Genomic DNA, 54,466 nt, shown 5'->3' with positions numbered 1-54,466 from the left:
ACCGACCACCATGGCGCCACCGGCGTGGCCCACCTCTTCGCCGTGGGCGAGGTCGCCTGTACCGGGCTACATGGGGCCAACCGCATGGCCAGCAACTCGCTGCTGGAGTGTCTGGTGTTCGCCCGCAGTTGTGCGGCCGCGCTGCGCGACGCACCCTGCACGCCCCTCCCCGAGCCTTCAGCCGGAGAGGTCGTCGCCGATGCCCCCCCGCCGGAGCTCGCCGAGTGGCGCCAGCGCCTGCGCGACCTGATGAGCCGCCGGGTGGCCATCGTGCGTCGCGACGCCGGGCTGGCGGAGGCGGCCTCGGCGCTCGCCGCCCTGCAGGCGACGGTCGGCGAGGCCGTGGCACGCACCACCCCCGGCGCCGAGCTGGCCAGCCTGTGGCATGCGGTGCGCCTGGCGCGCCTCACCGTGGGGTGCGCACGCCGCCGTCGCGAGTCCCGCGGCCTGCACTACAACCCGGACTGCCCGCACCACGGCGACACCCACCCCCAGCCGTCACGCAGCTGGCTGCGCGAGCTCGAGGGGGGAACGTCCAGATAGCGTGGCCAGGGAAGCGGGGGGGCTGACGCCACCGCGTGGCTCAGTGCCTCACCAGCCAGCGGCGCAACTCGCGATGCGCCTGCGGCGAGCAGCTGTCGGGCCATACCCAGAGCCGGCGCCCGTCGAGACGCAGGCCAATCAGCCAGGGCCCCAGGTAGTCGCAGCGCAGGCTCACCGGCCGGGCTTCCTTGTCGCCCGCCGCGCACCAGCGCCAGCGCACCCCGCCGGAAGGGTCGGCCTCGGCCCTGAGTTCGCCGCAGGGCCCACGACGCACCGCCAGGATGGCGAGGGTAAGCAGCAGCAGCAGGAGCGCCAGCCAGGGAGCCGGCGACAACACGAAGCACAGCAGGCCGGCCACCGCGGTGGCCGGCAGCAGATGGGCCAGCAGGGCCAGCCTAGACGGGCCGATGCGACACGCTGTCGGCACTCTCGGCATGGTCGATGATCATCTGCACGATACGCCGGCGAACCGGCTCCTCGGGGAGCTCGCGACGCATCAGCCACAGGAAGAGGTCCTGGTCCTCCTCGTCGATCAGTGCCCGGAAGGCCGCCTGGTCCTCCGCGGCCAGGCCGTCGTAGCGCTGCTCGAGGAAGGGCACCAGCAGCAGGTCCAGTTCCCACATGCCGCGCCGGCTGTGCCAGTAGAGTCGCTTGCGCTGTGCCGCCTCGGGGCTTGATGGTTCGTTCAAGGTCGACCTCGCCTCTGTTCGGGAGTGTGTCGGCAGTATACCCGAGCCCGGCGCCGGAGACAGCCGCACGGGGTCTTCGGAAGGCTCTCTGCCTATGGTCGTAGTGCGTTGTTTTGTCTCGTTTTGCCGAGTATGCTTGAACGAAAATAACAGCCTGCCGCCAACGGAGACCCGCGATGACCAAGTCCGAGCTGATCGAGCAGATCGCCATGCGACAACCCGAGCTCTCCCTCAAGGAGGTGGAAGCGGCCGTGCGCCTGATCCTCGACGACATCACCGAGACCCTGGCGGCGGGGGGCCGGGTGGAGATTCGCGGCTTCGGCAGCTTCTCGCTGCACTACCGCGAGCCACGCATCGGCCGCAACCCCAAGACCGGCGAACCGGTCGCGCTGGACGGCAAGTTCGTGCCACACTTCAAACCCGGCAAGGAGCTTCGCGAGCAGGTGGACGCCAGCCGCGCTCTGGGCTACTGAGCCCACCGCTCCGCACTTCCGACCCAACTCTTACATCCTGAAGGGGACACTTCGCATGCGTTGGCTCAAAGGCCTGATCCTGGCCATCATCCTGCTGGCGGTTCTACTGGTCGGCATCCTGTTCGCCGTGAACAACCGCGAGGCGCTGCCGCTCAACCTGATCTGGATCGAGCTGCCGGCCGCTTCCCTCTCGGTGTGGCTGCTGGCCTCCCTGGCCGTCGGGGTACTGCTCGGCATGCTGGCCATGAGCGGGGTCTACCTGCGCCTGCGCACCTTGCTGACCCGTGCACAGCGCCACAACCAGCAGCAGCGCAAGGAACTCGACCGCCTGCGTGTCCAGGAGCTGAAGGAACTCCCCTGAGATGCCCGATGCCCTGCTGCTGACCGTCCTGGTGGCAGCGGTCGCCATTGGCTGGTGGCTGGGCCGCCGCGAACGCCGCAAGGCGCATGATCCCGCACCCCCGACCGGGCTGGCGCGGGATTATTTCGTGGGGCTCAACTACCTGCTCAACGACCAGCAGGACCGCGCCATCGAGACCTTCGTCGGCGCGCTGGAGGTCAACAGCGAGACCATCGAGACCCACATCACCCTGGGTAACCTGTTCCGCACCCGCGGCGAGGCGGACCGGGCGATGAAGATCCACCAGAACCTGCTGGCGCGGCCCAGCCTCAGCGCCGCCCAGGGCGAACGGGTCCAGCTGGAGCTGGCCCGGGACTTCCTCACCCTGGGCCTGCTGGATCGCGCCGAGCGCCTGCTCAAGGGGCTGCTGCGCGACTCCCAGGACGCCGCGCTGCGCCAGGCGGCGCGCCGGCTGCTGGCCGACCTGCTGGAACGCGAGGGGGAGTGGGCGGCTGCCTTCGAGGTCGCCAACCCGCAGCTGGTCCAGGAGGACAAGGAGCGCCGCCGCGCCGCGGCCCACTGGCTCTGCCAGCTGGCCGAGGAGGAGCGCGCCAACGCCAGCCCCACCCTCGCCCGACGCCACCTCAAGCGAGCGCTAAACGTCGATCCCCACTGCGTGCGCGCCAACCTGTTGCTGGCGGCCCTGGAGCATGATACCGCCCACTACCGCCAGGCGATCGCCGTGCTGTCGCGCATCCCTGCCCAGGATCCGGCCTTCACTCCTACCATGCTCGAGCCCCTGGCACGCAACTACCGGCTGCTCGATGACGCGGAGGGACTCACGCGCCACCTCCACGAACTGCTCGAGCGCCACCCCTATACCAGCGTGATCATCCTGCTGGCGGAGACCCTTCGCCAGCGAGAGGGCATAGCGCCGGCCATCGCCCTGGTCAGCGAGCAGCTCAATCGCGAGGCGAGCCTGGGAGCGCTGGATTACCTGATCGACCTCTACCGCCAGCACAGCCGCGGCGAGGCGCTCGAGCAGCTTGCCCTGCTCAAGCGCCATACCGCCGACCTGCTCGGCAAGCTACCCCGCCATCGCTGCCGGCGCTGCGGCTTCAGCGGCGACCAGCTGCACTGGCAGTGCCCGCGCTGCCGCAGCTGGGGCACCACCCGGCCGATCACCGGTATCGAGGGCGAGTAGCCCCGGCCGTCAATCGACCGCGGCGAGCTCGGCCTCGATGGCGGCCAGGGCCGCCATGGGCTCCTCGGCCTGGGTCACCGGCCGTCCCACCACCAGATGCGTGCTGCCCGCGGCCATGGCCGCGGCGGGGGGCATGATGCGCTGCTGGTCGCCGGCCGCCGCGAAGCTCGGCCGGATACCCGGGGTCACCTTGAGGAAGGCATCGCCACAGCGCTCGCGCAGCCGCGCCGCCTCCTGGGCCGAGCACACCACGCCATCCATGCCGCTATCCCGGGCCAACAGCGCCAGGCGCTCCACCTGCTCGGCCGGCGTGGCCATAATGCCCACCTCGGCGAGGTCCTCCGCCGCCATGCTGGTCAGCACGGTGACGGCGATCAGCCGGGTCGACAGCCCATGGCGGTCGAGACGCTCCCGGGCCGTCTCCATCATGCGGCGCCCGCCACCGGCGTGGACGTTGACCATCCACACGCCCTGCTCGGCCGCCGCCTGCACCGCACCGGCCACGGTGTTGGGGATGTCGTGGAACTTGAGGTCGAGGAACACCTCGAAGCCGCGCCCGTGCAGCGCCTCGAGCACGTCGGGGCCGCTGCGGGTGAACAGCTCCTTGCCCACCTTGAGGCGACAGCGCGCCGGGTCGAGCCGGTCGGCCATGCACAGGGCGGCATCCAGTGAGGGATAGTCGAGGGCGATGATCAGCGGGGAAGCGGTAGACACGAACCGGACTCCTGACAAGAGGAAACGACGCCAGAGTATAGCAGCCATACCCCAAGCAAACGGCCAGCTTTCACCGCCCTGGGCACGTCGTTATCGCCTACATCCTTCAGAGATGTCGTCGAATGAATGGCGTCCTGTCTGACATGAGTTTGGACAGAAGTGACTCCGACCCACGGCACCCGCATGACTAGCTTGAAGAGGCACCCATCCGGATGCGATTCCAACGTGGGAGGAAGTGACAATGAAAGACAGGATTCACGCCCTATTCGGGGCATGCCTGGTGGCGCTCATGCTGGGCCTGACACCCCTGGGCGCCGTGGCCCAGGAGGTCGAGCCGATCAACGTCAATACCGCCAGCGAGGAGCTGCTGACCGAGCTGCCCGGCATCGGGCCCAGCAAGGCAGCGGCCATCGTCGAGGACCGCGAGGCCAATGGCCCCTACGAGAGCGCCCAGGATCTCACCCGGGTCAGCGGGATCGGCGAGAGCACCGTGGCCAACCTGGAGGGCCAGGTCACCTTCTGACCCTCTCCACCATCCCGCCAGGGCAGGCGACCCCACAGGCGGCGGCCGGCGTCTTTAGAGGCGCAGGCCGCCGTCGCATTCGATCACCCTGCCGGTGAAGTAGTCGTTCTCAAAGATGAAGGCCGCGCTCTGGGCGATATTCTCCGGCTGGCCGAGACGCTTGAGGGGCACCCCGGCGGTCAGCTTGTCGAGCATGTCCTGGCGCATGGAAGCGGTCATCTCGGTCTCGATGAAACCGGGCGCCACCGCGCCGACGCGGATGTCATGGCGCGCCAGTTCCCTGGCCCAGGTGGTGGTGAGCGCCACCACGCCCGCCTTGCAGGCGGCATAGTTGCTCTGCCCCATGTTGCCGGCCCGGGAGATGCTCGAGATATTGACGATCACGCCGGGCTTGCCCGCCTCGACCATCTGGGCCGCCGCCTCGCGCCCGCACAGGAAGACCCCGGTCAGGTTCACATCGACGACCGCCTGCCACTGCTCCAGGGACATGGTCTTCTCGACCTTGCCATCCCGGGCCTTGACCAGCAACGCATCACGCAGGATGCCGGCATTGTTGACCAGGCCGCTCACCGGACCCAGCGAATCGGCGATATCGGCGAAGGCCTGCTTCACGGAGGCCTCGTCGGCCACGTTGGTGACGAAGCCCCGCGCCTCGATGCCGGCCCGGTGCAGCACGGAGACCGCCTCGTCGAGGTTGGCAGCATCGGTGTCGAGCAGCGCCAGGCGGGCGCCGCGGCTGCCCAGCAGGGTGGCCATGGCCAGGCCCAGGCCTCGGGCGCCACCGGTGATGGCGATCACGCTGTCTTGGAGTTGCATGGTCTCTCCTGTTGTCGGGTCTCACCCAGGGAAGTCTCGGTGCCGGGTGCCGCGCTCACTGTGCTGGCACCCGGTCGTGGTGGCGCGCCACTGAGCCTCGGCCAGCCTTGTGCATTGCATCATAGCGCTAAGCTTATGGCCATCATGCGACGATTGTCGCCCGGCCACCAGCACCGCGGCTCAACGCTTGATTTCGCCTCTCCCGCCCCCATCTCATCGTCATCGACACCACGGGAGGCCTCATGCCCTTTCTCCTATTCTTCACGCTGTTCGCCCTGCTCGACTTCGTGATCCTGTTCTCGGTGGGCAGCCAGATCGGCCTGCTCACTACCCTGGCGCTGGTGCTGGCTACCGGCTTCATCGGCCTGCACCTGATCCGCCGCGAGGGCGCGGCCACCTTCGCCCGGGCCCGGGAGCGCCTGGAGCGCGGCGAGGTGCCCTCCGGCGAGCTGCTCACCGGCGCGGCGCTGATCTTCGGCGGCGCCCTGCTGATGGCCCCGGGCTTCGTCTCCGACGCCCTGGGGTTCCTGTGCCTGATCCCCGATGCCCGACGCCTGATGGGCAAGCTGCTGGCCTGGCTGGGCATTCGCACCCACGGCTTCCATATGCATCGCGACGGGGTCGGCGCCGGGCCCGGTGTCGGGCGTCCCCATGATGACTGGGCCCAGGCCGACGAGGGACGCCGCCGGCGTGGCGCTGAGGAGGCGCCCTCAAGCGAGGACGACGGCGTCATGGAGGGCGAGTTCATCTCCCGGGACGAGCGTCGCGGCTGAGCTCGGTCGGGTGCACAAAAAAATTTCGGCAGGGCCCTTGAAAGCCTATCAGCGAGCCCCATTTACAGGTCAGCAACAGGTTCGGTGCGGCTCCCGCACCATTGACACGGCAGGCGTTCGCGCCTGCCCTCGCCGCCCAGGCGGCGAGGAAACGATGCCAACCGCCGGGCAACCGGCACACAAACTATCAGGAGAACGTGAGCAATGAACATCCGTCCCTTGCACGATCGCGTCGTCATCCGTCGCGTTGAGGAAGAACAGAAGACCGCAGGCGGCATCGTGCTTCCGGGCAACGCCCAGGAAAAACCGACGCGTGGCGAGGTGCTCGCCGTCGGTAACGGCCGGATTCTCGATAACGGCGACGTCCGCGCGCTGGACGTGAAGGTCGGCGACACCGTGATCTTCAAGGATAGCTTCGGCGTCGAGAAGCAGAAGATCGACGGCGAAGAGGTCCTGATCATGAGCGAGTCCGACATCCTGGCCGTTGTCGAAGGCTGATTACGCCGCTCCAAACCCCATCTGACGTTCACGCATTGATAGGAAGATAGCGAAATGGCAGCAAAACAAGTCAAGTTCTCCGATGATGCCCGCAAGCGCATGGCGCGCGGCGTTGACCTCCTGGCCAATGCCGTCAAGACCACCCTGGGCCCGAAAGGCCGCAACGTGGTCATCGAGAAGTCCTTCGGCGCCCCGACCGTCACAAAGGACGGCGTCTCCGTGGCCAAGGAGATCGAGCTGAAGGACAAGTTCGAGAACATGGGCGCGCAGATGGTCAAGGAAGTCGCTTCCAAGACCTCCGACGTCGCCGGTGACGGCACCACCACCGCCACCGTGCTGGCCCAGTCCATCGTCAACGAGGGCCTCAAGGGCGTCATCGCCGGCATGAACCCGATGGACCTCAAGCGCGGCATCGACCAGGCCGTGGCCGCCGCCGTCAAGGAGATCCAGGCGCTGTCTGTGCCCTGCACCGACTCCAAGGCGATCGCCCAGGTCGGCACCATCTCCGCCAACGGCGACAAGCGCATCGGCGAGATCATCGCCGAGGCCATGGAGAAGGTCGGCAAGGAAGGCGTCATCACCGTCGACGAGGGCCGTGGCTTCGAGGACGAGCTGGACGTGGTCGAGGGCATGCAGTTCGATCGCGGCTACCTCTCCCCCTACTTCGTCACCAACCAGGACACCATGGCGGTCGAGCTGGAAGACCCCTACATCCTGCTGGTGGACAAGAAGATCTCCAACATCCGCGAGCTGCTGCCGACCCTCGAGGCCGTCGCCAAGGCCGGCAAGCCGCTGGTGATCATCGCCGAGGACATCGAGGGCGAGGCCCTGGCCACCCTGGTGGTCAACACCATGCGCGGCATCGTCAAGGTCGCCGCCGCCAAGGCGCCGGGCTTCGGTGATCGTCGCAAGGCCATGCTGCAGGACATCGCCATCCTGACCAACGGCACTGTGATCTCCGAGGAAGTGGGTCTGACCCTGGAGCAGGCTACCCTGGACCACCTGGGCACCGCCAAGCGCGTGACCATGTCCAAGGAGAACACCACCATCATCGACGGCGCCGGCAACGACGGTGACATCGAGGCCCGCGTCAACCAGATCCGCGCCCAGATCGAGGAGACCTCTTCCGACTACGATCGCGAGAAGCTCCAGGAGCGCGTCGCCAAGCTGGCCGGCGGCGTGGCCGTCATCCGCGTCGGTGCCGCCACCGAGGTGGAGATGAAGGAGAAGAAGGCGCGCGTCGAGGATGCCCTGCACTCCACCCGTGCCGCGGTCGAGGAAGGCGTGGTGCCTGGCGGTGGTACCGCCCTGGTGCGTGTGCTGACCAAGATCACCGAGCTCAAGGGTGAAAACGAGGACCAGACCCACGGCATCGCGATCGCCCTGCGTGCCATGGAGGCCCCGCTGCGCCAGATCGTCACCAACGCCGGTCAGGAAGGCTCCGTCATCCTGAACCAGGTCAAGGCAGGCGAAGGCAACTACGGCTACAACGCCCAGACCGGCGAGTTCGGCGACCTGTTCGAGATGGGTGTGCTGGACCCGGCCAAGGTGACCCGCAGCGCGCTGCAGTCTGCCGGCTCCGTGGCTGGCCTGATGATCACCACCGAGGCGATGATCGCCGACGATCCGGACGAGAAGGACGCCGCTCCGGACATGGGTGGCATGGGCGGCATGGGTGGCATGGGCGGCATGATGTAAGCCCCCCTGCCCCAGGCACTGCCCCCAGAGGCAAGCCCTGAGACAGACCCCGCCGGCGCAAGCCGGCGGGGTTTTTTACGTAAGGAGCAAGGAGCAAGGAGAAAGGAGAAAGGAGAAAGGAGAAAGGAGAAAGGAGAAAGGAGAAAGGCAGCGTGGTACCGGTAATACGGGTGGCAAGGAGTTGACTCCAGCTTGCCCCTTGCAGCTTGTAGCTGGCCGAAGGCCCGGTAAGATACCCAACCTCCGCTTATCACCTTACGCCGGCCGCCTGCCCATGCTCTCGAATATCCGCGTCGTCCTCGTCCAGACCTTCCATCCCGGCAATATCGGCGCCTCGGCGCGGGCCATGAAGACCATGGGGCTCAGCGACCTGGTGCTGGTCAGGCCACGACTGTTTCCCGACCCCGAGGCGACTCGCCTCGCCGCCGGTGCCGAGGATCTCGTCGAGGGGGCCCGTGTCGTCGACTCCCTGGCGGAGGCGGTGTCGGACTGCGTGCAGGTGGTGGGCGCCAGCGCCCGGCTCCGGAGCCTGCCGCTGCCCCACTTCGACGAGCCCGACGCCATGGCCCGCGAACTGGTGGAGCATGCCGCCCACGACCCGGTGGCGCTAGTGTTCGGGCGCGAGCGCTCGGGGCTCACCAACGACGAGATCCGCCTGTGCAGTCACCAGGTGAGCATTCCCGCCAACCCCGACTACGGTATCCTCAACCTCTCCCAGGCGGTGCAGGTGCTCGCCCACGAGGTGTTCACGGCGAGGCGGCGGCGGCCGACGAGCGGCTACCGTCCCGCCCTGCCCCCCGAGGAGAGACAGCCCAGCCGCGAGCAGCTCGACCACTTCCATGGGCACCTCGCCCGCGTCATGCAGGGCAGCGGATTCCTCACCCAGCCCCACGCCCGCACCGAGGCGCAGCTGCAGGCGCTGTTCGCCCGCGCCCAGCCGTCGCGACGCGAGCTGTCGCTGCTGCGCGGCCTGCTCGCGTCCCTGGAACGCCACCTTCCCGGCGACCGGTAGCCACACACGACGACGGCGGCCCGCGGGCCGCCGTCGTCGGTATTGCCTTGGCGATCGGCCCTCCTAGAGGGTCATGGCGGCCAGCCAGCCGAAGGCGATCAGCGGGATGTTGTAGTGGATGAAGGTGGGCACCACGCTGTCCCAGATATGGTCGTGCTGGCGGTCGACGTTGAGGCCGGAGGTCGGCCCCAGGGTGGAGTCGGAGGCCGGCGAGCCGGCATCGCCGAGCGCCGCCGCGGTGCCGACCAACGCCACGGTCGCCAGCGGCGAGAAGCCGAACTGTACCGCCAGGGGCACGAAGATCGCCGCGATGATGGGAATGGTGGAGAACGACGAGCCGATCCCCAGGGTGATGAAGAGCCCCACCAGCAGCATCAGCAGCGCCGCCAGGCCGCGGTTGTCACCGATCACCGCGACGCTGGACTCCACCAGGGTCTCGATCTGGCCGGTGGCGGTCATCACCGCGGCAAAGCCGGAGGCCGAGATCATGATGAAGCCGATCAGCGCCATCATGCGCATGCCGCTGGTGAAGAGGTCATCGGCCTCGCGCCACTTGAAGATGCCCCCCACCGAGAGCAGCGCGAAGCCCACCAGGCCGCCGAGGATCATCGACCCCGTCCACAGTTGGATGCCCAGGGCGGCGACGATCGCCACCACCGACATGGCCAGGCCCAGGGCATGGGGCTCATGGGTTTCCGGGTGGTGGTGCGGCACGTTGGTGGTGGCCACGTCCAGCGCCTCGTAGGCGCGGGGCTTGCGGTAGCTCAGGAATACCGCCACCACCAGGCCGAGTGCCATGCCCGCGACCGGCACGCCCATGGCCATCGGCACCATGCCACGCGAGATCTCGAGCCCCAGCGCCGCGCCGGCCTGGTTGATGTTGGCCAGCAGGATGTCGTTGAGGAAAATCGCCCCGAAGCCCACCGGCAGCAGCATGTAGGGGGCGGTCAGGCCGAAGGTCAGCGCGCAGGCCACGGCGCGGCGGTCCAGGCGCAGCTGGTTCATCACCTTGAGCAGCGGCGGGATCAGGATGGGAATGAAGGCGATGTGGACCGGGATCAGGTTCTGGGAGGAGATCGCCACCAGCAGCACCGCGCCGAGCAGCAGGTACTTGACCACCGCCTGCTTGCTGGCAGTGGCCTCCTGGCCCAGCAGGGCGATCAGCCGCCGGGCCAGCAGGTCCGGCAGTCCGGAGCGCGAGATGGCGACCGCGAAAGCCCCCAGGGTCGCATAGGCCAGGGCCACCTTGGCGCCGCCGCCGACCCCGTCGTTGAAGGCGGCGAGCGTCTCCTCCACGGAGAGCCCACCCACCAGGCCGCCTACCAGCGCCCCGACCACCAGCGCGAAGACGACCGAAACCCGTGCCAGTGACAGACCGACCATCACCAGCACCGCAATGATTACCGCATTCATGAAAGCGTTCCCGAAGCAGGAGTTGGATTGAGACGAAACGGCGCAGGATTCTACCAGAAGCGTCCTGCCGGCGCCCGAGGCTCGCGGTGTCACCTAAACGCCATGCGACGGTCACCGCAGGGTCACGGGAATCGGCGATAACGGGAGGCGTCCAGCAGGACAGGGCAAGGGACACTGCCACTTCCCGCCACGGATGCGCCAGGGCTGGACGCCCTGCAGGGAGCTCGGCAGCAGGATGCTGCCCAGGGAGGCCCTATCGCCACGGCAGCCGCCGTGGCGTTCTTCTTTACGACGACACCCCCTGCTCGGCCTTCGACGACTCCCACCCCGGCACCCCCTCGCGGATGCGGCGGGAGAAATCCGGAGCGTCGTGGCAGGCCCGCGCGCGTCGAGTGATCTCCCCGCGGCACCTGAGCTCGCGCAAGGAATAGCCCGGCACCAGGCCGCCGTGGTCGTGGACATAGCCCGGCAGCAGGCCGGTGAGCAGCAGCCGGTGGTCGAGGGGCAGCCCCTCGGTGATGCGCCGCATCAGGGAGAACACCAGGGTGGTGCAGTTGGCGCGGATGGTGTGGTAGAAGCGCGGTTCCAGCGCCAGGCGGTTGGCCTCCTCCACCAGCGCCAGCAGCAATTGGCGACGCTCGCGCTCCCCGAGCATGGTGCGGTAGAGGGTCACCCTCTCGCCGCGCACGTTGCTGCGCAGGCGCACCGCATCCCGCTCGTCGGCGGCGATGATCGCCAGCTCGAAGCGCTTGAAGAAGCCGCCCAGCTCAGAGAAAGGCTCGTGACGCTCGCGGCGCACCTCCACCGAGAAGGCCACGAAGTCATCGGCCTCCCCGGTTTCGTCGGCGAAGCCGAAGGAGAGCAGCACGTGGGCGATGCCGGGGCGTCCCCAGGCGGAGACGATCAGGTCCAGGGAGGCCAGTCGCGTCAGGTCGTACTCGCGCCGCTCCCACGCCGTGCGGGCCTGGTCCCGGCTGCACCAGTCGAAGCGGCGCACCCGGTCGAGCACCAGTCGGTCACCCACGACCCGGCCGGTGGCCAGGTGGGCCACGTCATCGGCCCAGTCGAGGTCGCCGGCCGGCTGCAGCCGTCGCCACCAGCAGAGCAGCGTGCCCATGGCCACCGCCAGGCAGAGTGCCGGGCCGATCCTCGCGCCCTGCCAGTGCCAGGCCAGCAGCAGGCCGAGCAGCAGGAGCCAGCCCAGGGCGACCAGGCGTCGACGGACGGGGGCGGCAGGAAAGCGGAAAGCGAGGGCCAGGGCCCCCCACAAGGCGCATGCCACCAGCGCCAGGCGCAGGGCGAGATCCAGCAGTAGCGACATGGGCGAGCTCCCTTGGGTCTCGCGCCAGGCTATCACGCCGGCTCGCCCCGGGACTCAACGCATCAGGCGGGAGTCAGCCAGTCGCCGAAGGCCTCCAGGGCCGGCCCCGGCACGCCGCGGGTCACCTCGCGGTAGAGCCGCTGCAGCCGCGCAGTCACGGAGTCCGCGGCGATGGGCTCGCCCACCGCCGGCGCCCCGGCACGCCCGCCGATATGGCGGCCATCCAGCTCGCGCAGGGGCAGGATCTCCGCGGCGGTACCGGTGACGAAGGCCTCGTCGGCGAGATACAGCGCGTCGCGGGTGAGGCGCCGCTCCACCACCGGGATGCCGAGCACCTCGCGGGCCAGGCGGATCACGCTGTCGCGGGTGATGCCCTCCAGGCAGGAGGTCACCTCGGGGGTGTGCAGCTCGCCGTCGCGCAGCAGGAAGACGTTGGCCGCCGAGGCCTCCGCCACGTACCCCTCCGGGTCGAGCATGATCGTCTCGTCGAAGCCCGCCTTCACCGCGGTGTTGAGTGCCAGCATCGAGTTGACGTAGTGGCCGTTGGTCTTGGCCCGGCACAGGCTGATGTTGACATGGTGACGCGCCCAGGAGGAGGTCAGGGCGCGCAGGCCGATGGCCGCGGCCTCCGGCGAGACGTAGTCGCCGAGGTCCCAGGCGGGGATCATCACGTGGGTGGTGAGCGCCTTCGCCCGCAGCCCGAGCCCCTCGGCGCCAAGGAACACCGTCGGCTTGAGGTAGGCGTTGGCCAGGGCGTTGCGGACCAGGCACTCGCGCTGGGCCTGGATCAGGGTGCCGGCATCGAAAGATAACGGTATATCCAGGGCGTGGGCGCTATCCAGCAGCCGGCGGGTGTGCTCGGCCACCCGGAAGAGGTGGGTCCCGCCGGGCCCCTGATAGGCGCGCACCCCCTCGAAGCAGCCCATGCCGTAGTGCAGGCTGTGGGTCAGGGCGTGCACCCGCGCCTCGCGCCAGGGCAGCCAGTCGCCGTCCAGCCAGATCCAGCCGTCGCGGTCATGCAGGGGCGTCATGGTCTCTCCTCGTCTCGTGGGGGCGATGGCCGCCGAACCAGTCATCGCGCCAGCCATCGATCAGCGCGCTCTGGTGGGGCTGCAGCGCCTGGTAGGCCCAGGCGGCGATCTCGTCGTTCTGGGGGTCGGGCACCGCGGTGGCACTGCCGGCGAGGGTCTGGATCACCGCGTGGCCGCACAGCGGCACATAGCCCTCGGAGTAGCCGCCCTCATGCACCATCACCAGGCGCCCCGCGCAGACGCGCTCGGCCAGGGCCTTCACCCGGGCCGTCATCCTGGCGAAGGCGGCACTGTTGAGCAGCATCTTGCCGAGCGGGTCCTTGGCGCAGGCATCATAACCGCAGGCCACCACGATCAGCTCGGGGGCGAAGGCCTCGAGGGCCGGCAGCACCAGCGCATCCATGGCGTGTTCATAGGCGCCGATGCCGCAGCCCGGCGGCAACGGCAGGTTGAGGTTGGCGCCTTCGCCGGCGCCCTGCCCTTGCTCCTCGAAGGCGCCGCTGTCCAGCGGGTAGTTGCCGGCCTGGTGGATCGAGACGGTGAACACCTCCGGCTCGCCGTAGAAGGCCACCTGCTGGCCGTTGCCGTGGTGCACGTCCCAGTCGAGGATCGCCACCCGCCGCACCCGCCCCGCGGCGCGGGCCTGCATCACCGCCACCGGGATGTTGCCGAGCAGGCAGAAGCCGCGGCCGCGGTCGGCCTCGGCGTGATGGCCCGGTGGGCGGCACAGCGCATAGGCGGTGTCCAGCTCGCCGCCGGCCACCGCCTCCACCGCGGCGATGGCGAGCCCTGCCGACTGGCGCGCGGCGGCCAGGCTGCCCGGGGTGTAGGGGGCACAGTCCCCGCCATCGCCACCGCGCCCGGCGTCGCCGGCGGCAAGGGCCTCCAGGTAGCGCTCGGTATGGAAGCGCGCGAGCGCCTCGTGGCTCGCCGGCGGCGCCTTGCGCACCGCGAGCTCGTCGATCAGCCCGCTGACCTCCAGCAGGTTCTTCAGCCGCCGCTTGCTCTCGGGGCTCTCCGAGGCGGGCTGAGGCTGAAGGTACTCGCCCGGCGCCGAGAACACGCCGATGGCGCCGGGGTCATGCCAGAAGCAGCGCTCGTGCCAGAAGAAGCCGCTGCGCGGCGTCATGGGCGGCCCTCCCGCTGTTCCCACACCTCGATGGCGGCGGCGAGGTCCTCGAGCGACGCCCCCACCGACTTGAACAGGGTAATGGCGTCGTCCGACGAGCGGCCGGGCACCTCCCCCCTGAGCAGCTCGGCCAGCTCGCCGCGGATGGCCTCGAAGCGGAAGGCGCCCTCCTCCACGGCCTGGTGGATGTCCCCCGCCTCGCCCCGGGCGCCGGCGTAGGTGTCCACGAACACCTCGCTGCGCGCCAGGCACTCGCCGTCGGTCTCGCGCATGGTCGGGCGGAAGGCACCGATCAGGTCGAGGTGGCTGCCCGGGGTGAGCCACTCGCCACGGATCAGCGGCGTCTCGGCGAGGGTCACGCAGCTGACGATGTCGGCCTCGCCGGTGGCCGCCGCCAGGTCGGTGACGGCGGCGGTGTCGAAGCGGTCGGCATAGTCGGCGGCCAGCCGCTCGGCCTTCGCCGCCTGGCGGCCCCAGATCCGCACGCGACGGATCGGGCGCACCGCGGCGTGGGCCTCGATCACCATGGGCGCCAGCTTGCCGGTGCCCACCACCAGCAGGGTCTCGGCGTCCTCGCGGGCCAGCTCCCGGGCCGCCAGGGCCGAGGCCGCCGCGGTGCGGCGCCGGGTCAGTTCGCTGCCGTCGATGCAGGCCAGCGGCCGGCCATGGGCGCCCTCGCTGAGCAGGTAGACCCCGGCGATGGCCGGCAGGCCGTGGTCGGCGTTCTGGGGGAAGACGTTGACCATTTTCACGCCGATGTAGCCGGCCGGCTCCCAGGCCGGCATCAGCAGCATGGTGGCCTCGCCGTCGGGGCGGTGTATGGCATGGTGGTGGCGCGGGGGGGACTCCACCCCCGCGCGGAAGGTGGCGGCCAGGCGCTCCACCAGCGCCGGCCAGGAGAGCGAGGCGGCGACCTGCCCGGCGGTGATCACATCCATCTCACGCCTCCGGGATCGCCGCGGTGACCATGATCTCCACCTTGAACTCGGGCAGCGCCAGCTTGGCCTCGGTGGCGGCCCGTGCCGGCGGGCGCCCCGGCACCACCCAGGCGTCCCAGGCGGCGTTCATCTCGGCGAACTCGCCCATGTCGGTGACCCACACCAGGGCGCTGAGCAGGTGCTCCTTGCTGGTGCCGGCGGCGGCCAGCTGGCGGTCGATCTTGGCCAGTACCTGTTCGGTCTGGCCGCGCATGTCGGCGCTGGTGTCGTCGGGCACCTGGCCGGCCAGGTAGACGGTGCCGTTGTGCACCGTGGCCTGGCTCATGCGGGCGTTGCTGTCGTGATAGCTGACGGTCATGACGGGGTTCCTCTTTCGGGTGGCAGTCAGGCTGCGGTATAGCCGCCCAGGAAGGCGGCCAGGTTGGCGCCCAGGTGCTCGGTGGGGTAGCCCCCCTCCTGGACGAGCACCGTGGGCAGGTCGATGGCCGCCAGGCGGCGGCCAAGCGCGGTGAAGTCATCGGTCTCGAGCGCCAGCCCGGCCAGCGGGTCGGCGTGATGGGCATCGAGCCCCAGCGCCACCACGAGGGCCCCGGGGTCGAAGGCCTCGAGGGAGGCGACCAGCGTCTCCAGGGCCTCCATGAAGGCGCCCGCGCCGCTGCCCAGGGGCAGCGGCAGGTTGTGGTTGACCCCGCGCCCCTCGCCCTCGCCGGCCTCGTCGGCGCCGCCCCAGAAGAAGGGGTAGAAGTCGGCGGGGTCGGCGTGCAGCGAGCCGGTCCAGACATCGCCGCGGGCGTAGAAGATGTCCTGGGTACCGTTGCCGTGGTGGAGGTCGACGTCGAGGATCGCCACCCGGGGATGGTGCTCGCGCAGCACCTCGGCGGCCAGGGCAGCGTTGTTGAGGAAGCAGAAGCCCCCGGCGCGATCCGGCCCGGCATGGTGGCCGGGCGGGCGACACAGCGCGTAGGCGCTCGGCGCGCCGGCCGCCACGCACTCCGCGGCGGCCTCGGCGGTGAGGGCGCTGGCCAGGATGCCAGTGAAGCTGTCGGCGGTCATGGGGCAGGCCATGTCGTGCATGTGCCAGCCCACCTGTCCCACCGGATGGCGCGGGTAGTGATGCCCGCCGCCGCACGGATGCACGTTGGGGGCGACGGTTTCGGCGGCGCCGGGGAGCGCACGCCAGCGCGCATGGATGGTCTCCAGGAACGCCAGGTAGCGCGGGGTGTGGATCCGCGCCAGCCGTTCGCGCAGCAGGTCGCTGTCGCCACCGGTGGGCGGCGTCAGCGAGCGGCCGATGTCGGCCAGGCCCTGTGCCAGCATCTCGGCGCGCACCGGCCCCTCCGGGGAGGCCACCGCGCGGCCGCGCAGCAGGAAGCTGGGCGGGGCATGGCGCTCCTGGTCCGGATGGTAGAAGAGCTTCATCGTGGCTGGCTCCTTGGGCCCGGTCATGACGGTCACAGCAGCGAGGGGATCCAGGTGGAGAGCGCCGGGAAGGCGACCAGCAGCAGGATCACCGCGATGTAGGCGACGTAGAACGGCAGCGAGGCGACGATGGCGCGCTCGTAGGGCACGTTGGCGATCCTTGCCGCCGTCATCAGCGTCATCCCCACCGGCGGCGTGACGTTGGAGATGTTGAGCACCACGATCATCAGGATGGCGAAGTGCAGCGGGTCCACCCCCAGCTGGATCATCGCCGGCACCAGCACCGGCGCCACCACCACCAGCGCCGGCAGCACGTCCATCACCGTGCCGATCAGGATCAGCAGCAGGCACACCGCCAGCAACTGCACGAAGGTGGAGTCGCTCAGCGCGGTGATGATCCCGGCGGCGTCCCGGGCGATGCCCGAGCGGGTCACGAACCACCCCAGCACCGCCGAGGTGGCGAGCAGGAAGAACACCACCCCGGAGAAGCGCACCGTCACCACCAGGGCATGCCACACCTTCTGCCAGCTGAGGTTGCGGTAGAACACCACCCCCACCACCAGCGCATAGATGGCGGCGAAGCCGGAGGCCTCGGTGATGGTGGTCAGCCCCGAGAGGATGCCGCCGAGGATGATCAGCGGCACGATCATCGCCGGCAGGGCATAGAAGAAGGACAGCACTGCCACCTTGAAGGGCGTCGGGGCCTGCTTGGGATAGCCGCGGCGCCAGGCCAGGAAGAGGCTGACCCCGAGCAGCGCCAGGGCCATCAGAATCCCCGGGATGATGCCGCCGGCGAAGAGGTCGATCACCGAGATGTCGCGCAGCAGGGTGGCGTAGACCACCATCACCACGCTGGGCGGGATGATCGGCCCGATGATCGAGGAGCAGGCGGTGATGGCCGCGGCGTACTCGGCGTCGTAGCCCTGCTTCTTCATCTCCGGGATCATGATCTTGCCGATAGCCACGGTGTCGGTGATCGCCGCCCCGGTCAGGCCGGCGAAGAACACCGACACCGAGATGTTGACGTGGGAGAGCGCCCCGCGAACCCGCCCGAACAGCGCATTGTTGAAGGTGATCAGCTTCTGGGTCAGGCCGCCCTGGTTCATCAGCTCGGCGGTGAAGATGAAGTAGGGCACGGCGATCAGCAAAAAGCCCGAGACGCCCGAGAACATGCGGTCGGCGAGGATGCCCAGCATGCGCTCGCCGCCCATGGCGAAACCGCCGGCAAGCCCGGAGAGGGCCATGACGATGGCCACCGGCGTGCCCAGCAGCAGCAGGACCACGAAGGCCAGGATGGCAGGGGTCATGGGCGCTCCTCCGCATGGCCGGACTCGCCCTCGATCAACTCGTCGATGGCGCTGTCGTCGTCGATGAAGTGCTCCAGCAGGTCGAAGCCCTGCACCAGGTGGAGCAGGATGATGGCGCCGCTCACCGGCACCACGATGGCGGTGAACTTGGCGGGTACCTGGATCTGGTCGGAGACCATGTAGACCTGGTTGGCCCCCAGGAAGTAGTCCCAGCCGTACCACAGCAGCAGCGCGCCGAAGAGCCCCACCACCGCCAGGCAGGCGGCCGCCGAGAGGGTCAGCAGGGCCCGCGGCAGGCTGCGTACCAGCAGGGTCATCGCCACGTGCTCGCCGTAGCGCAGGGAGATGGTCATGGAGAGGAAGCCGATCCAGGGCAGGAAGAGCCGGGCCAGGGAGTAGGTCCAGCTCAGGGTGCTGCCGGTGGCCAGCTTGTAGACGAAGGCGGTGAAGGAGATGCCCAGCATCACCAGCACGCAGACCACGCAGGTCACGATCGCCGCCTGGTTCACGATATCGCTCAGGCGGCGCAGGGGGTGGAGGAGTGACATCGCGCTACCTCGTACGCATCGACGGCCGCCGGGTGGCGGCCGAACCGCTCGGCAGGCGCCAGGGCGCCTGCCGGCTCGGGATCAGGTCACCCGGCTGGGTGCCTACTGGCCGTAGTTGGCGATGTCGCTCTCGGCGACCTCCTCGCCGACCCGCGCCACCTCGGCCAGGAAGGCGTCGACCTTCTCCGCCTCGATGCCGAAGTCGTTGACGATCCAGTCACGCCAGGCCGGGGTGGCGATCTCGGCCATGCGCGCCCGCTCCTCCGGGGGCATGATGTAGCACTCCTCGAAGCGCTCGCAGGACTCCTGCCAGCTGGCGGTGGCCAGCGCCCCGGACATGCCGTGACCGATCTCGACCGCCTCGCGGGCGGAGGTGACGATGGCCTCCTGCTGCGCCTCGGTGAGGCTCTGGAACCACTCCTCGCTGACCAGCCAGGCGGCGCTGTTGTAGACGTGCCCGGTGAGGGTGGTGTAGTCCGTCACCTCATTGAAGTTGAAGGTGGTGTTGAGCACCGGGGCGTTGAACTGGCCGTCGGCCAGGCCGGTCTCCAGCGCGGTGATCACCTCACCCCAGGGCAGCGGCGTGGCCGAGGCGCCCAGCGACTTCATGATCGCCACGTGGCCGGGGTTCTCCTCGGTGCGGATGTTGAGCCCCTCGAGGTCCTCGACGGTCTTGATCGGGCGCTCGTTGTTGGTGAAGGCCACGAAGCCGCCGCCGTCGTCGAAGGTGCCCAAATAGCGCATGTTGGTCTCCTCGACGGTGCCCGACATGAAGTCGGCGAACCACTCGCCATCGAAGAAGGCCCAGGCCTGGCGCCAGTTGTCGAAGATGAAGGGCGCCGTCATCAGCTGGTAGTCGTCGTAGAAGGAGGACATGGCGCCGGTGGTGATGATGGTGGACTGCAGGGTCATGCCACCCTGCACCTCCTGGGCCGTCTCCACCTCGGAGCCCAGCTGGCTGTTGCCGAAGATCGACACCGTGATCTCGCCGTCGGTGCGGGTCTCCACCAGGTTCTTGAAGTGGATCAGCGCCGGGTAGACCTCGTTGTTGCTCATGTCCTCGGGGAGGATGGTGGCGATGGCCATCTCCTCGGCCTGGGCATGGGCCGCGGCCAGGGCCAGCGGCAGCGCCGCCAGGGCGGGCAGGCGGGAAAGCATCCGGTTGCGCATGGTGTTGCCTCTCGGGTTGTCGTTGTTGGTGGTGCGGCTTGCAAGGAACCGATGGCGGCGTCAGGGCACCGCCCTGCTGTCAGCCTAGGCCGCCCCACGGCCGGCTGCTTGCCCGAGAGTCCGGCCCGCTTGCCCCAGGCTCGCCAGCTAGGCGCCGCCGTCGCGGGCCCGGGCGCGGTCCGCGGAGGGCGAGATCGCGAAGCGACGCCGATAGGCCCGGGAGAAGCTGCCCTGGTCGCGGAAGCCCACCAGGCTCGCCACATGGCCCAGGCTCAGCTCGCTGTGGCCGACCAGGGTGCGCGCATGACGCAGCCGCCGGTCCTGCACATAGGCCTGGGGCGTCATGCCCAGGCGCTCGCGGAAGCGCCCGTGGAAGTGGCCCACGCTCATGGCGCACAGGGTCGCCAGCTGCTCGACACGGATCTCCTCGGCCAGGTGGCGATCCACCCAGGCGTCGATGCGCTCCAGGTCGAGGCGGTCGCCGCGCCGACGCGCCAGGGGGAAGCCGGCATCCGGCGCCAGCGCGGTGTCGGCCAGGTGCAGGTGGATGGCCCGCAGCAGCAGCGCGGCGACCTCGCTGTGCAGCGCGGGGCACTGCTCGAGCTGCTCCGAGAGGCTGGCGGCGAGGCGCTGCAACCGCGGCGGCACGCCGAAGAAGCGCGGACGCTCGAAGAGCCGCGACAGCTCATCGCCGGCACGCAGCAGCGACACGCTGGCCAGGGGCACGTCGAGCACCAGGGTGCGGTGGCGCCCATCGCCGCGGTAGTCGTGGCGGTGAGCCGAGGGGATCAGGCAGCCTCGGGCCGCGGTGACCCGGTCCCCCTGCCCCTCGATGGCGAGCTCGGTCGCGCCACCGGTGGTCAGGATCAGCTGGTGGAAGTCGTGGCTATGGTCGACGTGGACCGGATCCAGGGTCTTGGTGCAGAGGGCGAGCTCGGGCATGGCGACATCCCTTGGGAACGTGACCCTCAACGTTCCATCGCCGGATCCGGGATGGCAAGACGTATCGGACGCGTCGATTCAACGAGGCGCCCGAGACCACTCCCGTGTCGCGGGCCAGGCTGTTAGGCTGCCTGGGACTCCCCGATGCATCCACCGAGGTCGCTATGCCACGATTCCCCGACCACCTGACCGGCGACGGCCCCCACAACCCCTTCCCCGGCGTGCGCGTGCTGGAGCGGCGGCTGGGCCGCGAGATTCCCCACCAGCTGGGCTCCAACGAGGGGCTGGACATGCCCCACCGCGCCCTGCGCGAGCGCTTCGGCGATGCCATGGCGGCCCACGTCTACAGCTACGGCGACAGCGAGGCGCTGGGCATCCGCCAGCGCCTGGCCGAGCAGAAGGGCATCCCGCTGGAGGGGATGCTGGTGGACGCCGGCGCCGACAGCCTGATCGCCCTGGTCCTGCGGGCCCTGGTGACGCCGGGAGACGTCGTGGTCGGCACCCGCGGCACCTACCCCACCTTCGGCTACTTCGCCCGCGGCGAGGGCACCCGCCTGGTCGAGGTCCCCTACGCCGAGGGGCCGGGCCGGTTGGCGCCGGACCTCGACGCGCTGGTCGACGCCGCCCACCGGGAGGGCGCACGGCTGGTCTATCTCGCCAACCCCGACAACCCGGGTGGCCACCTGCACCGCGACGCGGACGTGCTGGCCCTGCGCGAGGCACTGCCCGACGACTGCTGGCTGCTGCTCGACGAGGCCTACCACGACTTCCGCGAGGATGCCGACGGCGAGTTCGGCCGCCGCGTCCTGCCCGGGACGGTGCGCCTGCGCACCCTCTCCAAGGCCCATGGCCTGGCCGGGCTGCGGGTCGGCTACGCCATCGCCGACCCCGAGACCCTGGCGGTGATGATGAAGGTGCGTATCCACTATGCGGTCTCGACGCTCACCCAGGCCGCCGCCGAGACGGTGCTGGACGCCCCCGAGGAGGTCGCCGCCCATGTGGTCGCGGTGCGCCAGCGCCGCGAGCGCCTCGCCGCGCACCTTCGCGAGCTGGGCGCCGACGTGCTGCCCAGCGCCACCAACTTCGTCGGCCTGCGCCTGCCCAGCGCCGAGCTGGCTGGCCGCGTCCACCAGGCACTGCTCGAAGAGGGCAAGCTGATCGCCCGCCCCGCCGACCCGGCGCTGGGCCATGTGCTGCGCATCACCGCGGTGGAAGACGCCCTGGTCCCCGGGCGCCTGGCCACCCTGGAGGCGGCCCTCCAGCAGTAGCCGAGCGCGGTGCCAATCGCCATCGCAGTAGCCAAGCGCGGTGCGAGACGCCATAGTAGCGGCCATTAGCCTGCAAAGAACGGACAACTCATGGACGCCCTGCGCCGCCATTCCCTGATGATCCTCGTGCTCGGCAGCCTGGTGGTGACCCTGGCCATGGGCCTGCGCCACGGCTTCGGGCTCTTCCTGGAGCCCATGAGCGCCGAGCTCGGCTGGGGACGCGGGGTCTTCGCCTTCGCCCTGGCCATCCAGAACCTGCTGTGGGGCCTCTCCCAGCCCTTCGCCGGCGCCCTGGCGGACCGCTTCGGCGCCGCCCGGGTGGTGGTGACCGGGGGGGCGCTCTACGCGCTGGGGCTGCTGTTCATGGGGCTCTCGGAGTCGGCACTGGGCATGACGCTCTCCGCCGGGGTGCTGATCGGCCTGGGGCTCTCCGGCACCACCTTCTCGGTGGTGCTGGGCGCGGTGGGCCGCGCCGTGGCCCCTGAGAAGCGCAGCATGGCCATGGGCATCGTCAGCGCCGCCGGCTCCTTCGGCCAGTTCGCCATGCTCCCCGGCACCCTGGGGCTGCTGGAGTGGCTCGGCTGGTCGGCGGCACTGCTCGCCATGGCCGCCATCGGTGCGCTGATGCTGCCGCTGGGGCTGATGCTGCGCGACCGTCCCTCGCCCAAGGCCGCCAGCGACATCAGCCTCGGCGCGGCGCTCAACGAGGCCGCCAACCATCGCGGCTTCTGGCTGCTCTGCCTGGGCTTTTTCGTGTGCGGCTTCCAGGTGGTGTTCATCGGCGTGCACCTGCCGGGCTACCTCTACGACAACGGCATCGCCGTCCAGGTGGGCAGCACCACCCTGGCGCTGATCGGGCTGTTCAACATCGCCGGCACCTACACCGCCGGCTGGCTGGGCGACCGCCATGCCAAGCCCCGCCTGTTGAGCGGCATCTACCTCGCCCGGGCGGCGGTCATCATCCTCTTCCTGATGGCGCCGCTGAGCCCCGCCAACACCTACATATTCGGCATCGCCATGGGCCTGCTGTGGCTCTCCACGGTGCCGCTCACCAACGGCATCGTCGCCTCGGTGTTCGGCGTGCAGCACCTCTCCATGTTGGGTGGCATCGTCTTCCTCTTCCACCAGCTCGGCTCCTTCATGGGGGTCTGGCTGGGCGGGCTGCTCTACGACCTGCACGGCGACTACGACGTGGTCTGGAAGCTCGCCATCCTGCTCGGCGTGGCGGCGGCCATGCTGCACTGGTGGATCAGCGAGGCACCGGTGCAGCGCGGCGCCCGCCAGGAGATCGAGGCATGAGTCGTCGACTGGTCTGGCGAGTGGCGGCAGCGGCTCTCACCGCCGCCGCCCTGGCGCTGGTATGGTGGGGCTGGCATCAACTGGACGCCGCCCTGCTGCTGCTCGGCAGCCGCCTGTGCTGACCGCCAGCCCCGCCCCGCTGCCATCCTCCTGACACGAGAGCCCCGTCATGCAGAAGACACTGCTGCTGGTGGATGTGCAGAACCTCTACTACACCGCGCGCCATGCCTATGGGCGCCATATCGACTACAACGCCCTGTGGGCCCGGGTCACCCGGGATCGCCAGGTGGTCAAGGCGCTGGCCTATGCCATCGATCGCGGCGACGCGAAGCAGCGCCAGTTCCAGAACATCCTGCGTGGCATCGGCTTCGAGGTGAGGCTCAAGCCCTTCATCCAGCGGGCCGACGGCTCGGCCAAGGGCGACTGGGACGTGGGCATCACCCTGGACGCGGTGAAGCACGCCGACGCTGTCGACGTGGTGGTGCTGGCCTCCGGTGACGGGGACTTCGCGCTGCTCGCGGACGCCCTGCGCCAGGAGCATGGCGTGGAGGTCGAGGTCTACGGGGTGCCCGCCCTCACCGCCGGCGCCCTGATCCAGTCGGCCACGCGCTTCGTGCCCCTGGAGGGCGACCTGCTGATGTAGGGTGGCCCGGCCTCGGCCCCCCTGTCAGGCGTTATAGACCACCCGGCCCAGCGCATGGATGGCATAGCCGCCGAGTGCCTCGGCGCGCTCGACGAAGCGCCGCTCGCGGGCGAAGGCGAGCAGACGCTGTACCGGCGGTTCGAAGTAGCTGCGCCGGCGCAGGGCGAGGTCGAAGCACTCCTCTTGCAGGGGCAGGAAGTCGAGCCCCTGGCGCCGGGCCGCCGCCTCCACCCCCAGGCCCGCATCCGCCTCGCCCTGGCGCACCGCCAGGGCCAGGTCGTCCTCGGAGAGCGCGGGATGCGGCGCCCAGTCGAGGCGCTCCGCGGGCAGGCCGGCCCGGGAGAGCAGCCACTCCAGCAGCCGGCTCGCCCCAGCGTCGGGCTGGCGGTGGGCGACGCGCACCCCGGAGCGCGCCAGGTCCGCCAGGCGCCGGATGCCCAGCGGATTGCCCGGCGCCAGCAGCAGCCCCTGGCGCCGTGTCGCCCAGCGCACCAGCACCAGGTCACGCATCCCGCCGAGCCCCAGGCGGGCCGGTGCGTTGTAGCCGCCGCTTTCGTCGTCCAGCAGGTGCAGCCCGGCCAGCATGGCCTGGCCTTCCAGCAGGCGGCGCACCCCGTCGCCGCTGCCCTGGCATAGCAGCGCCAGCTCCGAGCCGCTCTCGCGCACCGCCCACTCCAGCAGCGGGTCCTGGCTGCCGGCCAGCACCACCGGCACCGGGCGCGCCGAGGCCTGGTCGCCCTCCAGGTGGTTCATCAGCCACAGGTCGATGCTCTGGCGCGGGAACAGCAGCTTGCCGGTCACCCGCACGCAGGGGATCTCCCCCTGGCGAACCAGATCGTAGACCTTGCGCTCCTTGAGGCGCAGGTAGTCGGCCACCTCGGCGGTGGTCAGGTAGGCGTGCATGGCGACTCCTCACGGCGGATACCGGGACCCAACGCATTTATCATGCATATGGCTGCATAAATTCCATCGTTGGATGAAGTCTGCCTTGGCAACACACAAGATGCCAGACAACTGATGGAGAAACAGATGGCCAACGACGCCGGCGCCTTCGCCACCGCCCTCGACCTGATTCTCGGCCTCGATCCCGACCTGCTCGGCATCGTGGCCCTGTCGCTGCGGGTATCGCTGACCGCCGTGGCGCTCGCCACCCTGGTGGGCCTGCCGCTCGGCGCGGCGCTGGCGCTGTGGCGTTTCCCCGGCCACGGCGCCGTGGTGGTGGCCCTCAACGCCCTGATGGGCTTGCCGCCGGTGGTGGCGGGGCTGTGCGTCTACCTGCTGCTCTCCCGCGCCGGTCCGCTGGGCGAGCTCGGGCTGCTCTTCACCCCCACCGCCATGGTGGTGGCCCAGGTGGTGCTGGTGCTGCCTATCATCGCCGCCCTGGCGCGCCAGCAGGTGGAGGAGCTGCATCAGGAATACGCCGAGCAGCTCACCTCCCTGGGGCTGTCACGGCTGCGCATGATCCCCACCCTGCTGTGGGACGCCCGCCTGGGCCTGGTCACGGTGGTGCTCGCCGGCTTCGGGCGCGCCAGCGCGGAGGTGGGGGCGGTGATGATCGTGGGCGGCAACATCGACGGCGTCACCCGGGTGATGACCACTGCCATCGTGCTGGAGACCAGCAAGGGCGACCTGCCGCTGGCGCTGGGGCTCGGCATCGTGCTGCTGGGGCTGGTGGCGCTGGTCAACGCCGGCGCCTACCTGGTCGGCGAGGCGTCGCGGAGGAGGCTGGGATGAACGACATGGCCACGCGGCCCCTCACCGGGACACCGCCGCTGGCGCTTCAGGGCGTCACCTTCACCCACCGTGGCCAGCGCCTGCTGGGGCCGCTGGACCTGCGCCTGACCGGCTGCCGACGCACCCTGGTGATGGGGCCCAACGGCGCCGGCAAGAGCCTGCTGATGCGCCTGGCCCACGGCCTGCTGGCCCCCTCGGCGGGCCGGGTGGACTGGCAGGGGCGCACCCCGCGCCAGGCGATGGTGTTCCAGCGCCCGGTGCTGCTCAAGCGCTCGGCGCTGGCCAACCTCACCTACGCCCTGGCGGTGAACGGCACGCCACGCCCCGAGCGACGCCCGCGCGCCCGCGAGGCGCTGGAGCGCTTCGGCCTGGCGGCGCTGGAGAAACGTCCGGCACGGGTGCTCTCCGGCGGCGAACAGCAGCGCCTGGCGCTGGCCCGGGCCTGGCTGCTCGACCCCGAGGTGCTGTTCCTCGACGAGCCCACCTCGGCGCTGGACCCCGCCGCCATCAAGGCGGTGGAGGATGCGGTGCAGGAGTTCCATCGCCGGGGTACCCGCATCCTGATGAGCAGCCACGACCTGCACCAGGCCCGGCGCCTGGCGGACGAGGTGCTGTTCCTCAACGCTGGGCGGCTGATCGAGCACAGCGACGCCGCCACCTTCTTCACGGCCCCCGCCTCGAGGGAGGCGCGGGCCTTCATCCGCGGAGAGCTGGTGCTCTAGCCCGGCGCTCCGAATCCACCGGCAGTCCATGTCCCGTCATAACAAGGAAGCGACCATGCACCACAAGACACGCATCGCCCTCACCGCCATCCTGGGGCTCTCGATGGCCGCCCAGGCCCAGGCTCAGGGCAGCGAGAGTGAGAATGGCGAGAAGTACATCACCCTGGCCTCCACCACCTCCACCGAGAACTCGGGGCTGTTCGACGCCATCATCCCGCAGTTCACCGACAAGACCGGCATCGAGGTGCGCGTGGTAGCCGTGGGCACCGGCCAGGCCTTCGAGATCGCCCGCCGCGGCGACGCCGACAGCCTGCTGGTTCACGATACCGCCGGCGAGGAGCGCTTCGTCGAGGAGGGCTACGGCACCGAGCGCGCCAACGTCATGTACAACGACTTCGTGATTATCGGCCCCGGCGGCGACCCGGCCGGCATCGCGGATGCCGAGACCGTCGCCGAGGCGCTGCAGCTGATCGCCGAGGCCGAGGCGCCCTTCGCCTCCCGCGGTGACGACAGCGGCACCAACCGCGCCGAGCTGCGCCTGTGGGAGGCCGCCGGCGTCGAGCCGGGCGGCGAGTGGTACCGCGAACTCGGCAGCGGCATGGGCCCCACCCTCAACACCGCCGCCGGCATGGACGCCTACGTGATGAGCGACCGCGCCACCTGGGTGGCCTTCGAGAACCCCCAGAACCTAGAGCTGCTGTTCGAGGGCGACGAGGCCCTCTTCAACCAGTACGGCAGCCTCGTGATCTCCGAGGAGCGCCACCCGCACCTCAAGCACGACCTGGCCGGGCAGTGGCACCAGTGGCTGCTCTCCGCGGAAGGCCAGCAGGCCATCGGTGACTTCACCATGAACGGCCAGCAGCTGTTCTTCCCCAACGCCGAATAACCCCCTTCCCACCCTCTCCTCACTTGGGGCGACCTTCGGGCCGCCCCTTTTTTGGTCTCGCCGCGCCTGCCTCGCCCTCAGCCCTCAGCCTCTACACCATTCGTCGAACACGGCGCCAGCTGCACTTTACGTTAACGTAAACCTATCCTAGTCTTGTGCCATCACGGTTCAGCACCCGACTGGACGCCGTGTGCGCCACCGTCGCGCCCGCCAGCTGGCGGCATGAACGGCGCCACCGCCCACGATCAGCACGCACGAGAAGAACGGAGTTCCGCCCATGCATACGCCCTACAAGCCCCTCGACTTCGGCCTCGACGAAGAGCTCAACATGCTGCGCGAGCAAGTCAACGCCTTCGCCCGCGACGAGATCGCCCCGCGCGCCGCCGAGATCGACGAGAAGAACGAGTTCCCCAACGACCTCTGGCAGAAGTTCGGCGACATGGGCCTGCTCGGCATCACCGTACCGGAAGAGGATGGCGGCGCCGGCATGGGCTACCTGGCGCACTGCATCGCCATGGAGGAGATCTCCCGGGCCAGCGCCTCCGTGGGCCTCTCCTACGGCGCCCACTCCAACCTCTGCGTCAACCAGCTCAAGATCAACGCCAACGCCGAGCAGAAGGCCAAGTACCTGCCCAAGCTGATCAGCGGCGAGCACGTCGGGGCACTGGCCATGTCCGAGCCGGGCGCCGGTTCCGACGTGGTCTCCATGAAGCTGCGCGCCCGCAAGGAGGGTGACAAGTACATCCTCAACGGCAACAAGATGTGGATCACCAACGGCCCCGACGCCGACGTGCTGGTGGTCTACGCCAAGACCGACCCCGAGGCGGGCTCCAAGGGCATCACCGCCTTCATCATCGAGAAGGGTATGCCCGGCTTCTCCACCGCCCAGAAGCTCGACAAGCTGGGCATGCGCGGCTCCAACACCTGCGAGCTGGTGTTCCAGGACTGCGAGGTGCCGGAAGAGAACGTACTCGGCGAGCTGAACAAGGGCGTGAAGGTACTGATGAGCGGGCTGGACTTCGAGCGCACCGTGCTCGCCGCCGGCCCCATCGGCATCATGCAGGCCGCCCTGGACGTCGTGGTGCCCTACATCCACGAGCGCAAGCAGTTCAACCAGTCCATCGGCGAGTTCCAGCTGGTGCAGGGCAAGATCGCCGACATGTACTCCACCCTGAACGCCTGCCGCGCCTACCTCTACGCGGTGGCCGGGGCCTGCGACCGCGACCGGAGCTCGCGCAAGGACGCCGCCGGGGTGATCCTGTTCTGCGCCGAAAAGGCCACCCAGGTGGCGCTGGACGCCATCCAGCTGCTCGGCGGCAACGGCTACATCAACGAGTTCCCCACCGGGCGCCTGCTGCGCGACGCCAAGCTATACGAGATCGGCGCCGGCACCAGCGAGATTCGGCGGATGCTGATCGGCCGCGAACTGTTCAACGAATCCGTTTAACCCAAGCCGTAAGCTGTAAGCTGTAAGCTGTAAGTCACTGCCTTACGGGGTTTTCTTACAGCTTCAGGCTTACAGCTTAAAGCTCCCCGGAGGGGTACATGTCCATCCTGACGTCCCAGATCAATCCGCGCAGCGAGGCCTTCCAGGCCAACGAGGCGGCGATGCGCACCGAGGTCGCCAAGCTGCGCGAGCTGACCGCGGCGATCCGCCAGGGCGGCGGCGAGAAGGCCCGCACCCGTCACGAGTCCCGCGGCAAGCTGTTCGTGCGCGACCGCATCGACCACCTGCTCGACGAGGGCTCGCCCTTCCTCGAGTTCTCGGCCCTGGCCGCCCATGAGGTCTACGACTCCGCGGTGCCCGCCGCCGGCGTGGTGACGGGCATCGGCCGCGTCAGTGGCGTCGAGTGCGTGATCGTCGCCAACGACGCCACCGTCAAGGGCGGCACCTACTTCCCGCTCACCGTGAAGAAGCATATCCGCGCCCAGGAGATCGCCCGCAAGCACCGCCTGCCGTGCATCTACCTGGTCGACTCCGGCGGCGCCTTCCTGCCCCGCCAGGACGAGGTCTTCCCGGACCGCGACCACTTCGGCCGCATCTTCTACAACCAGGCCACCCTCTCCGCCGAGGGCATCCCGCAGATCGCCGTGGTAATGGGCTCCTGCACCGCCGGCGGCGCCTACGTGCCGGCCATGGCCGACGAGTCGATCATCGTCCGCGAGCAGGGCACCATCTTCCTGGGCGGCCCGCCCCTGGTGAAGGCCGCCACCGGCGAGAGCATCAGCGCCGAGGACCTGGGCGGCGCCGACGTCCACGCCAAGAAGAGCGGCGTGGCCGACCACTACGCCGAGAACGACGCCCACGCCCTGCAGCTCGCCCGGGCCAGCGTCTCGCGGCTCAACTGGCAGAAGCGCGGCCAGCTCAGGATGCAGGAGCCGAAGCCGCCCAAGCTGGACCCCAGCGAGCTTTACGGCATCGTCGGCACCGACCTCAAGAAGCCCTACGACGTGCGTGAGGTGATCGCGCGCATCGTCGACGACTCCGACTTCGACGAGTTCAAGCGCTACTACGGCGACACCCTGGTCACCGGCTTCGCGCATATCCACGGCTACCCGGTGGGCATCGTCGCCAACAACGGCGTGCTCTTCTCCGAATCCGCGGTCAAGGGCGCCCACTTCATCGAGCTCTGCGCCCAGCGCAAGATCCCGCTGATCTTCCTGCAGAACATCACCGGTTTCATGGTCGGCTCCAAGTACGAGCACGAGGGCATCGCCAAGCACGGCGCCAAGCTGGTCACCGCGGTGGCCTGCGCCCGCGTGCCCAAGTTCACCGTGCTGATCGGCGGCAGCTTCGGTGCCGGCAACTACGGCATGTGCGGCCGTGCCTACGACCCCAACCTGCTGTTTATGTGGCCCAACGCGCGCATCTCGGTGATGGGCGGCGAACAGGCGGCGGGCGTGCTGGCCCAGGTCAAGCGCGAACAGATCGAGCGTGAAGGCCGCGAGTGGTCTGCGGAGGAAGAGGAAGCCTTCAAGGCGCCCACCCGCGAGCAGTACGAGCACCAGGGCCACCCCTACTACGCCAGCGCCAGGCTGTGGGACGACGGGGTCATCGACCCGGCCCAGACCCGCGACGTGCTGGGCCTGTCGCTCGCCGCAGCCATGAACGCCGAGGTCGAAGAGACCAAGTTCGGCGTGTTCCGGATGTAAGGGAGGACTTCCACCATGGCAACACAAGAGACCTTCTCCCGGCTGGAGCTCGACGAGCGCGGCGTCGCCTGGCTGACGCTGGAGCGCCCCGAGGTTCATAACGCCTTCGACGACCACCTCATCGCCGAGCTCAACGGCCACCTGGAGCGGCTGCATGCCGCTGCCACCTCCGGCGAGGTGCGCGTGGTGGTGCTGGGCTCCGAGGGCAAGAGCTTCTCCGCCGGGGCCGACCTCAACTGGATGAAGCGCATGGTCGAGTACGATTTCGACGGTAACCTGGCCGATTCGCGCAAGCTCTCCGCCCTGATGCACGGCCTGGACACCCTGCCCTGCCCCACGCTCTGCCGCGTGCAGGGGGCCGCCTTCGGCGGCGCCGTGGGCCTGGCCGCCTGCTGCGACATCGTCGTCGCCGCCGAAAAGGCCAAGTTCTGCCTCTCCGAGGTGAAGATCGGCCTGTCGCCGGCAGTGATCAGCCCCTATGTGCAGCGCGCCATCGGGCCACGCCAGATGCGCCGCTACGCGCTCTCCGCCGAGGTGATGGACGCCCCCACCGCCCTGGCCCTGGGCCTGGCTCACCAGGTGGTTGACGCTGATGCGCTCGACGATGCCGTCGCCGCCATGCTCGAGACGCTGCTGGCCGGCTCGCCCCAGGCCCAGCGCGCCACCAAGGCGCTGCTCGCCGAGGTGGCTCGGGAGCCCGACAGCAAGGCCACCCGCGAGCATACCTGCCGGGTGATAAGCGAGCTGCGCGTCAGCGCCGAGGGCCAGGAGGGCCTGGCCAGCTTCTTCGAGAAGCGCCGCCCCGCCTGGACAAACGAAAGCGACAACCGTGTCGCAGAAAACAAGGCCGCGGAGCCCCGCTCATGACTACCGATCTGAACAAGTTCGACACCCTGCTGGTCGCTAACCGCGGCGAGATCGCCTGCCGGGTGATGCGCACCGCGCGCGCCATGGGCCTACGCACCGTGGCCGTCTACTCCGACGCCGATGCCAACGCCCGCCACGTGCGCGAGGCCGACGAGGCCGTGCGCCTGGGCCCCGCCGCCGCCCGCGACAGCTACCTCAAGGTGGAGGCGGTGATCGAGGCCGCCAAGCGCACCGGCGCCGGCGCCATCCACCCCGGCTACGGCTTCCTCTCCGAGAACGGTCCCTTCGTGGAGGCCCTGGAGAAGGCCGGCATCACCTTCGTCGGCCCGCCCGCCTCGGCCATCGCCGCCATGGGCGACAAGTCTGCCGCCAAGGCGCGCATGCACCACGCCGGCGTGCCGCTGGTGCCGGGCTACCACGGCGACGACCAGGACGACGCCCTGCTCAAGGCCGAGGCCGACAAGATCGGCTACCCGGTGCTGCTCAAGGCCAGCGCCGGCGGCGGTGGCAAGGGCATGCGGGTGGTGGAATCCGCCGCCGGCTTCCAGGCCGCCCTCGACGGCTGCCGCCGCGAGTCCCAGGCGGCCTTCGGCGACCAGCGCATGCTGATCGAGAAGTACCTGACCCAGCCGCGCCACGTGGAGGTCCAGGTGTTCTGCGACAGCCACGGCAACGGCGTCTACCTCTTCGAGCGCGACTGCTCCGTGCAGCGCCGCCACCAGAAGGTACTGGAGGAGGCCCCTGCCCCCGGCATGAGCGCCGAGCTGCGTCGCGAGATGGGCGAGGCTGCCGTGCGCGCCGCCCGCGAGATCGGCTACGTGGGGGCCGGCACCGTGGAGTTCCTGCTGGACTCTTCACCAGGTCAGGACGGCGCTTTCTATTTCATGGAGATGAACACCCGCCTGCAGGTGGAGCACCCGGTCACCGAGATGATCACCGGCCAGGACCTGGTGGAGTGGCAGCTGCGCGTGGCCATGGGCGAGCGGCTGCCGCTGGCCCAGGACGAGCTGACCATCACCGGCCACAGCTTCGAGGCACGCCTCTACGCCGAGGACCCGGAGCAGGACTTCCTGCCCGCCACCGGCACCCTGACGCGCTTCGCCCTGGACCTGGCAGGCGCCGGGCTGGATGCCGGCAAGGTGCGCCTAGACAGCGGCGTGGAGAGCGGCGACGCCGTCTCCATGCACTACGACCCGATGCTCGCCAAGCTGATCGTCCACGGCGCCGACCGCGACCAGGCGCTGGCGACGCTGAACCGTGCGCTGGCGGCGCTGGACGTGCAGGGCGTGGTCACCAACCGCGCCTTCCTGCAGCGCCTGGCCACCCACCCCGCCTTCAAGGGCTGCGAGCTCGACACCCGCTTCATCGAGAAGCACGAGGAGAGCCTGTTCGCCCCGCGCGAGGTCACCACCGAGGCCTATGCCGCCGCGGCGCTGATCGGCCTCAAGCAGCTCTCCCGGGAGTGCGAGAGCGACTCCCCCTGGGATCGCCACGACGGCTTCCGCCTCAACGCGCCCCACACCATTCGGCTGGCCCTGTGCGCCACCGGCCACGACCTGACTCGCGCCCAGGCGCCGGACGCCGAGGACGTGGTGATCGTGGAGGGCCGCCGCGAGACCGATGCCGATCCCTGGCAGCTGATGATCGGCGACGAGACCCTCACCGCGCGCATCCAGCACCTGGAGGGCGACGCCGTGGCGGTGACCTTGAACGGCCACCGCCGTCGCCTGCAGGCGCGCCTCGCCGCCAACGGCGTGGTGGTGATGGCCGACGCCGCCGGCGAGACCCGCCTGTTCTGGCGCCGCATCGACGCCATCGACCATGGCCAGCACGAGGCGGAATCCACCCTCACCGCCCCCATGCACGGCACCGTGGTGGCGCTGCTGGTGGAGCCGGGCCAGAAGGTGGAGAAAGGCATGCCACTGATGGTGATGGAGGCCATGAAGATGGAGCACACCATGGCCGCCCCCGCCGATGGCCACGTGGAGAGCTTCCACTTCGCCGCCGGCGACACCGTGGGCCAGGGCGACGTGCTGCTCGAATTCGCCGCGGAGGAGTAAGCCAATGGCATTCCCGAAACAGGTTCGCCTGGTCGAGGTCGGCCCGCGCGACGGGCTGCAGAACGAGCCCGAGCCGATCAGCACCGCCACCAAGCTCGAGCTGATCGACCGCCTCGGCGCGGCCGGCATCCGCTACATCGAGGCGGCCAGCTTCGTCTCGCCCAAGTGGGTGCCGCAGATGGCCGACCACCGCGAGGTGATGACCGGGCTCACACGGCGCGACGGCGTCACCTACGCGGCGCTGACGCCCAACCTCAAGGGGCTGGAGGCGGCCCTGGAGTGCGGCGTCGAGGAGGTGGCGGTGTTCGGCGCCGCCTCCGAGGCCTTCTCGCAGAAGAACATCAACTGCTCCGTGGCCGAGTCCCTGGCGCGCTTCGAGCCGGTGCTGGAGCGAGCAAAGGCCGCCGGCGTGCGGGTGCGCGGCTACGTCTCCACCGTGCTGGGCTGCCCCTACGAGGGCGAGATCGCCCCCGCCAAGGTGGCCGAAGTCTCCAAGGCACTCTATGAGATGGGCTGCTACGAGATCTCGCTGGGCGACACCATCGGCGTGGGCACACCCCTCAAGGCCAAGCGGATGCTTGAGGCCGTGAGCGACGAGGTACCCATGGCCCATCTCGCCGCCCACTTCCACGACACCTACGGCCAGGCGCTGGCCAACCTCTACGCGGTGCTGGAGGAAGGCATCGCCGTGGTCGACAGCTCCGTCGCCGGCCTCGGCGGCTGCCCCTACGCCAAGGGCGCCTCCGGCAACGTGGCAAGCGAGGACGTGGTCTACCTGCTCAATGGCCTCGGCATCGAGACCGGCATCGACCTCGACAAGCTCGCCGATACCGGCACCTGGATCACGCAGACCATCGGCCGGCCCAACCGCTCCAAGGCAGGGGTGGCGCTGGCCGCCAGGTAATCGCAACGCCAACAAGCGAAAGCCCCCGAGCCAGATGAATGCCCCGGGGGCTTTGGTATTGCATAACGCCCGCATTTGCGGCTGGTTTGGAGCGCAGCGGAAAACCAGTCCGACAACATGCGCTTGTTAGCCATTAGTACACCGGCTCCGAGTACAGCATAGACTGATTTATTGGTGCAGACAGCTCATATCTCGATGCTACGTTTGACACTAATTCAGCGAACCACTTGGGAGCGGTAGGTGAAATATGGACAGTCTCAATCAGGGAGTTTAGATCAACTTTAACATCCGAACCAAACAGCTGATTTTCTTTTCCAACAGCGATTCCCTTTTCAGCATTAGGTAGCTCTTGAATAACGGCTCTAACTTCTTTTTCGTGCTCGAACGATTTTCTTTTGTGGGTGAAAGGGTAAAACGAGTTCCCTTCTGGCAACCATTCACTGTCATAATCTATGTAATTAACCAACCCAAGATAAACATTCTCGGGTAACGCATCTTTTAGTTTTAAATAATTTGTCTCAATAGCGACAGCTTCATTGGTTTTCGCGTATAAATCCCACATAGCCGCCGACTCATACTCATTAGCGTGCCAACAATTTATATAGGTCCAACCCCGAATCCATTTAGAGAAATCAGCCATCTGAGTCGTCATTTTCTCAAGTTGTTCACCTGGTATGTCTTTGTACACATGTGGTCTCAAAGCCACGTTGGCCTTTGAGTAGGAGCCTTCAAATGGATCTTTGAACAGATCTGCCCTACAAAAGAACAAGCTTTCTGACGACAGCAATGATACGAACTTAGTAAAGTCCATATATCGCCATAATCTTGCTTCTTGATTTTTCGGCTGATTAAAGCATGGATGATCAGTTATAGCTGACACTCTAACTCCCGTATGGCTAACGCTGAGCGCACCGGTGGCCTTTACAGAGCGAAGCGGCGTAAAGGACATCCGCGTGACGCGTATTGTTATGCACTGTTAAATCTCCCGCCGTTGCCCGATACACAGCAGTGCAGTTGGTTCCAAGTTTGAGGGTAACCTCAATGCTTCCTTGACCCTTGCATCATCAAACCCTGCCACCAGAACACAACCAAGTCCGAGAGCCGTACTCTGGAGATGAACATTTTGTGCTAAAGCCCCAGTTTCCATATATACATAGCGAGCACCTCGCTCTCCCTCGGGTGGCTGAGATTCAAAGTGCCGAACCGCAACTCCGAGTTTCGCTGAAACCCCGATGACGATAGCTGCCTCTTTCAACCATGGTTGATCGCCAATCCCTAGCTCGTGCATCGCCCCTTCCGGAATACAGCTACCGACTAGCTCCAGCGAATGGCTTTCAGCCTTATACTCATAGGTACCGGGCTCAAGTTCCGATACCCGCTGCACCACAATTTGTAGATACAGCGGGTATAACCCACCTGCTGATGGAGTTGATCTTTTTTGATCGGCACCGGTTACGCCTTGGGCCGACCAAAGCAATTGGGACAAAACACCTAAAGGTAGCGGTGCCTGCGTATATTCTCTTACGCTGCGCCGAGACTCAATACACTCAACCAATGGCTCAGAGCCTTGTAATTCGGGCGTTGGTAGCTCGATGACCATGCACTTACCCCCCTATGCATAACGACTGAATTATGCGCCATCACTGTCTTTCCCGGTAACTTTTGCATCAGAACCGAGGAGTTATGCAACCTACCGGGAGAGCGCCAGCCAGCCCGCACAACCAGCCATCAAGCCGGCAGAGGTTCTATTCACCCGCTTCATCACCTTCGGGGAGCTAGCTGCACGACGAACCTTTAAAGCCGCCGCCAGATAAGCGAATTGGACCGCAAGGTCGATCCCGAGTCCCAAAGCTAGGATCAGCCCGACCTCAGACAGCGACAGTGCCGTCATGTCGAAGGCGTGGGGCAGCACAGCCCCAAAGAAGATCACCGCCTTGGGATTGCTGAGCGTCAGGAATGATCCGGCCAGGATGCCGCGCCCAACGGAAAACGCGGACGCGGATGTGAGCTGTCCCCGCAAGGTGTCCCGAGTCCAGAGCTTCCAAGCGACGAACAAAATGTAGGCAATGCCGAGCCATTTTACCGTGATAAAAACAGCCTCAAAGCGTAAAGCTAGCGCGGCAAGCCCGAGCATCGCAACAACCAACCAAGCAGCATTTCCCAGCACCATGCCGACGATGAAAGAAACACTGGCGCGCCCGCCCCGCGAGAGAACCTGACAGATCAACACACCTTGTGCGGGGCCAGGGATCGCGGCTGCAATTGCAAAAGGTACGATGAAAAACCAAATCGAAGTAGTGATGTTCATGTATTCTCCTGAAGAGTCTATTCGTTTTGACTACATGACTGAGATAACCGGCCAGACTGCAAGCGCATAACGCCAGCCAGCATGCGCGGCTACGGAATGGAGGCGAAGCCGCAATGCAGTAGGCGTCGCGTGCCTGGCCTTGTTATACCTGACCCAGGACACAATCGATCTCCGTTTCTACAAGCCAGTCCGGATTGATGAAGCGGCTTACTTCAACAAACGTACACGCGGGCTTTATTGCAGAAAATAGCTCACCATGTGCTTTGGCGGCTTCCTCCCAACGAGAAATGTCAGTGAGCATGATGCGAGTTCTGATTATATCTGTCGGTTTTCCTCCAGCCTCTTCGATAGCCCGAATAGACAGTTCCAAGCAATACTTGGTCTGCCCATAAACATCCCCAACGCAGGTAGTTTCACCATTCTCTATGGGTGCCGTGCCGGCGACAGAAATCATGTTTCCAACTCTGCATGCTCTGGAAAACCCAATCGGTTCTTCCAAAGGAGAGCCTGAACTTACCAGTTTTCTCATATGCTCCTCCTTGAGGTATAACGCCCTGGCTTTGCGGCGCACCGGAGCGCCAGCGCAGGTGCGTCCGACAACAGCCAATGGTTATGTTTTGAGTCAACTCTCAAGATTCAGCTTCATTTCTAGCAGGGAACCTCGGAAGCCAAACTTCTCATACGCTCGAACTGCGGAATTATTCTCCGCATACACGTCAAGATAGAAGTCCGTTACTCCTCGTCGTTGGCCCCAACCCACCAGATCTTGCAAGATAACTTTGTTTAACCCGAGCCCCCTATACTCCTCTTCCACATACATAAAGCCCAAGTATCCATGACTTTCATGATCCAAGGCAGGTTTGGAGTGGCGAACCTGAACGTAACCTGTAGCGATAATGGCGCCAGAAACCTCTCCAACGACCAACCTACTGTCGTGATCCGAAATCAGCTTTTCGATGTCGTAGTAATAAGCATCTTCTTTCTTCAGAGATGCATTATACGGGCGCTCAGCGGCGATCACTTTCTGCTCCAGCGCAACGAGAGATGCATAGTCACCATCTCTTGCTTCCCGAACAACCAATCCGTCTAAACTCATCAATACTCCAATTTTGGTATCTCGTCGCAAACATAACGCCCGGCTCACCCGCCGGCTTGGAGCCGCGAAGCGGCGGAAAACCGGTCGGCGTGCAGCCGATTGTTAGCCAAAATTTCAACGTTATTCATCATCTTCCATTAGCACAGCGCCAGCGATTTTCTTGGCTATATCTTCAATTGAATCATGCTCAGTGGTAAAGCCCGCTAAATCGGGAAGGATACCACTATATTGCTTAACGTCATCGAAGGTGACGTTGTGTAAGACAGGAATCAGCGTACTCTTATTCAACAAAGCTCCAAGCTCACGCTCAGTCCAGAAGCGTCCTGTTAAGTAGGCTGGTGTCAGTACCGCAATACCTGAGCGAGCTTTTCTAAGCCCAGCATCCATCTGGAGTGATTGGCTTCGCCCTGGAACAATCGCGACCTCATCGAACCAAACAGCAACACCCAAGCTCTCTAGCTCACCCCTGAGCTGACCGGCCACTTCGCTTCCATCAATACGGGCATAACTTAGAAATGAGTCGTATTCACGAGGATCCAGTGATGCAACCGCCTGATGAACCCTATCGGCAAGTTGCCTCTCTGGTTCGGTGTACCTCACTGGGCTCGATGAAGATCTTAACTGCCTGTTTAATTCGGCAATGACTTTCCGATTGTGAGCATCTGCCCTCTGGTTATGCCGCCGCACCTGTCTATTATGGTCGGCGATCACTTTCCGATTATGAGCATCAACCTTTCGATTGTGGTCATCTATTATCTTCTTGTTGGCACGATTGACTTTATCAACCTCGCGCTTTATCTGCTGTTCCGCTTTACGCTGGGCTTCTCGCATCTTGCGCTTCAGTTCATTGGGGTTGAACTTTGCCATATTGCGACCTCTCCTTCGAAACTCTTTCGATTCTGGCTAACAGGTATTAGACAGCGTGCTCGTTTATTGACTTGAACGAGCACGCGCGTTCAACAATCTTATCATCGCAAGCTTTTACCAGCTAACACCTTGATTTCATTATTCCCAAAGAAAAACTTGGCCACCTATACAAAATTCGCACGCTTGCGCGTTTTGCCAGCGTCAATAATACTGTATGGACATCCATGCATCGGGAGGACGGGAGTATGGATACGCACAGCAAACCGCCGAAGCTGATGGACCGGGTCAAGGCCACCCTACGGGTGAAACGCTACAGCCCGCGCACCGAGAAGACCTACTGCTACTGGATACGCTACTTCATTCGCTTCCACGGAGTCCGGCATCCCGCCGGCATGGGCGGCGCGGAGGTCCGCGCCTTCCTGGAACATTTGGCAGTGGAGCGGCGGGTAGCGGCGGCCACGCAGAATCAGGCGCTGAATGCCCTTGTGTTCCTCTATCGGCACGTACTCGACCAGCCCTTGGGCGATATCGGAGAGTTCTCACGTGCCAAGCGTCCTCGTCGGCTTCCGGTGGTGCTTTCTCACGAGGATGTCATGCGCGTGTTGAGCCATCTATCTGGCCCCATGCACCTGATGTCTACCTTGATGTATGGCTCAGGGCTGCGCCTCATTGAGACGTGCCGATTGCGTGTCCGCGATATCGACTTCGAACGCCAGATCATAACGGTGAGAGCAGGCAAGGGCGACAAGGACAGAACCACCCTACTCCCTGGGATCAGCATTCCCGCCCTACAGCTCAGAATAACGGCGGCCAAACATCAGCTTGACGATCGCCTGCAGCATGGGAGCGTGCCGGTGACACTGCCCCACGCGCTCGATCGCAAGTACCCCAATGCCGGTGTCTCCCTGGCCTGGCAGTGGCTCTTCCCCGCCAGCCGCCCTTGCTTCGACGATACCGGAAAGGTCGTGCTACATCATATCCATCCGTCAGCGGTGCAAAGAGCGGTGAGACAGGCCATGCGTGCTGCTTCACTTACCCGTCCAGGCTCTTGCCATACCCTCCGGCACAGCTTCGCCACTCAGCTTCTGAACCAGGGCACGGATATCCGCACGGTACAAGAGTTGCTTGGCCACAAGAGCGTAGAAACCACCCAGATCTACACTCATGTACTGGGCAAAGGCTTTGCGGGAGTACGAAGCCCTCTTGGGTGAGGGTGCGTTTGGGAGCCGGGACATGCTACCGCCCCTACCTGGGCATGTTCACGGCCTGCAGCCATCCATGCGGTAGTCATTGAGCGTCGCGCTGTGCCTTCCTGGCTCCCTGCGAGTTATTCATTATCGTGAGCCTATGTGAGCCGGTACGGCGTTGCAAAGTCGAGTTTAGTAGCAAGGGCAGCCTCCACCGCCTGTTCGGCGTGGATGGCGGTGGTGTCGAAGAGGGGAACCTCCGTGTCGTCGGCATGGATCAGCAGCCCGATCTCGGTGCAGCCGAGGATGACGCCCTGGGCGCCCTGCCCGGCCAGCGAGGCCACGATCTCAAGATACTCAGCTTTGGAATCCGCGCGGATCTCGCCGCGGCAGAGCTCGTCGTAGATGACGGTGTGGACCCGCTCGCGCTGTGCGGCATCGGGAACCAGCACCTCGATGCCCTGCGCCTCCAGGCGCTCGTGATAGAAGGCTTGTTCCATGGTGAAGCGGGTGCCCAGCAGCCCTACCCGGGTCACGCCCTGCCGGTGCAGCTCATTGGCGGTGGCATCGGCAATATGCAGCAGGGGAATATCCACGGCCTGCTCAATCTGCGGGGCGACCCTGTGCATGGTGTTGGTGCACAGCACCAGGAAGTCGGCGCCGGCCGCCGCCAGGGAGCGGGCCGCATCGCCGAGGATCTGCGCAGTGGCCGCCCAGTTGCCGCGGTGCTGCAGCGCCTCGATCTCGGCGAAGTCCACGCTGTAGAGCACCAGCCGGGCGGAGTGCAGCCCGCCCAGCCGCGCCTTCACCCCCTGGTTGATGAGCCGGTAGTAGGTCTGGGTCGATTCCCAGCTCATGCCGCCGATCAGCCCTATCGTCTTCATCGTCTGCCCTCCTCTACCCGGACCCCAGAGCGTCATGCAGGAAGGCGCCACAACGCAAGGCCCCCGAGCCATTGAATGACTCGGGGCCTGGTGGTGCTAGCTTCGATGTAGAAAAGAGACGGAGCCCCCCATCACTCACCAGTCCAGCTCCTCGTCGCACTCATACACGGGGGTGTCCATGCCCTCACGGATCGACTGCCGCATTCCCGGTACTGAGAGCAGGTTGAGGGCCTCTTGAATGGCTGACCAGTCTTCCTCGGATACCAGTACGGCCTTGTTGCGCTTGCCCATGATGACGATCGGCTGGTGGGACTCCGCCGTTTCATCGATCAGGCGATACAGGTTGCTGCGGGCCTCGGTGGCGGTAATGGCTATCATGAGACACCTCTCTCACAGGTACGACTCCCTCCCGGTACCACGAGGATCGACCGAGCGGAGGAAGGTAAGCGGCTGCAATTCTCTGGAAATAGCGTGTCCAGGTGTTCCTTCAGGCCGCCACCAGCTTCTTCACCTTGAGCTCGTCTCGGTGCTGCTCGGCGTGCCAGAGCTCGTACTGGGACTGCTGGTTCAGCCAGCTCTCTGCCGAGGTATCGAAGGCGATGGAGAGGCGAATCGCCATCTCGGGGCTGATGCCCGCCTTGCCGTTCAGCACGGCACTCAGCGTTTTTCGGCTCACGCCCAGCGCCTCTGCCGCCGCCGTGACGGAAAGGCCTAGCGGCTCCAGGCAGAGCTCTCGCAATACTTCGCCGGGATGAGGGGGATTGTGCATCAGCATGGCGGCACCTCAGTGGTAGTCCTCGTAGTTCACGATCTCGGCGTCTCCATCCACGAAACGGAAGGTCACGCGCCAGTTGCCGCTGACGGTGACCGACCAGATGCCGGCTCGATTGCCTGATAGCTCATGCAGCCGGAGCCCAGGCAGGTCCATGTCCTTGGCACCCGATGCGGCATGCAGGCGACCGAGGATGAGCCGAAGCTTCTTCGCATGTACTGGCTGGATACCGGCGGTATTACCGGTCTTGAAGAACTTGGCCAGGCCCTTGTGTTTGAAGCTCCGGATCATCCTGACATTGTAACCCGAAACGTATCAGGTATCGAGATCAATCTTGAAGCTTGCGCGCCAGCAGGGTGGCGAACTGCAGCCGCGCGCCATTGTGCATGGTGCCCAAGTCCTCGTTGTACTTGACCAGCTCCCACCCCGCATAGGCCTCGCGCAGCTGCCCCTCGCCGAGGGTGAAGGGGAAGCCGACCGGGCAGGGGTAAGCCTCGGTGTCCATGGCGCAGACGATGGTGTTGTAGCCCCCGGGCAGGGTGTGAGCCTGCATGTCGGCGATCACCGCCTCGACGCGCGACGGGTCGAGGAACATCAGGGTGACGGTGCAGACAATCAGCCCGTAGTCCCTGTTCAGGGCGGCACGATTGAGGTCGTAGACCTGGGCGTCGATGTTCTCGATTCCCTCGCGGGTGACAATCTGTTGCAGCATGTCGATGGCGCCGGGGTTGTGGTCCACCGCGGTCACGTCGAAGCCAAGCTGGCTCAGGTAGAGGGCGTTGCGCCCGTTGGAGCAGCCCATGTCCAGGGCGCGGCACGGCGCCACCTGCCGGCATGTCTCGACCACTTCGCTGTGCGCGGGATTCAGGCCATAGCGGCTGTTCAGATCTGACGACATCGTATCTTCCCCTGCCTTTCCATAAAGAGCATTGATTTTACTCTTTTATGGCTCAGCGAAACAGCAACCGACCACACGGTGAAGGCTCGGGTCATCGGTTCTCGCTAGAACCTGGGATTGATCGTCAAGGAGAGCATCGCCGACAGCTGGCAGAGCGGCCTGCCGGATGCCTGCTGCAGCGCGTTGAAGGCCTCCTGCACCCGCTGTTGGTCACGCTGGCTGGTGGGTGCCTGGTCGACGATGCCGGCGGCCACCAGGCGGGCCACCACGTCGCTGGTGAGCAGGAAGGTGTCCTTGCCCACCAGGCGCAGGAAGCCGGCGGCGGAGCGCCCGCCCAGGCGCGCGCCGCGCCTGGCCAGCAGGCGCCACAGGCCGACGATGTCGTGGCTCGGCCAGTCGGCGATGAACTCGGCGAAGGTTCCACCGTGCTCCTGGCGGATATCCAGGATGAACTGGGCGTTGCGGGGGATGGTCTGCAGCTTGGTGCGATGGCGGATGAGGCGCTCATCCTGCATGAAGCCCTCGAGCTGCTCCGGGGTCAGCAGCACCAGGGTCTCGGGCGCGAAGCCCCAGAAGGCCGCCTCAAAGGCGGGCCAGCGGGCATCCACCACCGAATGCTGCATCCCGGCCCGGAACACCCGCCGACTCATGGCGGAGAGGTAGCGGTCATCGCCGAGTTGCTTGAGCTCCTCGGGCGCAAGCGCCCGGGGCAGGAAGGCCTCCATGGCGGCGTCGGAGTCGAAACGCTGCCGGACCCTGTCATGGAGCCATCCGTAGTCCAGTGCCATGTCTGTCCCTTTCAGCCTGCGCCCACCCATGCCGGGTCAAGACATTCCTCCGAGCGCGCCATTGCACCATGGCGGAGCCATTCAGACTCGGCGAGGCCGCCAGTATCTCACTCGTTGACCAGCACCGGTAGCCTTAGACCTAGACGGCGAGCAGGCCCGGCCACCATCACAACGCCACTTCGATAGGATCCACGAGCCGCTGGAAGTCCCCGAAGGACAGCTGCATGACGTCCGTGTGGCTGCCGGCATTGAAGGCGATGCGATCGGCGGCGGTCAGATGCGGGGAGACGAATACCTCCATCCCGAAAAGGTTACCGAAGGGCGGCATCGCGCCGACTTCGCAATCCGGGAAACTCTCCTTGAACTCCTCCTCCCTGGCCAGCTCGACGGATGTTGCGCCGACGGAGTGCGCCATGCGCGTGAGGTCCACCTGATCGGGTGCCGGCAGCACCACCTGCGCCAGCCGTCCGTCGATCTTCACCATCACGCACTTGGCGAAGTGCCTGCCGGTCACATGGACGGACTCGGCGACCTCCTGCGCGGTATAGGCGGGAGAGTGCTGCAGGATGGAATACTTGATGTTCTGTTCATCGAGATGCTGTCTCACTCGCTCCATGGACATGGCGTTCACCTTTCTCGTTGCCGCGACAGAACACTGATATCGCTACAAGCGTAGTCAGCATCGCAGCGGCGGGCCTCACGGATCGCCTGGTCCAACCCCGCTTGCCGTACGGACCGCTCCTCGATGGCCCGGGCTGGGCGGCACTCGCCTGCAGCGACTCACGCCCTATGCTAGCGTGGAGGCTCCGCCATCGGCATTGACCAACGCAATGGAGGCGCGTGTGCTGACATGGCTACAGCGTCGGCTCGGGCTCCAGACCATCCCCGGTGTGTTCTTCACCTCGGCCGGCATCGCGATGCTCTTCGTGGCCATCGCGATCCCCTTCGACGAGGCCGTCGCCCGGTATTTCGGCCTGCTCACCGGCTGGGTCGCCGGCCACCTGGGCTGGTTCTACATCCTCGCCGTCAGCGCCCTGCTGATCTTCCTGCTGGCGCTCGCCGTCAGTCGCTACGGCAACATCCGCCTGGGCGCCGACGACAGCCGGCCCGACTACTCCAACCTGACCTGGTTCACCATGCTGTTCGCCGCCGGCATCGGCACCATCCTGATGTTCTGGGGCGTAGCAGAGCCGATTTCCCACTTCGCCGCCCCACCCTTCGACGGCGTCACCCCACGCTCGGAACAGGCGGCGAGCGATGCCATGACCATCGCCCTTTACCACTTCGGCCTGCACACCTGGACCATCTTCGCCATGCCCGGCCTGGCGATCGGCTACTTCGCCTACCGCCATCGCCTGCCGATGCGCATCAGCAGCCTCTTCTATCCGATCCTGGGCGAGCGCGCCTTCGGCCCCTGGGGCTGGGCGATCGACGTGATCGCGGTGCTGGGCACCCTGTTCGGGGTCGCCACCTCGCTGGGGCTGGGCACCCTGCAGCTGAACAGCGGCCTGGGCTACCTGTTCGGCGTGCCCTCCAGCGCGCTGGTCCAGCTCGCCCTGATCACCGTGATCACCGGCATCGCCGCCACCTCGGTGGCCCTGGGGCTGGACAAGGGCGTTCGCCGCCTCTCCCAGGTCAACATCGTGCTGGCCATGCTGCTGCTAGGCTTCGTGCTGCTGGTCGGCCCCACGGTGTTCATTGCCGAGGGCATGGTCCAGAGCGTGGGCGCCTACCTCGGTACCCTGCCCTGGCTGGCCTTCTGGACGGAAACCTTCCGGGAGAGCGACTGGCAGCGCCAGTGGACCCTGTTCTACTGGGCGTGGACCATCTCCTGGGCGCCCTATGTGGGCATCTTCATCGCTCGTATCTCCCGGGGCAGGACCATTCGCGAGTTCGTGGGCGGCGTGCTGTTCGCCCCCACGGCCTTCACGCTGGTGTGGTTCGGCATCTTCGGGCTATCGGCCATCCAGGCGGAGATGAGCGGCCAGGCAGCGCTGGCGGTCCAGGTGCAGCAGGATCCCTCGGTGGCCATCTTCGCCTTCCTGGAGGGACTGCCCCTGACCAGTGTGGCCTCGGCGCTGAGCGTGGCCATCATCGTGATCTTCTTCACCACCTCGTCCGACTCCGCCTCCCTGGTGATCGACATGCTGACCCGGCGCGACGACCAGCCCTCCCTGGTGCGCCAGCGGATCTTCTGGGCCGCCGCCCAGGGAGGCATCGCCGCCACGCTGCTGCTGGCCGGCGGGCTGGACGCCCTGCAGAATGTGATCACCGCCCTGGGCCTGCCGTTCTGCATTCTGCTGGCCTTCATGGCGATCGCGCTGTTCAGGACCCTGCGGGCGGACTATCGCGGCTACGGCGTGGATGACCTGGTCCAGGGCAGGGCCCTGCCCGAGGTCGAGGGCACCGCTGCGACCACACAGGAGACCGCTGATGTACCGGAAACTATTGCTCGCCATTGACCCGGAAGACGATGGCGAGGGCAAGTGCGCCATCGCCGCCGCCATGGAGATGCTGGCCGAGGACGGCGAGCTCCACCTGGCCAGCGTCTACCACCCCGGCGGTGGAGGCTTCTTCCCCCACGTGACCGGCGAGGCCCCCGAGGAGAAGGAGGCGGAGGTACACAAGACGCTGGACCTGCTGGTGCGCAAGTACCTGCCCCTGGATCGCGAGGCCAGCCTGCATGTGGTGGCGGGCAACGCCGGCGAGAAGCTGGTGGGCCTGGCGGCCCAGCTCGGCGCCGAGTTGATGGTGCTGGTGTCCCGTGGAAGCAGCGGCCGCTGGCCCCTGCGCCGCGCCACCGTCGAGTATGTGGCGGTCAACGCCCCGTGCCGGGTCCTGGTGCTCCCCGCGCTGGAGAAGGCCGACCCGCACGGCGACGAGGGGTCGGCACCTCGTTCATGAGGCGCCGACGGCTTCTCCGTCGACCTCCACCCCGATGAAGCCGCCGGACTGGCGGCGCCACAGGGCGGCGTAGAGGCCGTCTCGCGCCAGCAGCTCCCGGTGGGTGCCGCTCTCGACGATCTGCCCCTCGTCGATCACCACCAGGCGGTCGAGCATGGCGATGGTGGAGAGGCGGTGGGCGATGGCGATCACCGTCTTGCCCTCCATCAGGGTGTAGAGCTGCTCCTGGATCGCCGCCTCCACCTCGGAGTCCAGCGCCGAGGTGGCCTCGTCGAGCACCAGGATGGGGGCGTTCTTGAGCAGCACCCGGGCGATGGCGATGCGCTGGCGCTGGCCGCCGGAGAGCTTCACACCGCGCTCGCCGACGTGGGCATCCAGGCCGCGGCGCCCCTGCAGGTCCACCAGGTCGTCGATGAAGGTGTCGGCATGGGCGCGGCGCACCGCCTCCCGGATCTGCGCCTCGCTGGCCTCCGGGCTGCCGTAGCGGATGTTGTCGCGCACCGAGCGATGCAGCAGCGAGGTGTCCTGGGTGACCATGCCGATGCTTCGACGCAGCGACTCCTGGGTCACCCCGGCGATGTCCTGGCCGTCGATCCGGATGCGTCCGCCCTCCAGGTCGTAGAAGCGCAGCAGCAGGTTGGCCAGCGTCGACTTGCCGGCGCCGGAGCGGCCGATCAGCCCCACCTTCTCGCCCGGGGCGATGGTCAGCTCCAGGCCATCGAAGACCCTACGGCCCTCCCCGTCCGGGCGTTCGTAGCCGAAGCGCAGCGCCTCGAAGCGGATCTCGCCATGGGGCACGGCGAGCTCGCCGGCGTCGGGGGCGTCGGTCACCGCCGGCTCCCGGGCGATGGTGTTGATGCCGTCCTGCACGGTGCCGATGTTCTCGAACAGGCTCGCCACCTCCCACAGGATCCAGTTGGACATGAAGCGGATGCGCATCACCAGGGCGATGGCCACGGCGATGACGCCCAGCGACACCGCCTCCAGGTACCAGGCGCCGATGGCCATGGCAGCCACCCCGGCCAGCAGCAGCGAGTTGAGCAGGGTCAGGCTGACGGTGAGGCCGGTGGCCAGGCGCATCTGGCGATGCACCGTGGTCATGAAGCCCTCCATGGCGTCGCGGGCGTAGGCCTGCTCGCGGCCGGTGTCGGCGAACAGCTTGATGGTCTGGATGTTGCTGTAGCTGTCGACGATGCGCCCGGTCATCACCGCCCGGGCGTCGGCCTGCTCCATGGAGACCCGACGCAGGCGCGGCACGAAGACCCGCATGATGGCGAGGTAGCCGACCAGCCACAGCACCAGCGGCAGCATCAGCCAGGGCTCGGCGCCGCCCATCAGCAGCATGGCACCGGCAAAGTAGACGACCACGTAGACCATCAGGTCCATCAGCTTCATCACCGTCTCGCGGATCGCCAGGGCCGTCTGCATCACCTTCTGGGAGACCCGCCCGGCGAACTCGTCCTGGTAGAAGGCCAGGCTCTGGCCCAGCATGTGCCGGTGCGCCAGCCAGCGGCCGATCATCGGGTAGTTGCCGAAGATGCTCTGGTGGGTCACCAGCGCCTGCAGCAGGGTGATCAGCGGCAGGCCGACCACCACCAGCGCCGCCATGCCGGCCAGGCGCCAACCGTACTCGGCGAAGAAGCCCTCGCGCTCGGCGGTGGCCAACCAGTCCACCAGGTCGCCCATGTAGCCGAAGAAGACCACCTCCGCCGCCGAGACCAGGGCGGTGAGCAGCGACATCACGACCAGCAGCGGCAATACCGGCCGCGAGAAGTGCAGGATGAAGGCGAAGAGCCCCCGCGGCGGCGTGCCGGGCCGGCCCGCCGGATAGGGGTCCACCAGGGTCTCGAAGCGGCGAAAGAGGGCATGAAGGCAAGAGCGAAGCATGGCGGCAGTCCGTTGTCGGGGGGGAGCGCGACGGGTCCCGAGGTCAAGGTTACGCCCGGGGTGCGATGCGGTACCAGAGCGCATAGAGCGCCGGCACGAACAGCAGCGTGATCAGGGTGCCGACGGCCACGCCGCCGATCAGCACATAGGCCAGCGGTCCCCAGAAGCTGTCCAGGGTCAGCGGGATGAAGGCCAGCATCGCCGCCAGGGCGGTGAGGATCACCGGGCGGGCGCGCTGCACGGCCGCCTCCACCACGGCATCGAACATCGCTATCCCGTCCCTGGCGTTGTCCGCCACCTGCTGGGTAAGGATCAGGGTGTTGCGCATCAGGATACCCGCCAGGCCGATCAGTCCCAGGGTGGCCACGAAGCCGAAGGGCTGCTGGAACAGCAGCAGGGCGGCCACCGCGCCGATCAGCCCCAGCGGGGCGGTGGCCACCACGATGAAGGTGCCGGCGAAGGAGCGCATCTGCAGCATGATGAAGATCAGCATCAGCACCACCATCAGCGGCTGCAGCGCCTGGATCGAGGCCTCGGCCTTGTCGGACTGCTCCACCGAGCCGCCGATCTCCAGCCGGTAGCCGGCGGGCAGGCGCTCGCGCACCTCGGCCAGCGCTTCCCACACCGCCTGGGTCACGTCGTTGGGCTGGGCGCCCTGGATATCGGCGTTGACGGCCAGGAAGGGCTCCCGGTCGAGCCGCCGGATCACCGGCTCCTCGTAGACCGTCTCCAGTTCCCCCAACTGGGTGAGCGGCACACGGCGGCCGTCGCGGTTGACCACCTCCAGGCTCTGCACCTCCTCGATGTCCCGGGCGGCCCCGCGCCCCACGGCGGGCACCAGGCGAATGCCGTCGCGAAGCTCGGTGATGGTGATGCCATCCAGCTGGAACTGCAGCTGACGCGCCACCTCGTCCGGGGTCAGGCCGATCAGCCGCAGGCGATGATGGTCCAGCGCCAGGTGCAGCCGCGGCGCCCGCTCGTCCCACTCCAGGTGCGGGTCCCGGGTGGCCTCGTTGGCGGCGATCACCTCGCGCACCTCATGGCCGATCTGGCGCAGGCGGTCGGCATCGTCGCCCACCACCCGGATGGTGACCGGCCACTCCACGGGCGGACCGTAGAGTAGCCGCTCCACGCGCACCCGCGCCTCGGGGAAGTCGCCGGCCGCGATGCGCGCCTCGAGCCGTTCGATCAGCCGCTCGCGCGACTCGACACCTTGCGTCACGGCGATCAGCTTGGCGAAGGCCGGGTTGGGTTGCTCGGGGTTGGCGGAGATGAAGAAGCGCGGCGCGCCGGCCCCCACATAGGCGGAGAGCGACTCGACCCCCTCGGCCTCATGGATCAGCGCCTCGAGACGCCGGGTGGTAGCGTCGGTCGCGCCGATGGCCGTGCCCTGGGGGTGATAGACGCTGACCAGGACCTCGGGGCGGTCGGAGCTGGGGAAGAACTGCTTCTCCACCGGCCCGGCCATGCCCGCCACGGCGGCCACCAGCAGCGCCAGCGTTACCGCCACCACACTCTTGCGGAAGCGCACGCAGGTGCGGATCACTCCGCGCAGGCGCCGATAGCCGCGCGACTGGTAGGCCTCATGCTGGCCATGGGTCGCCTGCTGCTCGGGCAGCAGCTTGACGCCGAGGTAGGGGGTGAACACCACGGCCACGATCCACGACAGCGTCAGCGCGATGCCCAGCACCCAGAAGATGTTGCCCGCGTACTCCCCCACCGCCGACCGGGCGAAGCCGATGGGCACGAAGCCGGCCACCGTGACCAGGGTGCCGAACAGCATCGGCGCCGCGGTGACCTGCCAGGCGTGGGAGGCGGCGGCAAGGCGGTCCCAGCCCTCCTCCATCTTCACGATCATCATCTCGATGGCGATGATGGCATCGTCGACCAGCAGCCCCAGGGCGATGATCAGCGCGCCGAGGGTGATGCGGTCGAGGTTGATGCCCATGGCCAGCATGGCCACGAAGGTGAGCGCCAGGGTCACCGGGATGGCGATGCCCACCACGATGCCGGCGCGCAGCCCCACCGCCAGCATGGTGACCAGCATTACCACCACCACGGCGACCAGGAACTTCACCTGGAAGAGGTTGACGGCGCCGGCGATGGCGTCGGCCTGGTTGGTCATCACGTCGAGCGACATGCCCAACGGCAGGCGCTCGCGTTCCTGCGCCCAGAAGGCGTCGAGGCGCTCACCGAAGGCCAGGCCGTTGACGCCATCCTCCATCACCACGCCCAGCAGCAGCGCCTCCTCGCCGAAGGCACGTACCAGGTAGCTCGGCGGGTCCTCGTAGCCACGGGAGACCTCGGCGATGTCGCCCAGGCGAATCAACCGCTCGCCGATGCGGATGGGCACCTCGGCCAGGGCCTCGGGCTCCGAGAGGTCGTGGTCGACCCGCAGGAAGAGGCGCGGCCCCTCGCTGTCCACGCTGCCGGCGGGCAGCAGGCGGTTGTGTGCCTCGATGGCCTCGAAGACCGCCTGGGGGGAGACGCCCAGGCTCTGCAACCGGGCCAGGTCGAAGTCGAGGTGCATGCGCTCCTCCCGCTCGCCCAGCACCTGCGCCTTGTTGACGCCCTCCACGCGCTGCAGGCGGTCGCGGATCGCCTCCGCCTCGCGCACCAGCTCGCGCATCGGCAGCCCCGGCGCGCTCAGGGCGACCAGCGAGAAGTAGACGTCGCCGAAGTCCTCGTTGATCAGCGGCCCTACCACCCCCTCGGGCAGGTGGGGCGCGGCGTCCTGCATCCGCCGGCGCACCTGGTAGAAGCGCTGCTCCATCACCTCGGCGGCGGTGTCGTCCTCGAACTCCACCTTGAGGTCGGCGCGCCCCGGGCGAATGGTGGTCTCGATGCGATAGAGGTCCTCGACCTCCTGGATGCGCTTCTCCAGCGGATCGACCACGCTCTGCTGGATCTCCTCCGGCGAGGCACCGGGCCAGGCCGCCGAGACCATCATCACGCGCACGGTGAAGTCCGGGTCCTCCGCCCGCCCCATGGAGGCGAAGGCGTAGAGGCCGGCCAGCAGCGAGGTCAGCAGGAAGAATAGCGTGACGGACCGCTCGCGCACCGCCAGCGCGGAGAGGTTGGGAAAGCTCACTCCGCGCCCTCCTCGCCCAGCGCCCGCACCGCCATGCCCGGGGTGAGCAGGTGGGTGCCCAGGCCGATCACCTCGCGCCCCGCCTCGAGCCCCTCGCCGCTGACCCAGGCGTGCTCGCGGGTCATGCGATGCAGGGTCACCGCCAGCGGCTGTGCCTCGCCCTCGACGATTCGCCACAGCCTTGGCCCATCGCCGCGCTCATCCAGCGCCGCGACGGGCACCCGGAAACGTGCCTCGGCGGGGGCCTGCTCCAGGGTGAAGCGCGTCTGGACGACCTCGCCCAGCCGGTGCGCCTCGAGCGGCGCCTCGAGACGATAGCGCGCGCGCCAGGTGCGGCTGGCCGGGTCGGCGGCACCCGCCACCTCGCGGCGGCTCAGGGGAAGGCGGCGCTCGCCCGCCAGCAGTTCGCCGGCCTCGGGGGGACGCGCGCGGGCAGGGAAATGGACCTCGACCTCGCGCGGCCCCGCCTGGGCCAGGGTGGCGACCGCCTGGCCGACGCCCACCACCTGCCCGGGCTCGCCGCTGACCTCGATCAGGGTGCCGTCGGCCTCGGCGCGCAGGGTGGCATCCTCCAGGGCGTTGCGGGCCTGGGCCACGCGGGCGGCGGCGGCATCGCGGCGGGTGGCGGCCTCTCGCTCGCCGAGCTCGGCACGCTCGAACGCCTGCTGGCTGAAGTAGTCCCTGGCGAGCAGCTGCTCGGCGCGAGACAGCTCCGCCTCGGCAACGCTCAGCGAGGCCTCGGCCGCGGCCAGCTCCGCCCGGGCGGCGGCCAGCGACGCCTCGAGGTCGCTGGGGTCGAGGGTGAACAGCACCTCGCCCTTCGCCACCTGCTGTCCCGCGTCGACGTGGCGGGTGGCGATCTGGCCGCCGACCTCGAAGGCCTGGGGCGTCTCGTAGCGGGCGCGCAGCACCCCGGTCAGCGACAGCGTGGTGGCGGCATCGGCGCCAAGCGTGGCCATCCTGACCAGGCGGGCGTCCGCCTGCGCCGAGGACTCGGAGGCCGGTTCCTGGCAGCCGGCCAGCAGCAGCATCAACAGTGAGCAGAGGGCGAGAGAGCGCATCGAGCATCCTTGGTCGTGGCGGTGACAGGCCGAGGCCGTGGTCGTGGCGGTGACAAGTAGCCGCGGAGACGCCAGGCGCGACGAGCCCCGCGGCCAAGGGGCACCACAGCATCCGGCACCCGAGGTTCAAACATCCATTTTAAACGATGACACCCCGCACGACAGCGGGGCATTCGGCCGCAGCCGTCTGCCCCCTGTCAGGGCCATCTCTCACCTCGCTGCCATCTCGCGCCTCAACCACGACGCGGCAAGCGCTTGGCAGACAGGGCTCGGGTCAGGCGCGCGACACGGTCATTCCCGCCCGGGCGGCGCGGTGGGCATGGAGCTTCCTGTAGCTCTCGATCAGCCGCTGGTGCTTCTCGAGCCCCGCCAGGTCCATGCCGGTGGGGGTGAGGCCGTGGAAGCGCACGCTCCCTTGCACCGAGCCGATCACCGCCTCGATGGTCGCCTCGCCGAACATGCGCCCGAGGTTGCGGCGGAAGTCGTCGAGCTCGAGCTCGTCGTCGAGAACGATCTCCAGCACCGCCTGCACCGCCTGGTAGAAGAGGTTGCGATCCACGGTGTTGTCGTTGAACTGCAGGAACATCTCGACCCGCTCCAGCGCCTCCTCGTGGCGACCCAGCGCCAGGCTGATGAGCAGCTTGAGCTCGAGGATGGTGAGCTGGCCCCACTCGGTGTTCTCGTCGAACTCGATGCCGATCAGGCTGATGATGGTCATGTGCTCGTCGAGCTGGCTCTCCTCCAGGCGCTCCAGCAGGTCGGCCAGTTGGTCATCGTCGAGGCAGTGCAGGTTGAGGATCTCCTCGCGGTAGTCCAGCGCCATGTTGGTGTTATCCCACACCAGGTCCTCCACCGGGTAGACCTCGGAGAAGCCCGGCACCAGGATGCGGCACACCGGCGCGCCCAGGTCCTCGTGGATCGCGACGTAGGCCTCCAGCTCCATCTCGTCGAGGATGCCGAACAGAGCCTCGGCCTCCTGCGCGTTGCTGCCGGAGAAGTCCCAGTCGCAGAACGCGAAGTCGGCGTTGTCGCTGAAGAAGCGCCAGGAGATCACCCCGGAGGAGTCGATGAAGTGCTCGACGAAGTTGTTGGGCTCGGTGACCGCCAGGGAGTTGAAGGTGGGCGCCAGGAAGTCGTTGAGCCCCTCGAAGCTGCGCCCCTGCAGCAGCTCGGTGAGGCTGCGCTCAAGGGCCACGTGGAAGCTGGGGTGGGCGCCGAAGGAGGCGAAGACGCCGCCGGTCCTGGGGTTCATCAGGGTGACGCACATCACCGGGAACTGGCCGCCGAGCGAGGCATCCTTGACCAGCACCGGGAAGCCCTGGGCCTCCAGGGCCTGGATGCCCTCGACGATCTCGGGGTAGCGCGCCAGCACCTCATCGGGCACGTCGGGCAGCACCAACTCCTGCTCGATGATCTGCTTCTTCACCGCCCGCTCGAAGATCTCCGAGAGGCACTGCACCTTGGCCTCGGCCAGGGTGTTGCCGGCGCTCATGCCGTTGCTGAGGTAGAGGTTCTCGATCAGGTTCGAGGGGAAGTAGACGGTCTCGCCGTCGGAGTGGCGCACGAAGGGCAGCGAGACGATGCCGCGATCCGCCCGGCCGGAGTTGGTGTCGACCAGGTGCGAGCCGCGAAGCTCCCCCTCGGGGTCGTAGATCTCGCGGGTGTGGGCGTCGAGGATCCCCTCGGGAAGGGCGTCGTCCGGCCCAGGCTGGAACCACTTCTCGTCGGGGTAGTGGACGAACTCGGCGTCGGCGATCGCCTCGCCGAAGAACTGGTCGTTGTAGAAGAAGTTGCAGGAGAGGCGCTCGATGAACTCGCCCAGCGCCGAGCACAGCGCGCTCTCCTTGGTGGCGCCCTTGCCGTTGGTGAAGCACATCGGCGAGGCGGCGTCGCGAATGTGCAGCGACCAGACGTGGGGCACGATGTTGCGCCAGGAGGCGATCTCGATCTTCATGCCGAGCTCGGCCAGCATCCCCGACATGTTGGCGATGGTCTGCTCCAGCGGCAGGTCCTTGCCCTCGATCCAGGTGCCCTCGCCGCGCTCGGCGCCCTTGGGCACCCCCATCAGCAGCGCCTGGGCGTCCTCGTCGATGTTCTCCACCACCTCGACGTCGAAGTCGGGGCCTTCCTGCACCACCTTCTTCACGGTGCAGCGGTCGATGGAGCGCAGGATGCCCTGGCGGTCCTTGTCGGAGATATCCTCCGGCAGCTCCACCTGGATCTTGAAGACCTGCTTGTAGCGGTTCTCCGGGTCGACGATGTTGTTCTGCGACAGCCGGATGTTCTCGGTGGGGATGTCGCGGGCGTTGCAGTAGACCTTGACGAAGTAGGCCGCGCACATCGCCGAGGAGGCCAGGAAGTAGTCGAAGGGCCCCGGCGCCGAGCCGTCGCCCTTGTAGCGGATGGGCTGGTCGGAGATGACCGTGAAGTCGTCGAACTTGGCCTCCAGGCGGAGGTTGTCGAGATAGTTGACCTTGATTTCCATGGGGCACCGGGGGAGCGTTGGGCGTGGGCGAACGAAACCGGGCATTATCCCGGTTTTGGACGGTACTGTCTGCCTATCACGGAATGGCATCAGGGCTATCGCAGATAGCCTGGCTGCTCGATAGCTCGGGGCTGATCTGGTGATAAGCCTACGAGGAGGCGCTGTAAATACCTCCCTGTACGCTACCTCGGCCGTCCCTGG

The 54,466-nt window shown here is 67.3% G+C and carries 57 protein-coding genes (1 of these 57 cut by a window edge); 24 read left to right on the top strand and 33 right to left on the bottom strand.

The features are described from left to right. On the top strand, window positions 1–543 hold the 3' portion of the coding sequence (gene nadB / locus Q673_RS31620; RefSeq protein ID WP_023006767.1) for an L-aspartate oxidase. It extends 1,044 nt beyond the left edge of the window; 543 of the gene's 1,587 nt are visible here — the last part of the coding sequence; the start codon falls outside the window, past its left edge; the stop codon is at window positions 541–543. A 40-nt stretch (window positions 544–583) separates the two neighbouring features. On the opposite strand, the gene Q673_RS0118600 is transcribed toward nadB, so the two are convergent. Continuing rightward, window positions 584–979, bottom strand: coding sequence for a protein YgfX (locus Q673_RS0118600; RefSeq protein ID WP_152527128.1), 396 nt, complete (start codon window positions 977–979; stop codon window positions 584–586). Continuing rightward, window positions 939–1,232: an FAD assembly factor SdhE gene (locus Q673_RS0118595; protein ID WP_031218452.1), complete on the bottom strand. Its 294-nt coding sequence runs from the start codon at window positions 1,230–1,232 to the stop codon at window positions 939–941. The genes Q673_RS0118600 and Q673_RS0118595 overlap by 41 nt, the downstream gene beginning before the upstream one ends. Before the next feature lie 146 nt (window positions 1,233–1,378). On the opposite strand from Q673_RS0118595, the gene Q673_RS31615 reads away from it, so the two are divergent. Genes Q673_RS31615 through lapB form a run of 3 tightly spaced genes read left to right on the top strand, consistent with a single transcriptional unit; the run spans window position 1,379 to window position 3,249 of the window. Then, a complete protein-coding gene (locus tag Q673_RS31615; RefSeq protein ID WP_268744288.1) occupies window positions 1,379–1,705 on the top strand; it encodes an integration host factor subunit beta in 327 nt (108 codons plus the stop codon). Window positions 1,706–1,760: 55 nt separating this feature from the next. Then, complete coding sequence (locus Q673_RS31610; protein WP_023006763.1) at window positions 1,761–2,066, top strand: LapA family protein; 306 nt, start codon at window positions 1,761–1,763, stop codon at window positions 2,064–2,066. A 1-nt stretch (window position 2,067) separates the two neighbouring features. Further along, window positions 2,068–3,249: a lipopolysaccharide assembly protein LapB gene (lapB, locus tag Q673_RS31605; protein ID WP_023006762.1), complete on the top strand. Its 1,182-nt coding sequence runs from the start codon at window positions 2,068–2,070 to the stop codon at window positions 3,247–3,249. Between the two features lie 9 nt (window positions 3,250–3,258). On the opposite strand, the gene pyrF is transcribed toward lapB, so the two are convergent. After that, window positions 3,259–3,963: an orotidine-5'-phosphate decarboxylase gene (pyrF, locus tag Q673_RS31600; RefSeq protein ID WP_023006761.1), complete on the bottom strand. Its 705-nt coding sequence runs from the start codon at window positions 3,961–3,963 to the stop codon at window positions 3,259–3,261. A 241-nt stretch (window positions 3,964–4,204) separates the two neighbouring features. On the opposite strand from pyrF, the gene Q673_RS31595 reads away from it, so the two are divergent. After that, complete coding sequence (locus tag Q673_RS31595) at window positions 4,205–4,486, top strand: ComEA family DNA-binding protein (RefSeq protein WP_023006760.1); 282 nt, start codon at window positions 4,205–4,207, stop codon at window positions 4,484–4,486. Between the two features lie 54 nt (window positions 4,487–4,540). Here the strand turns inward: Q673_RS31595 and Q673_RS31590 are convergent, their stop codons facing one another. Continuing rightward, complete coding sequence (locus tag Q673_RS31590; protein ID WP_023006759.1) at window positions 4,541–5,302, bottom strand: SDR family oxidoreductase; 762 nt, start codon at window positions 5,300–5,302, stop codon at window positions 4,541–4,543. A gap of 242 nt (window positions 5,303–5,544) precedes the next feature. Here Q673_RS31590 and Q673_RS31585 point away from each other — a divergent pair, with 242 nt between their 5' ends. The 4 genes from Q673_RS31585 (at window position 5,545) to Q673_RS31570 (ending at window position 9,283) form a co-directional block, all read left to right on the top strand. Further along, window positions 5,545–6,075 carry an FxsA family protein gene (locus Q673_RS31585; protein WP_023006758.1) on the top strand — a complete coding sequence of 177 codons (531 nt, stop codon included), beginning with the start codon at window positions 5,545–5,547 and terminating at the stop codon, window positions 6,073–6,075. A 204-nt stretch (window positions 6,076–6,279) separates the two neighbouring features. Continuing rightward, the gene (locus Q673_RS31580; RefSeq protein WP_023006757.1) at window positions 6,280–6,573 is read left to right on the top strand and encodes a co-chaperone GroES; all 294 of its coding nucleotides are present in this window, start codon (window positions 6,280–6,282) and stop codon (window positions 6,571–6,573) included. 54 nt (window positions 6,574–6,627) lie between these two features. After that, complete coding sequence (groL, locus tag Q673_RS31575; protein ID WP_023006756.1) at window positions 6,628–8,271, top strand: chaperonin GroEL; 1,644 nt, start codon at window positions 6,628–6,630, stop codon at window positions 8,269–8,271. Between the two features lie 274 nt (window positions 8,272–8,545). Next, window positions 8,546–9,283 (top strand): RNA methyltransferase, encoded by a 738-nt coding sequence (locus tag Q673_RS31570; RefSeq protein WP_023006755.1) that lies wholly within the window; start codon window positions 8,546–8,548, stop codon window positions 9,281–9,283. 63 nt (window positions 9,284–9,346) lie between these two features. Here Q673_RS31570 and Q673_RS31565 read toward each other — a convergent pair whose 3' ends face one another. The 11 genes from Q673_RS31565 to Q673_RS31515 all read right to left on the bottom strand — a co-directional run bounded on the left by Q673_RS31565 (window position 9,347) and on the right by Q673_RS31515 (window position 20,501). Then, window positions 9,347–10,696 (bottom strand): Na+/H+ antiporter family protein, encoded by a 1,350-nt coding sequence (locus Q673_RS31565; protein WP_023006754.1) that lies wholly within the window; start codon window positions 10,694–10,696, stop codon window positions 9,347–9,349. A 286-nt stretch (window positions 10,697–10,982) separates the two neighbouring features. Next, on the bottom strand, window positions 10,983–12,017 hold the full coding sequence (locus tag Q673_RS31560; protein WP_023006753.1) for an Lnb N-terminal periplasmic domain-containing protein: 1,035 nt from the start codon (window positions 12,015–12,017) through the stop codon (window positions 10,983–10,985). A gap of 62 nt (window positions 12,018–12,079) precedes the next feature. Continuing rightward, the gene (locus Q673_RS31555; protein ID WP_023006752.1) at window positions 12,080–13,048 is read right to left on the bottom strand and encodes a branched-chain amino acid transaminase; all 969 of its coding nucleotides are present in this window, start codon (window positions 13,046–13,048) and stop codon (window positions 12,080–12,082) included. Continuing rightward, window positions 13,032–14,177, bottom strand: a complete 1,146-nt coding sequence (locus tag Q673_RS31550; protein ID WP_023006751.1) for a class II histone deacetylase — start codon at window positions 14,175–14,177, stop codon at window positions 13,032–13,034. The genes Q673_RS31555 and Q673_RS31550 overlap by 17 nt, the downstream gene beginning before the upstream one ends. Then, the gene (locus tag Q673_RS31545; RefSeq protein ID WP_023006750.1) at window positions 14,174–15,115 is read right to left on the bottom strand and encodes an ornithine cyclodeaminase family protein; all 942 of its coding nucleotides are present in this window, start codon (window positions 15,113–15,115) and stop codon (window positions 14,174–14,176) included. The genes Q673_RS31550 and Q673_RS31545 overlap by 4 nt, the downstream gene beginning before the upstream one ends. Window position 15,116: 1 nt before the next feature. Beyond that, on the bottom strand, window positions 15,117–15,473 hold the full coding sequence (locus Q673_RS31540) for a RidA family protein (RefSeq protein ID WP_023006749.1): 357 nt from the start codon (window positions 15,471–15,473) through the stop codon (window positions 15,117–15,119). A gap of 26 nt (window positions 15,474–15,499) precedes the next feature. Beyond that, the gene (locus tag Q673_RS31535) at window positions 15,500–16,534 is read right to left on the bottom strand and encodes a histone deacetylase family protein (protein WP_023006748.1); all 1,035 of its coding nucleotides are present in this window, start codon (window positions 16,532–16,534) and stop codon (window positions 15,500–15,502) included. A gap of 32 nt (window positions 16,535–16,566) precedes the next feature. After that, a complete protein-coding gene (locus Q673_RS31530) occupies window positions 16,567–17,841 on the bottom strand; it encodes a TRAP transporter large permease (RefSeq protein ID WP_023006747.1) in 1,275 nt (424 codons plus the stop codon). Further along, window positions 17,838–18,389 carry a TRAP transporter small permease gene (locus Q673_RS31525; RefSeq protein ID WP_023006746.1) on the bottom strand — a complete coding sequence of 184 codons (552 nt, stop codon included), beginning with the start codon at window positions 18,387–18,389 and terminating at the stop codon, window positions 17,838–17,840. Before Q673_RS31525 ends, Q673_RS31530 begins: the two co-directional genes overlap by 4 nt. A 102-nt stretch (window positions 18,390–18,491) precedes the next feature. Next, a complete protein-coding gene (gene dctP / locus Q673_RS31520; RefSeq protein WP_023006745.1) occupies window positions 18,492–19,559 on the bottom strand; it encodes a TRAP transporter substrate-binding protein DctP in 1,068 nt (355 codons plus the stop codon). A 147-nt stretch (window positions 19,560–19,706) separates the two neighbouring features. Continuing rightward, window positions 19,707–20,501 (bottom strand): AraC family transcriptional regulator, encoded by a 795-nt coding sequence (locus tag Q673_RS31515; protein ID WP_023006744.1) that lies wholly within the window; start codon window positions 20,499–20,501, stop codon window positions 19,707–19,709. A gap of 164 nt (window positions 20,502–20,665) precedes the next feature. Here Q673_RS31515 and Q673_RS31510 point away from each other — a divergent pair, with 164 nt between their 5' ends. From Q673_RS31510 to Q673_RS31500, 4 genes are all read left to right on the top strand, one after another. Next, window positions 20,666–21,769, top strand: a complete 1,104-nt coding sequence (locus Q673_RS31510) for a pyridoxal phosphate-dependent aminotransferase (RefSeq protein WP_023006743.1) — start codon at window positions 20,666–20,668, stop codon at window positions 21,767–21,769. Between the two features lie 90 nt (window positions 21,770–21,859). Beyond that, the gene (locus Q673_RS31505) at window positions 21,860–23,068 is read left to right on the top strand and encodes an MFS transporter (protein ID WP_023006742.1); all 1,209 of its coding nucleotides are present in this window, start codon (window positions 21,860–21,862) and stop codon (window positions 23,066–23,068) included. Beyond that, window positions 23,065–23,190, top strand: a complete 126-nt coding sequence (locus Q673_RS37110; protein WP_023006741.1) for a hypothetical protein — start codon at window positions 23,065–23,067, stop codon at window positions 23,188–23,190. Before Q673_RS31505 ends, Q673_RS37110 begins: the two co-directional genes overlap by 4 nt. A gap of 47 nt (window positions 23,191–23,237) precedes the next feature. After that, window positions 23,238–23,711: a LabA-like NYN domain-containing protein gene (locus Q673_RS31500; RefSeq protein ID WP_023006740.1), complete on the top strand. Its 474-nt coding sequence runs from the start codon at window positions 23,238–23,240 to the stop codon at window positions 23,709–23,711. Window positions 23,712–23,735: 24 nt separating this feature from the next. Here Q673_RS31500 and Q673_RS31495 read toward each other — a convergent pair whose 3' ends face one another. Next, the gene (locus tag Q673_RS31495; protein WP_023006739.1) at window positions 23,736–24,614 is read right to left on the bottom strand and encodes a helix-turn-helix transcriptional regulator; all 879 of its coding nucleotides are present in this window, start codon (window positions 24,612–24,614) and stop codon (window positions 23,736–23,738) included. A 126-nt stretch (window positions 24,615–24,740) separates the two neighbouring features. Here Q673_RS31495 and Q673_RS31490 point away from each other — a divergent pair, with 126 nt between their 5' ends. The 8 genes from Q673_RS31490 (at window position 24,741) to Q673_RS31455 (ending at window position 34,037) form a co-directional block, all read left to right on the top strand. Next, window positions 24,741–25,445: an ABC transporter permease gene (locus tag Q673_RS31490; protein WP_023006738.1), complete on the top strand. Its 705-nt coding sequence runs from the start codon at window positions 24,741–24,743 to the stop codon at window positions 25,443–25,445. Continuing rightward, window positions 25,442–26,167: an ATP-binding cassette domain-containing protein gene (locus Q673_RS31485; protein ID WP_023006737.1), complete on the top strand. Its 726-nt coding sequence runs from the start codon at window positions 25,442–25,444 to the stop codon at window positions 26,165–26,167. The genes Q673_RS31490 and Q673_RS31485 overlap by 4 nt, the downstream gene beginning before the upstream one ends. A 103-nt stretch (window positions 26,168–26,270) precedes the next feature. Beyond that, window positions 26,271–27,053 carry a substrate-binding domain-containing protein gene (locus Q673_RS31480; RefSeq protein WP_052004272.1) on the top strand — a complete coding sequence of 261 codons (783 nt, stop codon included), beginning with the start codon at window positions 26,271–26,273 and terminating at the stop codon, window positions 27,051–27,053. 277 nt (window positions 27,054–27,330) lie between these two features. After that, window positions 27,331–28,500, top strand: coding sequence for an isovaleryl-CoA dehydrogenase (locus tag Q673_RS31475; RefSeq protein WP_023006735.1), 1,170 nt, complete (start codon window positions 27,331–27,333; stop codon window positions 28,498–28,500). Between the two features lie 98 nt (window positions 28,501–28,598). After that, a complete protein-coding gene (locus tag Q673_RS31470; protein ID WP_023006734.1) occupies window positions 28,599–30,206 on the top strand; it encodes a carboxyl transferase domain-containing protein in 1,608 nt (535 codons plus the stop codon). Window positions 30,207–30,221: 15 nt separating this feature from the next. After that, window positions 30,222–31,073 carry an enoyl-CoA hydratase-related protein gene (locus Q673_RS31465; RefSeq protein ID WP_023006733.1) on the top strand — a complete coding sequence of 284 codons (852 nt, stop codon included), beginning with the start codon at window positions 30,222–30,224 and terminating at the stop codon, window positions 31,071–31,073. Next, window positions 31,070–33,133 (top strand): acetyl/propionyl/methylcrotonyl-CoA carboxylase subunit alpha, encoded by a 2,064-nt coding sequence (locus tag Q673_RS31460; protein WP_023006732.1) that lies wholly within the window; start codon window positions 31,070–31,072, stop codon window positions 33,131–33,133. Before Q673_RS31465 ends, Q673_RS31460 begins: the two co-directional genes overlap by 4 nt. Before the next feature lie 4 nt (window positions 33,134–33,137). Next, on the top strand, window positions 33,138–34,037 hold the full coding sequence (locus Q673_RS31455) for a hydroxymethylglutaryl-CoA lyase (protein WP_023006731.1): 900 nt from the start codon (window positions 33,138–33,140) through the stop codon (window positions 34,035–34,037). Between the two features lie 133 nt (window positions 34,038–34,170). On the opposite strand, the gene Q673_RS36100 is transcribed toward Q673_RS31455, so the two are convergent. The 6 genes from Q673_RS36100 to Q673_RS36080 all read right to left on the bottom strand — a co-directional run bounded on the left by Q673_RS36100 (window position 34,171) and on the right by Q673_RS36080 (window position 38,308). Next, window positions 34,171–34,986, bottom strand: coding sequence for a DUF2971 domain-containing protein (locus Q673_RS36100; protein ID WP_200861413.1), 816 nt, complete (start codon window positions 34,984–34,986; stop codon window positions 34,171–34,173). A gap of 27 nt (window positions 34,987–35,013) precedes the next feature. Continuing rightward, window positions 35,014–35,637, bottom strand: a complete 624-nt coding sequence (locus Q673_RS36095) for a SagB/ThcOx family dehydrogenase (RefSeq protein ID WP_031211402.1) — start codon at window positions 35,635–35,637, stop codon at window positions 35,014–35,016. Window positions 35,638–35,727: 90 nt separating this feature from the next. Next, on the bottom strand, window positions 35,728–36,345 hold the full coding sequence (locus Q673_RS31450) for a LysE family translocator (RefSeq protein WP_023006730.1): 618 nt from the start codon (window positions 36,343–36,345) through the stop codon (window positions 35,728–35,730). A gap of 142 nt (window positions 36,346–36,487) precedes the next feature. Next, entirely contained in the window at window positions 36,488–36,874 is a 387-nt protein-coding gene (locus tag Q673_RS36090) for a RidA family protein (RefSeq protein ID WP_081712056.1), read from the bottom strand. A 93-nt stretch (window positions 36,875–36,967) separates the two neighbouring features. After that, window positions 36,968–37,441 (bottom strand): GNAT family N-acetyltransferase, encoded by a 474-nt coding sequence (locus Q673_RS36085; RefSeq protein ID WP_152527127.1) that lies wholly within the window; start codon window positions 37,439–37,441, stop codon window positions 36,968–36,970. A gap of 120 nt (window positions 37,442–37,561) precedes the next feature. Next, a complete protein-coding gene (locus Q673_RS36080; RefSeq protein ID WP_081712055.1) occupies window positions 37,562–38,308 on the bottom strand; it encodes a toll/interleukin-1 receptor domain-containing protein in 747 nt (248 codons plus the stop codon). Between the two features lie 245 nt (window positions 38,309–38,553). On the opposite strand from Q673_RS36080, the gene Q673_RS31440 reads away from it, so the two are divergent. Beyond that, window positions 38,554–39,519, top strand: a complete 966-nt coding sequence (locus tag Q673_RS31440) for an integron integrase (protein ID WP_023006728.1) — start codon at window positions 38,554–38,556, stop codon at window positions 39,517–39,519. Between the two features lie 134 nt (window positions 39,520–39,653). On the opposite strand, the gene Q673_RS31435 is transcribed toward Q673_RS31440, so the two are convergent. The 7 genes from Q673_RS31435 to Q673_RS31410 form a co-directional block, all read right to left on the bottom strand. Next, window positions 39,654–40,379 carry an aspartate/glutamate racemase family protein gene (locus Q673_RS31435; protein ID WP_023006727.1) on the bottom strand — a complete coding sequence of 242 codons (726 nt, stop codon included), beginning with the start codon at window positions 40,377–40,379 and terminating at the stop codon, window positions 39,654–39,656. 135 nt (window positions 40,380–40,514) lie between these two features. Then, complete coding sequence (locus Q673_RS31430; RefSeq protein ID WP_023006726.1) at window positions 40,515–40,757, bottom strand: type II toxin-antitoxin system Phd/YefM family antitoxin; 243 nt, start codon at window positions 40,755–40,757, stop codon at window positions 40,515–40,517. A gap of 109 nt (window positions 40,758–40,866) precedes the next feature. Further along, a complete protein-coding gene (locus tag Q673_RS0118590) occupies window positions 40,867–41,154 on the bottom strand; it encodes a HigA family addiction module antitoxin (RefSeq protein WP_031218444.1) in 288 nt (95 codons plus the stop codon). A 9-nt stretch (window positions 41,155–41,163) separates the two neighbouring features. Continuing rightward, window positions 41,164–41,442: a type II toxin-antitoxin system RelE/ParE family toxin gene (locus Q673_RS31425; protein ID WP_023006724.1), complete on the bottom strand. Its 279-nt coding sequence runs from the start codon at window positions 41,440–41,442 to the stop codon at window positions 41,164–41,166. Window positions 41,443–41,479: 37 nt separating this feature from the next. Beyond that, entirely contained in the window at window positions 41,480–42,049 is a 570-nt protein-coding gene (gene tehB / locus Q673_RS31420) for a tellurite resistance methyltransferase TehB (RefSeq protein WP_023006723.1), read from the bottom strand. Between the two features lie 104 nt (window positions 42,050–42,153). Beyond that, window positions 42,154–42,837, bottom strand: a complete 684-nt coding sequence (locus Q673_RS31415) for a DNA-3-methyladenine glycosylase I (protein WP_023006722.1) — start codon at window positions 42,835–42,837, stop codon at window positions 42,154–42,156. A 166-nt stretch (window positions 42,838–43,003) separates the two neighbouring features. Further along, window positions 43,004–43,459 (bottom strand): aminoacyl-tRNA deacylase, encoded by a 456-nt coding sequence (locus Q673_RS31410; protein ID WP_023006721.1) that lies wholly within the window; start codon window positions 43,457–43,459, stop codon window positions 43,004–43,006. 220 nt (window positions 43,460–43,679) lie between these two features. On the opposite strand from Q673_RS31410, the gene Q673_RS31405 reads away from it, so the two are divergent. Continuing rightward, the gene (locus tag Q673_RS31405; RefSeq protein WP_031218443.1) at window positions 43,680–45,299 is read left to right on the top strand and encodes a BCCT family transporter; all 1,620 of its coding nucleotides are present in this window, start codon (window positions 43,680–43,682) and stop codon (window positions 45,297–45,299) included. Then, the gene (locus Q673_RS31400; protein WP_052004270.1) at window positions 45,271–45,741 is read left to right on the top strand and encodes a universal stress protein; all 471 of its coding nucleotides are present in this window, start codon (window positions 45,271–45,273) and stop codon (window positions 45,739–45,741) included. The genes Q673_RS31405 and Q673_RS31400 overlap by 29 nt, the downstream gene beginning before the upstream one ends. Here Q673_RS31400 and Q673_RS31395 read toward each other — a convergent pair. From Q673_RS31395 to Q673_RS31380, 4 genes are all read right to left on the bottom strand, one after another. After that, complete coding sequence (locus Q673_RS31395) at window positions 45,736–47,628, bottom strand: ABC transporter ATP-binding protein (RefSeq protein WP_023006718.1); 1,893 nt, start codon at window positions 47,626–47,628, stop codon at window positions 45,736–45,738. The two genes, Q673_RS31400 and Q673_RS31395, sit on opposite strands and share 6 nt — an antisense overlap. A 49-nt stretch (window positions 47,629–47,677) precedes the next feature. Further along, entirely contained in the window at window positions 47,678–50,719 is a 3,042-nt protein-coding gene (locus tag Q673_RS31390) for an efflux RND transporter permease subunit (RefSeq protein WP_023006717.1), read from the bottom strand. Further along, a complete protein-coding gene (locus Q673_RS31385; protein WP_023006716.1) occupies window positions 50,716–51,780 on the bottom strand; it encodes an efflux RND transporter periplasmic adaptor subunit in 1,065 nt (354 codons plus the stop codon). The genes Q673_RS31390 and Q673_RS31385 overlap by 4 nt, the downstream gene beginning before the upstream one ends. A gap of 274 nt (window positions 51,781–52,054) precedes the next feature. Further along, complete coding sequence (locus tag Q673_RS31380) at window positions 52,055–54,265, bottom strand: OsmC domain/YcaO domain-containing protein (RefSeq protein ID WP_023006715.1); 2,211 nt, start codon at window positions 54,263–54,265, stop codon at window positions 52,055–52,057. Between the last annotated feature and the right edge of the window lie 201 nt (window positions 54,266–54,466).

The sequence above is a fragment of the Halomonas sp. PBN3 genome (assembly GCF_000475415.1).
In the GTDB taxonomy this organism is placed as follows: Bacteria; Pseudomonadota; Gammaproteobacteria; order Pseudomonadales; family Halomonadaceae; genus Halomonas; species Halomonas shengliensis.
Note: the sequence above shows the minus strand (reverse complement) of the source record. Positions and strands in the feature narration are given on the sequence as shown.

What these genes read in the sequence shown, in the direction of transcription:
- Q673_RS0118600 (WP_152527128.1), bottom strand. Translation starts at nt 979, where the DNA reads ATGCCGAGAGTGCCGACAGCGTGTCGCATCGGCCCGTCTAGGCTGGCC.
- Q673_RS31610 (WP_023006763.1), top strand. Translation starts at nt 1,761, where the DNA reads ATGCGTTGGCTCAAAGGCCTGATCCTGGCCATCATCCTGCTGGCGGTT.
- lapB (WP_023006762.1), top strand. Translation starts at nt 2,068, where the DNA reads ATGCCCGATGCCCTGCTGCTGACCGTCCTGGTGGCAGCGGTCGCCATT.
- Q673_RS31595 (WP_023006760.1), top strand. Translation starts at nt 4,205, where the DNA reads ATGAAAGACAGGATTCACGCCCTATTCGGGGCATGCCTGGTGGCGCTC.
- Q673_RS31590 (WP_023006759.1), bottom strand. Translation starts at nt 5,302, where the DNA reads ATGCAACTCCAAGACAGCGTGATCGCCATCACCGGTGGCGCCCGAGGC.
- Q673_RS31585 (WP_023006758.1), top strand. Translation starts at nt 5,545, where the DNA reads ATGCCCTTTCTCCTATTCTTCACGCTGTTCGCCCTGCTCGACTTCGTG.
- Q673_RS31580 (WP_023006757.1), top strand. Translation starts at nt 6,280, where the DNA reads ATGAACATCCGTCCCTTGCACGATCGCGTCGTCATCCGTCGCGTTGAG.
- groL (WP_023006756.1), top strand. Translation starts at nt 6,628, where the DNA reads ATGGCAGCAAAACAAGTCAAGTTCTCCGATGATGCCCGCAAGCGCATG.
- Q673_RS31570 (WP_023006755.1), top strand. Translation starts at nt 8,546, where the DNA reads ATGCTCTCGAATATCCGCGTCGTCCTCGTCCAGACCTTCCATCCCGGC.
- Q673_RS31565 (WP_023006754.1), bottom strand. Translation starts at nt 10,696, where the DNA reads ATGAATGCGGTAATCATTGCGGTGCTGGTGATGGTCGGTCTGTCACTG.
- Q673_RS31560 (WP_023006753.1), bottom strand. Translation starts at nt 12,017, where the DNA reads ATGTCGCTACTGCTGGATCTCGCCCTGCGCCTGGCGCTGGTGGCATGC.
- Q673_RS31555 (WP_023006752.1), bottom strand. Translation starts at nt 13,048, where the DNA reads ATGACGCCCCTGCATGACCGCGACGGCTGGATCTGGCTGGACGGCGAC.
- Q673_RS31550 (WP_023006751.1), bottom strand. Translation starts at nt 14,177, where the DNA reads ATGACGCCGCGCAGCGGCTTCTTCTGGCACGAGCGCTGCTTCTGGCAT.
- Q673_RS31545 (WP_023006750.1), bottom strand. Translation starts at nt 15,115, where the DNA reads ATGGATGTGATCACCGCCGGGCAGGTCGCCGCCTCGCTCTCCTGGCCG.
- Q673_RS31540 (WP_023006749.1), bottom strand. Translation starts at nt 15,473, where the DNA reads ATGACCGTCAGCTATCACGACAGCAACGCCCGCATGAGCCAGGCCACG.
- Q673_RS31535 (WP_023006748.1), bottom strand. Translation starts at nt 16,534, where the DNA reads ATGAAGCTCTTCTACCATCCGGACCAGGAGCGCCATGCCCCGCCCAGC.
- Q673_RS31530 (WP_023006747.1), bottom strand. Translation starts at nt 17,841, where the DNA reads ATGACCCCTGCCATCCTGGCCTTCGTGGTCCTGCTGCTGCTGGGCACG.
- Q673_RS31525 (WP_023006746.1), bottom strand. Translation starts at nt 18,389, where the DNA reads ATGTCACTCCTCCACCCCCTGCGCCGCCTGAGCGATATCGTGAACCAG.
- dctP (WP_023006745.1), bottom strand. Translation starts at nt 19,559, where the DNA reads ATGCGCAACCGGATGCTTTCCCGCCTGCCCGCCCTGGCGGCGCTGCCG.
- Q673_RS31515 (WP_023006744.1), bottom strand. Translation starts at nt 20,501, where the DNA reads ATGCCCGAGCTCGCCCTCTGCACCAAGACCCTGGATCCGGTCCACGTC.
- Q673_RS31510 (WP_023006743.1), top strand. Translation starts at nt 20,666, where the DNA reads ATGCCACGATTCCCCGACCACCTGACCGGCGACGGCCCCCACAACCCC.
- Q673_RS31505 (WP_023006742.1), top strand. Translation starts at nt 21,860, where the DNA reads ATGGACGCCCTGCGCCGCCATTCCCTGATGATCCTCGTGCTCGGCAGC.
- Q673_RS37110 (WP_023006741.1), top strand. Translation starts at nt 23,065, where the DNA reads ATGAGTCGTCGACTGGTCTGGCGAGTGGCGGCAGCGGCTCTCACCGCC.
- Q673_RS31500 (WP_023006740.1), top strand. Translation starts at nt 23,238, where the DNA reads ATGCAGAAGACACTGCTGCTGGTGGATGTGCAGAACCTCTACTACACC.
- Q673_RS31495 (WP_023006739.1), bottom strand. Translation starts at nt 24,614, where the DNA reads ATGCACGCCTACCTGACCACCGCCGAGGTGGCCGACTACCTGCGCCTC.
- Q673_RS31490 (WP_023006738.1), top strand. Translation starts at nt 24,741, where the DNA reads ATGGCCAACGACGCCGGCGCCTTCGCCACCGCCCTCGACCTGATTCTC.
- Q673_RS31485 (WP_023006737.1), top strand. Translation starts at nt 25,442, where the DNA reads ATGAACGACATGGCCACGCGGCCCCTCACCGGGACACCGCCGCTGGCG.
- Q673_RS31480 (WP_052004272.1), top strand. Translation starts at nt 26,271, where the DNA reads ATGGCCGCCCAGGCCCAGGCTCAGGGCAGCGAGAGTGAGAATGGCGAG.
- Q673_RS31475 (WP_023006735.1), top strand. Translation starts at nt 27,331, where the DNA reads ATGCATACGCCCTACAAGCCCCTCGACTTCGGCCTCGACGAAGAGCTC.
- Q673_RS31470 (WP_023006734.1), top strand. Translation starts at nt 28,599, where the DNA reads ATGTCCATCCTGACGTCCCAGATCAATCCGCGCAGCGAGGCCTTCCAG.
- Q673_RS31465 (WP_023006733.1), top strand. Translation starts at nt 30,222, where the DNA reads ATGGCAACACAAGAGACCTTCTCCCGGCTGGAGCTCGACGAGCGCGGC.
- Q673_RS31460 (WP_023006732.1), top strand. Translation starts at nt 31,070, where the DNA reads ATGACTACCGATCTGAACAAGTTCGACACCCTGCTGGTCGCTAACCGC.
- Q673_RS31455 (WP_023006731.1), top strand. Translation starts at nt 33,138, where the DNA reads ATGGCATTCCCGAAACAGGTTCGCCTGGTCGAGGTCGGCCCGCGCGAC.
- Q673_RS36100 (WP_200861413.1), bottom strand. Translation starts at nt 34,986, where the DNA reads ATGTCCTTTACGCCGCTTCGCTCTGTAAAGGCCACCGGTGCGCTCAGC.
- Q673_RS36095 (WP_031211402.1), bottom strand. Translation starts at nt 35,637, where the DNA reads ATGGTCATCGAGCTACCAACGCCCGAATTACAAGGCTCTGAGCCATTG.
- Q673_RS31450 (WP_023006730.1), bottom strand. Translation starts at nt 36,345, where the DNA reads ATGAACATCACTACTTCGATTTGGTTTTTCATCGTACCTTTTGCAATT.
- Q673_RS36090 (WP_081712056.1), bottom strand. Translation starts at nt 36,874, where the DNA reads ATGAGAAAACTGGTAAGTTCAGGCTCTCCTTTGGAAGAACCGATTGGG.
- Q673_RS36085 (WP_152527127.1), bottom strand. Translation starts at nt 37,441, where the DNA reads ATGAGTTTAGACGGATTGGTTGTTCGGGAAGCAAGAGATGGTGACTAT.
- Q673_RS36080 (WP_081712055.1), bottom strand. Translation starts at nt 38,308, where the DNA reads ATGGCAAAGTTCAACCCCAATGAACTGAAGCGCAAGATGCGAGAAGCC.
- Q673_RS31440 (WP_023006728.1), top strand. Translation starts at nt 38,554, where the DNA reads ATGGATACGCACAGCAAACCGCCGAAGCTGATGGACCGGGTCAAGGCC.
- Q673_RS31435 (WP_023006727.1), bottom strand. Translation starts at nt 40,379, where the DNA reads ATGAAGACGATAGGGCTGATCGGCGGCATGAGCTGGGAATCGACCCAG.
- Q673_RS31430 (WP_023006726.1), bottom strand. Translation starts at nt 40,757, where the DNA reads ATGATAGCCATTACCGCCACCGAGGCCCGCAGCAACCTGTATCGCCTG.
- Q673_RS0118590 (WP_031218444.1), bottom strand. Translation starts at nt 41,154, where the DNA reads ATGCTGATGCACAATCCCCCTCATCCCGGCGAAGTATTGCGAGAGCTC.
- Q673_RS31425 (WP_023006724.1), bottom strand. Translation starts at nt 41,442, where the DNA reads ATGATCCGGAGCTTCAAACACAAGGGCCTGGCCAAGTTCTTCAAGACC.
- tehB (WP_023006723.1), bottom strand. Translation starts at nt 42,049, where the DNA reads ATGTCGTCAGATCTGAACAGCCGCTATGGCCTGAATCCCGCGCACAGC.
- Q673_RS31415 (WP_023006722.1), bottom strand. Translation starts at nt 42,837, where the DNA reads ATGGCACTGGACTACGGATGGCTCCATGACAGGGTCCGGCAGCGTTTC.
- Q673_RS31410 (WP_023006721.1), bottom strand. Translation starts at nt 43,459, where the DNA reads ATGTCCATGGAGCGAGTGAGACAGCATCTCGATGAACAGAACATCAAG.
- Q673_RS31400 (WP_052004270.1), top strand. Translation starts at nt 45,271, where the DNA reads ATGTACCGGAAACTATTGCTCGCCATTGACCCGGAAGACGATGGCGAG.
- Q673_RS31395 (WP_023006718.1), bottom strand. Translation starts at nt 47,628, where the DNA reads ATGCTTCGCTCTTGCCTTCATGCCCTCTTTCGCCGCTTCGAGACCCTG.
- Q673_RS31385 (WP_023006716.1), bottom strand. Translation starts at nt 51,780, where the DNA reads ATGCGCTCTCTCGCCCTCTGCTCACTGTTGATGCTGCTGCTGGCCGGC.
- Q673_RS31380 (WP_023006715.1), bottom strand. Translation starts at nt 54,265, where the DNA reads ATGGAAATCAAGGTCAACTATCTCGACAACCTCCGCCTGGAGGCCAAG.